General features: G+C 61.5%; 61 protein-coding genes (1 of these 61 cut by a window edge). 24 read left to right on the forward strand and 37 right to left on the reverse strand.

The window, feature by feature from the left end:
* Positions 1–2060: lytic transglycosylase domain-containing protein (locus ACIQUB_RS04120; RefSeq protein WP_402928748.1), on the reverse strand; the 2060-nt coding region annotated here is incomplete at its 3' end.
* Between the two features lie 216 nt (positions 2061–2276).
* Between ACIQUB_RS04120 and dapA the strand changes: the two genes are divergently transcribed.
* Positions 2277–3161 (forward strand): 4-hydroxy-tetrahydrodipicolinate synthase, encoded by an 885-nt coding sequence (dapA, locus tag ACIQUB_RS04125; RefSeq protein WP_113237364.1) that lies wholly within the window; start codon positions 2277–2279, stop codon positions 3159–3161.
* 112 nt (positions 3162–3273) lie between these two features.
* Positions 3274–3753, forward strand: coding sequence for an SsrA-binding protein SmpB (gene smpB, locus ACIQUB_RS04130; protein ID WP_018898818.1), 480 nt, complete (start codon positions 3274–3276; stop codon positions 3751–3753).
* Positions 3754–3822: 69 nt separating this feature from the next.
* Here the strand turns inward: smpB and ACIQUB_RS04135 are convergent, their stop codons facing one another.
* A complete protein-coding gene (locus ACIQUB_RS04135; protein ID WP_018898817.1) occupies positions 3823–4404 on the reverse strand; it encodes an NYN domain-containing protein in 582 nt (193 codons plus the stop codon).
* A gap of 281 nt (positions 4405–4685) precedes the next feature.
* On the opposite strand from ACIQUB_RS04135, the gene rpoZ reads away from it, so the two are divergent.
* The 11 genes from rpoZ to recO all read left to right on the forward strand — a co-directional run bounded on the left by rpoZ (position 4686) and on the right by recO (position 13719).
* Complete coding sequence (rpoZ, locus tag ACIQUB_RS04140) at positions 4686–5084, forward strand: DNA-directed RNA polymerase subunit omega (RefSeq protein ID WP_018898816.1); 399 nt, start codon at positions 4686–4688, stop codon at positions 5082–5084.
* Positions 5085–5184: 100 nt separating this feature from the next.
* Positions 5185–7431 (forward strand): bifunctional (p)ppGpp synthetase/guanosine-3',5'-bis(diphosphate) 3'-pyrophosphohydrolase, encoded by a 2247-nt coding sequence (locus tag ACIQUB_RS04145; protein WP_113237363.1) that lies wholly within the window; start codon positions 5185–5187, stop codon positions 7429–7431.
* 181 nt (positions 7432–7612) lie between these two features.
* Positions 7613–7762 carry a DUF3563 family protein gene (locus tag ACIQUB_RS04150; RefSeq protein WP_018898814.1) on the forward strand — a complete coding sequence of 50 codons (150 nt, stop codon included), beginning with the start codon at positions 7613–7615 and terminating at the stop codon, positions 7760–7762.
* A 136-nt stretch (positions 7763–7898) separates the two neighbouring features.
* Positions 7899–8489 carry a DUF2062 domain-containing protein gene (locus tag ACIQUB_RS04155; RefSeq protein ID WP_026283062.1) on the forward strand — a complete coding sequence of 197 codons (591 nt, stop codon included), beginning with the start codon at positions 7899–7901 and terminating at the stop codon, positions 8487–8489.
* Positions 8486–8890, forward strand: coding sequence for a holo-ACP synthase (acpS, locus tag ACIQUB_RS04160; protein ID WP_047513480.1), 405 nt, complete (start codon positions 8486–8488; stop codon positions 8888–8890). Before ACIQUB_RS04155 ends, acpS begins: the two co-directional genes overlap by 4 nt.
* Positions 8891–9018: 128 nt before the next feature.
* Positions 9019–9762, forward strand: a complete 744-nt coding sequence (gene lepB / locus ACIQUB_RS04165) for a signal peptidase I (RefSeq protein ID WP_047513477.1) — start codon at positions 9019–9021, stop codon at positions 9760–9762.
* Positions 9759–10478 (forward strand): ribonuclease III, encoded by a 720-nt coding sequence (rnc, locus tag ACIQUB_RS04170; RefSeq protein WP_112941366.1) that lies wholly within the window; start codon positions 9759–9761, stop codon positions 10476–10478. Before lepB ends, rnc begins: the two co-directional genes overlap by 4 nt.
* Positions 10479–10486: 8 nt before the next feature.
* A complete protein-coding gene (era, locus tag ACIQUB_RS04175; RefSeq protein WP_018898809.1) occupies positions 10487–11428 on the forward strand; it encodes a GTPase Era in 942 nt (313 codons plus the stop codon).
* Between the two features lie 137 nt (positions 11429–11565).
* Positions 11566–12318, forward strand: coding sequence for a Crp/Fnr family transcriptional regulator (locus ACIQUB_RS04180; RefSeq protein WP_047513471.1), 753 nt, complete (start codon positions 11566–11568; stop codon positions 12316–12318).
* A 145-nt stretch (positions 12319–12463) separates the two neighbouring features.
* Positions 12464–12913: a response regulator gene (locus ACIQUB_RS04185; RefSeq protein ID WP_052214417.1), complete on the forward strand. Its 450-nt coding sequence runs from the start codon at positions 12464–12466 to the stop codon at positions 12911–12913.
* Between the two features lie 65 nt (positions 12914–12978).
* Complete coding sequence (gene recO / locus ACIQUB_RS04190; RefSeq protein ID WP_112941364.1) at positions 12979–13719, forward strand: DNA repair protein RecO; 741 nt, start codon at positions 12979–12981, stop codon at positions 13717–13719.
* A gap of 8 nt (positions 13720–13727) precedes the next feature.
* Here the strand turns inward: recO and ACIQUB_RS04195 are convergent, their stop codons facing one another.
* From ACIQUB_RS04195 to ACIQUB_RS04205, 3 genes are all read right to left on the reverse strand, one after another.
* The gene (locus tag ACIQUB_RS04195; RefSeq protein WP_113237362.1) at positions 13728–14582 is read right to left on the reverse strand and encodes an MOSC domain-containing protein; all 855 of its coding nucleotides are present in this window, start codon (positions 14580–14582) and stop codon (positions 13728–13730) included.
* 10 nt (positions 14583–14592) lie between these two features.
* Complete coding sequence (locus ACIQUB_RS04200) at positions 14593–15237, reverse strand: HD domain-containing protein (protein WP_113237361.1); 645 nt, start codon at positions 15235–15237, stop codon at positions 14593–14595.
* A gap of 65 nt (positions 15238–15302) precedes the next feature.
* Positions 15303–17093 (reverse strand): EAL domain-containing protein, encoded by a 1791-nt coding sequence (locus tag ACIQUB_RS04205; RefSeq protein WP_113237360.1) that lies wholly within the window; start codon positions 17091–17093, stop codon positions 15303–15305.
* Between the two features lie 454 nt (positions 17094–17547).
* Here ACIQUB_RS04205 and ACIQUB_RS04210 point away from each other — a divergent pair, with 454 nt between their 5' ends.
* Both ACIQUB_RS04210 and ACIQUB_RS04215 read left to right on the forward strand, forming a co-directional pair.
* Positions 17548–17859 carry a hypothetical protein gene (locus tag ACIQUB_RS04210; protein ID WP_113237359.1) on the forward strand — a complete coding sequence of 104 codons (312 nt, stop codon included), beginning with the start codon at positions 17548–17550 and terminating at the stop codon, positions 17857–17859.
* 126 nt (positions 17860–17985) lie between these two features.
* Positions 17986–18501: a superoxide dismutase family protein gene (locus tag ACIQUB_RS04215; protein WP_113237421.1), complete on the forward strand. Its 516-nt coding sequence runs from the start codon at positions 17986–17988 to the stop codon at positions 18499–18501.
* A gap of 57 nt (positions 18502–18558) precedes the next feature.
* Here the strand turns inward: ACIQUB_RS04215 and ACIQUB_RS04220 are convergent, their stop codons facing one another.
* The 8 genes from ACIQUB_RS04220 to ACIQUB_RS04255 all read right to left on the reverse strand — a co-directional run bounded on the left by ACIQUB_RS04220 (position 18559) and on the right by ACIQUB_RS04255 (position 23498).
* A complete protein-coding gene (locus tag ACIQUB_RS04220) occupies positions 18559–19368 on the reverse strand; it encodes a mechanosensitive ion channel family protein (RefSeq protein WP_047513450.1) in 810 nt (269 codons plus the stop codon).
* 82 nt (positions 19369–19450) lie between these two features.
* Positions 19451–19972: a tyrosine phosphatase family protein gene (locus tag ACIQUB_RS04225; RefSeq protein ID WP_113237358.1), complete on the reverse strand. Its 522-nt coding sequence runs from the start codon at positions 19970–19972 to the stop codon at positions 19451–19453.
* A complete protein-coding gene (locus ACIQUB_RS04230) occupies positions 19969–20538 on the reverse strand; it encodes an HD family hydrolase (RefSeq protein WP_247750140.1) in 570 nt (189 codons plus the stop codon). The genes ACIQUB_RS04225 and ACIQUB_RS04230 overlap by 4 nt, the downstream gene beginning before the upstream one ends.
* 29 nt (positions 20539–20567) lie before the next feature.
* Positions 20568–21404 (reverse strand): folate-binding protein YgfZ, encoded by an 837-nt coding sequence (locus tag ACIQUB_RS04235; protein ID WP_113237356.1) that lies wholly within the window; start codon positions 21402–21404, stop codon positions 20568–20570.
* Between the two features lie 60 nt (positions 21405–21464).
* Entirely contained in the window at positions 21465–22202 is a 738-nt protein-coding gene (locus tag ACIQUB_RS04240) for a hypothetical protein (RefSeq protein ID WP_113237355.1), read from the reverse strand.
* 13 nt (positions 22203–22215) lie between these two features.
* The gene (locus ACIQUB_RS04245; RefSeq protein WP_018898795.1) at positions 22216–22473 is read right to left on the reverse strand and encodes a hypothetical protein; all 258 of its coding nucleotides are present in this window, start codon (positions 22471–22473) and stop codon (positions 22216–22218) included.
* 100 nt (positions 22474–22573) lie between these two features.
* The gene (locus tag ACIQUB_RS04250; RefSeq protein WP_402929116.1) at positions 22574–23029 is read right to left on the reverse strand and encodes a TIGR02301 family protein; all 456 of its coding nucleotides are present in this window, start codon (positions 23027–23029) and stop codon (positions 22574–22576) included.
* 49 nt (positions 23030–23078) lie between these two features.
* A complete protein-coding gene (locus ACIQUB_RS04255) occupies positions 23079–23498 on the reverse strand; it encodes an NUDIX domain-containing protein (protein WP_113237354.1) in 420 nt (139 codons plus the stop codon).
* 94 nt (positions 23499–23592) lie between these two features.
* On the opposite strand from ACIQUB_RS04255, the gene ACIQUB_RS04260 reads away from it, so the two are divergent.
* From ACIQUB_RS04260 to ACIQUB_RS04270, 3 genes are all read left to right on the forward strand, one after another.
* On the forward strand, positions 23593–23913 hold the full coding sequence (locus ACIQUB_RS04260; RefSeq protein WP_113237353.1) for a YnfA family protein: 321 nt from the start codon (positions 23593–23595) through the stop codon (positions 23911–23913).
* Between the two features lie 63 nt (positions 23914–23976).
* Positions 23977–24741: an SOS response-associated peptidase gene (locus ACIQUB_RS04265; RefSeq protein ID WP_113237352.1), complete on the forward strand. Its 765-nt coding sequence runs from the start codon at positions 23977–23979 to the stop codon at positions 24739–24741.
* Positions 24742–24778: 37 nt separating this feature from the next.
* Entirely contained in the window at positions 24779–25399 is a 621-nt protein-coding gene (locus tag ACIQUB_RS04270) for a LysE/ArgO family amino acid transporter (RefSeq protein ID WP_113008443.1), read from the forward strand.
* Here the strand turns inward: ACIQUB_RS04270 and ACIQUB_RS04275 are convergent, their stop codons facing one another.
* The 5 genes from ACIQUB_RS04275 to ACIQUB_RS04295 all read right to left on the reverse strand — a co-directional run bounded on the left by ACIQUB_RS04275 (position 25400) and on the right by ACIQUB_RS04295 (position 31457).
* Entirely contained in the window at positions 25400–25537 is a 138-nt protein-coding gene (locus ACIQUB_RS04275) for a hypothetical protein (protein WP_018898789.1), read from the reverse strand.
* 159 nt (positions 25538–25696) lie between these two features.
* Positions 25697–26545, reverse strand: coding sequence for a CDP-diacylglycerol--serine O-phosphatidyltransferase (gene pssA / locus ACIQUB_RS04280; protein ID WP_018898788.1), 849 nt, complete (start codon positions 26543–26545; stop codon positions 25697–25699).
* A 20-nt stretch (positions 26546–26565) separates the two neighbouring features.
* Positions 26566–27348 (reverse strand): phosphatidylserine decarboxylase, encoded by a 783-nt coding sequence (locus tag ACIQUB_RS04285; RefSeq protein ID WP_402928753.1) that lies wholly within the window; start codon positions 27346–27348, stop codon positions 26566–26568.
* A 35-nt stretch (positions 27349–27383) separates the two neighbouring features.
* Entirely contained in the window at positions 27384–29261 is a 1878-nt protein-coding gene (locus ACIQUB_RS04290) for an ABC transporter ATP-binding protein/permease (protein WP_113237350.1), read from the reverse strand.
* A 210-nt stretch (positions 29262–29471) separates the two neighbouring features.
* Complete coding sequence (locus ACIQUB_RS04295) at positions 29472–31457, reverse strand: Ig-like domain-containing protein (RefSeq protein WP_113237349.1); 1986 nt, start codon at positions 31455–31457, stop codon at positions 29472–29474.
* A gap of 155 nt (positions 31458–31612) precedes the next feature.
* On the opposite strand from ACIQUB_RS04295, the gene ACIQUB_RS04300 reads away from it, so the two are divergent.
* Complete coding sequence (locus ACIQUB_RS04300; protein ID WP_026283057.1) at positions 31613–32236, forward strand: TIGR00730 family Rossman fold protein; 624 nt, start codon at positions 31613–31615, stop codon at positions 32234–32236.
* Positions 32237–32247: 11 nt separating this feature from the next.
* On the opposite strand, the gene rarD is transcribed toward ACIQUB_RS04300, so the two are convergent.
* Positions 32248–33162 (reverse strand): EamA family transporter RarD, encoded by a 915-nt coding sequence (gene rarD / locus ACIQUB_RS04305; protein WP_113237348.1) that lies wholly within the window; start codon positions 33160–33162, stop codon positions 32248–32250.
* A gap of 114 nt (positions 33163–33276) precedes the next feature.
* Between rarD and ACIQUB_RS04310 the strand changes: the two genes are divergently transcribed.
* Positions 33277–34152 carry a protein-L-isoaspartate O-methyltransferase gene (locus ACIQUB_RS04310; RefSeq protein ID WP_402928756.1) on the forward strand — a complete coding sequence of 292 codons (876 nt, stop codon included), beginning with the start codon at positions 33277–33279 and terminating at the stop codon, positions 34150–34152.
* Positions 34153–34158: 6 nt separating this feature from the next.
* On the opposite strand, the gene cimA is transcribed toward ACIQUB_RS04310, so the two are convergent.
* From cimA to cysS, 6 genes are all read right to left on the reverse strand, one after another.
* On the reverse strand, positions 34159–35772 hold the full coding sequence (gene cimA / locus ACIQUB_RS04315; protein ID WP_113237346.1) for a citramalate synthase: 1614 nt from the start codon (positions 35770–35772) through the stop codon (positions 34159–34161).
* 247 nt (positions 35773–36019) lie between these two features.
* Positions 36020–36979, reverse strand: coding sequence for a prolyl aminopeptidase (pip, locus tag ACIQUB_RS04320; protein ID WP_113237345.1), 960 nt, complete (start codon positions 36977–36979; stop codon positions 36020–36022).
* Positions 36976–37452, reverse strand: a complete 477-nt coding sequence (locus ACIQUB_RS04325) for a GFA family protein (RefSeq protein ID WP_113237344.1) — start codon at positions 37450–37452, stop codon at positions 36976–36978. Before ACIQUB_RS04325 ends, pip begins: the two co-directional genes overlap by 4 nt.
* Positions 37449–37928, reverse strand: coding sequence for a GFA family protein (locus tag ACIQUB_RS04330; protein ID WP_113237343.1), 480 nt, complete (start codon positions 37926–37928; stop codon positions 37449–37451). Before ACIQUB_RS04330 ends, ACIQUB_RS04325 begins: the two co-directional genes overlap by 4 nt.
* Complete coding sequence (locus ACIQUB_RS04335; protein WP_113237342.1) at positions 37925–38293, reverse strand: DUF559 domain-containing protein; 369 nt, start codon at positions 38291–38293, stop codon at positions 37925–37927. The genes ACIQUB_RS04330 and ACIQUB_RS04335 overlap by 4 nt, the downstream gene beginning before the upstream one ends.
* A gap of 233 nt (positions 38294–38526) precedes the next feature.
* A complete protein-coding gene (cysS, locus tag ACIQUB_RS04340; protein WP_402928757.1) occupies positions 38527–39933 on the reverse strand; it encodes a cysteine--tRNA ligase in 1407 nt (468 codons plus the stop codon).
* A gap of 350 nt (positions 39934–40283) precedes the next feature.
* On the opposite strand from cysS, the gene ACIQUB_RS04345 reads away from it, so the two are divergent.
* The gene (locus ACIQUB_RS04345; protein ID WP_113236597.1) at positions 40284–41036 is read left to right on the forward strand and encodes a GH25 family lysozyme; all 753 of its coding nucleotides are present in this window, start codon (positions 40284–40286) and stop codon (positions 41034–41036) included.
* A gap of 10 nt (positions 41037–41046) precedes the next feature.
* Here the strand turns inward: ACIQUB_RS04345 and ACIQUB_RS04350 are convergent, their stop codons facing one another.
* The 10 genes from ACIQUB_RS04350 to ACIQUB_RS04395 all read right to left on the reverse strand — a co-directional run bounded on the left by ACIQUB_RS04350 (position 41047) and on the right by ACIQUB_RS04395 (position 49686).
* Positions 41047–41787 (reverse strand): SDR family NAD(P)-dependent oxidoreductase, encoded by a 741-nt coding sequence (locus tag ACIQUB_RS04350; RefSeq protein ID WP_113236596.1) that lies wholly within the window; start codon positions 41785–41787, stop codon positions 41047–41049.
* A gap of 70 nt (positions 41788–41857) precedes the next feature.
* Complete coding sequence (gene purF, locus ACIQUB_RS04355; protein ID WP_113236595.1) at positions 41858–43348, reverse strand: amidophosphoribosyltransferase; 1491 nt, start codon at positions 43346–43348, stop codon at positions 41858–41860.
* Between the two features lie 146 nt (positions 43349–43494).
* Positions 43495–44121, reverse strand: a complete 627-nt coding sequence (locus ACIQUB_RS04360) for a CvpA family protein (RefSeq protein ID WP_018898772.1) — start codon at positions 44119–44121, stop codon at positions 43495–43497.
* 93 nt (positions 44122–44214) lie between these two features.
* Positions 44215–45618, reverse strand: coding sequence for a DNA repair protein RadA (gene radA / locus ACIQUB_RS04365; protein WP_018898771.1), 1404 nt, complete (start codon positions 45616–45618; stop codon positions 44215–44217).
* A gap of 4 nt (positions 45619–45622) precedes the next feature.
* The gene (locus tag ACIQUB_RS04370; protein ID WP_402928759.1) at positions 45623–45937 is read right to left on the reverse strand and encodes a type II toxin-antitoxin system RelE/ParE family toxin; all 315 of its coding nucleotides are present in this window, start codon (positions 45935–45937) and stop codon (positions 45623–45625) included.
* Positions 45934–46188 carry a type II toxin-antitoxin system ParD family antitoxin gene (locus tag ACIQUB_RS04375; protein ID WP_113236594.1) on the reverse strand — a complete coding sequence of 85 codons (255 nt, stop codon included), beginning with the start codon at positions 46186–46188 and terminating at the stop codon, positions 45934–45936. The genes ACIQUB_RS04370 and ACIQUB_RS04375 overlap by 4 nt, the downstream gene beginning before the upstream one ends.
* A 53-nt stretch (positions 46189–46241) precedes the next feature.
* The gene (gene alr / locus ACIQUB_RS04380; RefSeq protein WP_113236593.1) at positions 46242–47411 is read right to left on the reverse strand and encodes an alanine racemase; all 1170 of its coding nucleotides are present in this window, start codon (positions 47409–47411) and stop codon (positions 46242–46244) included.
* Between the two features lie 81 nt (positions 47412–47492).
* Complete coding sequence (locus tag ACIQUB_RS04385; protein ID WP_113236592.1) at positions 47493–47855, reverse strand: transcriptional regulator; 363 nt, start codon at positions 47853–47855, stop codon at positions 47493–47495.
* Positions 47852–48142, reverse strand: a complete 291-nt coding sequence (locus ACIQUB_RS04390) for a DUF6516 family protein (protein ID WP_113236591.1) — start codon at positions 48140–48142, stop codon at positions 47852–47854. The genes ACIQUB_RS04385 and ACIQUB_RS04390 overlap by 4 nt, the downstream gene beginning before the upstream one ends.
* 50 nt (positions 48143–48192) lie before the next feature.
* Positions 48193–49686 (reverse strand): replicative DNA helicase, encoded by a 1494-nt coding sequence (locus ACIQUB_RS04395; protein ID WP_113236590.1) that lies wholly within the window; start codon positions 49684–49686, stop codon positions 48193–48195.
* 329 nt (positions 49687–50015) lie between these two features.
* Here ACIQUB_RS04395 and ACIQUB_RS04400 point away from each other — a divergent pair, with 329 nt between their 5' ends.
* From ACIQUB_RS04400 to ACIQUB_RS04410, 3 genes are read left to right on the forward strand one after another with little or no spacing between them, the layout of a single operon-like run.
* Positions 50016–50459: a MarR family winged helix-turn-helix transcriptional regulator gene (locus ACIQUB_RS04400; RefSeq protein WP_026283054.1), complete on the forward strand. Its 444-nt coding sequence runs from the start codon at positions 50016–50018 to the stop codon at positions 50457–50459.
* A gap of 10 nt (positions 50460–50469) precedes the next feature.
* The gene (locus ACIQUB_RS04405) at positions 50470–52143 is read left to right on the forward strand and encodes an MFS transporter (protein ID WP_113236589.1); all 1674 of its coding nucleotides are present in this window, start codon (positions 50470–50472) and stop codon (positions 52141–52143) included.
* 15 nt (positions 52144–52158) lie between these two features.
* On the forward strand, positions 52159–53223 hold the full coding sequence (locus ACIQUB_RS04410; protein ID WP_113236588.1) for an HlyD family secretion protein: 1065 nt from the start codon (positions 52159–52161) through the stop codon (positions 53221–53223).
* Between the two features lie 74 nt (positions 53224–53297).
* On the opposite strand, the gene rplI is transcribed toward ACIQUB_RS04410, so the two are convergent.
* Positions 53298–53873 carry a 50S ribosomal protein L9 gene (rplI, locus tag ACIQUB_RS04415; protein WP_018898761.1) on the reverse strand — a complete coding sequence of 192 codons (576 nt, stop codon included), beginning with the start codon at positions 53871–53873 and terminating at the stop codon, positions 53298–53300.
* A gap of 21 nt (positions 53874–53894) precedes the next feature.
* On the reverse strand, positions 53895–54673 hold the 3' portion of the coding sequence (locus ACIQUB_RS04420) for a DUF2232 domain-containing protein (protein ID WP_402928763.1). It continues 208 nt past the right edge of the window; only the last 779 of its 987 coding nucleotides appear in the window; the start codon falls outside the window, past its right edge — the gene reads right to left on this strand; it ends in the stop codon at positions 53895–53897.

The following is a 54673-nucleotide window of genomic DNA, read 5'->3' on the forward strand; positions in this document are numbered from 1 at the left end:
CCGCCAATCAGGTCCTTCTGGATGCTGACGGGCTGACCCAACCGGGCCTTGTACACCTCATAGTTCTCAATCACCCGCTGCACATAGTTGCGCGTCTCGGGGAAGGGAATGCGCTCGATCCAGTCGACCACGGCATCGATCGATTTGCCGCGCGGATCGCCATAGCGGCCGATCCATTCCGGAACGCGCTTCGGCCCGGCATTGTAGGCGATGAATGTCATGATGTAGGAGCCACCGAAGGCGTCGATCTGCTCGCCGAGATAATGCGCCCCAAGCGTCGCGTTATAGCCGGCGTCTGCGGTCAGCTTGTCCTTGGAATAGGCGATGTTGTGGCGCTTGGCGACGGCCATCGCCGTTCCGGGCAGGATCTGCAGCAGGCCGCGCGCGTCGGCGATGGAAACCGCCGTCGGATTGAAGGCGCTCTCCTGCCGGGCGATTGCATAAGCGAGCGCCTTGCCGGAGCCGGAAATGTTGGCGGTGCCGGGAATGACGCCGATCGGGAAGGCCAGCGCCGCGACGTCGACGCCGCGCGCGTAAGCGCTCTTGCCGATCTGCAGCGACAGATGGTGGTCGCCGGAGCGCTCGGCTTGCGCGGAGAGGATAGCGAGTTCGCCAGGGCTTTGCATCTGCTCGCCGAGAGCGAGATAAAGTGCGTTGGCCCGCCAGCCATGGCCGGCGGCGTCGAGGCGGGCGATGGCCTGCACGGCCTCGCGCGCCTGATAGCGCTGACGGTCGGCCGGGCTGGGCGAGGGGTAGCTGACATTGATCGTCTTGCGGCCAAGCTTCTCGCCGGCAAGCTGGCCGTAGAAGGTGGTCGGATAGCCCGCGGCCTTGGCGTAGAACTCGGCAGCCTTGCCGGCACCACCAGCTTCGGCCGAGCGTCCCATCCAGTAGTAGGCGCGCGATACTGAAATCGGACCGTTGGAGAAGTCGAGGATCTTGCGGAAATGGGTCTGGGCCGTTGTCGGGTCCTGCAGCCCGCGCAGCGCGTACCAGCCGGCGTGGAATTCAGCCTCGACGATATCGGTCGGCGTCGTCGCCGCGTATTTCGAAACGATGCCGTAGGCGAGCTTGAACTGCCCCTGATCGACCAGCCCACGGCTGACGATCCGCTGCTCATTCCACCATTCGCCGGCATTGACCAGTTCGTCGCGGTCGCGCGGCATCTGCTGCAGAAGCTTGGCGGCCTCCGGATACTTCTCCTGCTTGCGCAGATATTCGATGCGCGCGAAGAGATAGCCCGGATCGCCGTTCCATTTTCCATCGACGCCGGCAAGAAGCGCGCCCGCATTCGGCGCCTTGCTGGCGACGGCTTCCCACGCCTTGTAAAGCGATTGCGCTTGCCCGAGATCGCCGAAGCGCTTGGCCTGCGCCGTGCGGTTGCGATACATCAGATATTCCATGCGCGCCTTGTGATCGGCAACCGTCAGCAGGCCGGCGAATTCGGCCAGGATCTTGTCTTCCGTCGCCTTGTCCAGCGTCTCGCCGCGCCAGACCTTGCGGATGTATTTGGCCGCCTGCTGCTGCTTGCCGGTGGCGACAAGCGCGCGCGACAGGATCATCGCGCCTGACGTCGTCTCAGGGGCGGTTTCGCCGAAGGCCGCGAGAACGGCTGAGGGCGAGGGGTTTTCGTCATAGAGCGCACGTTCGGAGTATATCCGGAGCTTTGCCAGCCCGGGCCAGCCCTTCAATTCCTGGGCAGCGGTAGCGATCTCGACCGAGGGTACGCCCTTCTGCCCGGAGACGGCGATCGCCCAGGTCAGGATGTGACGGTCGAGCGTGCCCTGCGCCATACCGTTGCGGATCGAAATCGCCTGCATCGGGTCCTTGGCGGATAGAGCGTCGAGGCCGCTCTTCAGGTCGCTGTTGACGGGGGCGATAGCCTGGCTACGCGGGATCGCGCCTGTCGTCATCGATTCCGGCAGCGAGGTCTGTGGTAGGAAGCCGATCGGACGAACATCGGGAACGGGCGCGTCTTCGCCTGGGAGCTGCGCGGCAATTGTGCCCCATCCAGCGGCCGTCAGGCCGAGCGCGGACAGGATCAGAACAGCTCTCTTCATCAGGGATACTCGCAATGGAAACGCGTCCCTACATTTGCTGGGACGCATATTAACGAAACCTTACCGAAGCCCTTCAATTTCATTCACATTTGCGATCGGAATTTGTTGCAACAAAGCTCTGTACGCTTGTCGGACCCTTTGTGGCGCACTATGGTGCGCTCCTTCGTATTCAAGGAATGCGGCCGAAGCATGGATTGCGGTCGTAAGGAGTTCTGCATGTTCCAGGGATCCATTCCCGCACTCGTCACGCCTTTCACTGATGCCGGCCTTGTCGATGAAGCGGCCTTCGCCGCCCATGTCGACTGGCAGATCAAGGAAGGCAGCAGCGGTCTCGTTCCAGTCGGAACGACCGGCGAATCCCCGACCCTGTCGCATGCCGAACACAAACGCGTGGTCGAACTCTGTATCGAGGCCGCCGCCAAGCGCGTTCCCGTCATGGCTGGCGCCGGCTCCAACAACACCCGCGAAGCCGTCGAACTCGCTCAGCATGCCGAAAAGGCCGGTGCCGATGCGGTTCTGGTCGTCACGCCTTACTACAACAAGCCGACGCAGAAGGGCCTCTACGCCCATTTCGCCGCGGTCGCCGAAGCCATCAAGCTGCCGATCTACATCTACAACATCCCGGGCCGTTCGGTCATCGACATGACGCCGGAAACCATGGGCGCGCTTGCGAGGGCGTACGGCAACATCGTTGGCGTCAAGGATGCGACCGGCAAGATTGAACGCGTCTCCGAACAGCGCATCACCTGCGGCAAGGATTTCCGTCAGCTCTCCGGTGAAGACGCAACCGCGCTCGGCTTCAACGCCCATGGCGGCGTCGGCTGCATTTCGGTAACCGCCAATGTCGCACCACGCCTCTGTGCCGAGTTCCAGGCCGCGACGCTGGCTGGCGATTTCGCCAAGGCGCTCGAATACCAGGATCGGCTGATGCCGCTGCACAAGGCGATCTTCCTGGAGCCGGGCCTCTGTGGCGCCAAGTATGGCTTGTCGAAGATCCGCGGCATGAACCGTACGGTTCGCTCGCCGCTGGTCTCCTCGCTGGAGGCAAGCACGGAAGCGGCACTCGACGCGGCGCTGCGCCACGCTGGCCTTCTGAACTGATCGCCTGCTGAACCGATAAAACGCGCGGCCTTCACAAAGATGGGCCGCGCCTCTACATAAAGCCGAGAAGTGCGGGCGCGGATATCGCGCCCCCGAGCAATTGGAATTTGTCATGGCCCCCAAAGGCAGCCAGCGCGTCGTCAAGAAGATCGTCGCCGAAAACCGCAAGGCGCGCTACAATTACGAGATCGTCGATACCTACGAGGCTGGCTTGGTGCTGATGGGCACCGAGGTCAAGTCGCTGCGCGAGGGCAAGGCCAATATCGCCGAATCCTACGCGTCGGACGAAGGCGGCGAGATCTGGCTGATCAATTCCTATCTTCCGGAATATCTGCAGGCCAACCGCTTCAACCACGAGCCGCGCCGTCGCCGCAAGCTCCTGTTGTCGGGCCGCGAGATCAATCGCCTGCGCGCCGGCATCAACCGCGAAGGTATGACGCTCATTCCGCTGAAGATCTATTTCAACGATCGCGGCCGCGCGAAGATGGAGCTGGCGCTCGCCAAGGGCAAGAAGCTGCACGACAAGCGCGAGTCTGAAAAAGAGCGCGATTGGAACCGGCAGAAGAGCCGGCTTCTCAAGGATAATGGCTGATTAGAAAGCTCCCTGAATCAAAACCGCGGCAAATGCCGCGGTTTTCTTTTGGAGCCTTGGTTGCTCGCGTCAGCTTTCGAAGTCGCTGGATGCCGCAGGCTCGACCGGACGGGCAGGGCGCTCGGACGGGTCGCGGCCGATTTCGCTCTTCAGGGACAAGAGGTCGATGAAGTGATCGGCCTGGCGGCGGAGATCGTCGGCGATCATCGGCGGCTGCGTTGCCATCGTCGAGATGATCGAGACCTTCCGGCCCTTGCGCTGCAGCGCTTCGACCAGCGTCGTGAAATCGCCGTCGCCGGAGAAGATCACGAGGTGATCGACGGTTTCGGATTGCTCCATCGCATCGATCGCGAGCTCGATATCCATGTTGCCCTTGATCTTGCGGCGGCCCATGGAGTCGGTGAACTCCTTGGCCGGCTTGGTCACGACCTTGTAGCCGTTGTAATCCAGCCAGTCGATCAGCGGGCGGATTGAGGAATATTCCTGGTCCTCGATCAGGGCCGTGTAATAGTAGGCGCGCAGCAGATATCCGCGCTTCTGGAAGGCTTTCAGAAGTTTTCTGTAGTCGATATCAAAGCCGAGACTCTTGGACGCCGCGTAGAGATTGGCGCCATCAATGAAAAGTGCAATTTTTTCTCGCGGGTCGAACATCGCGTACCAATCCACTTTGAGTAATCTAATATGCGGCTGCAGATAGCCCACGAAAACAATGGGTTATCTGAAAAATTCAGAACAATTCTTACTTTATGAACTATTCATATAAGTCAGATTTAGGGCAGGATTCGGCATATTCCAAGCAACTTTTAGTGGAAACCTCTAAAATTAGAAAGTTCCCACAGGCTCGAACGGCTCCTTCACTAAAAACTTGAATTCGCCTGCTTTTAATTGTATCGCCGTGCTAATCCCGAGATCCCGACCGTAAAGGACAGGCAATGGCCCGTGTCACAGTAGAAGATTGCATTGACAAAGTTGAGAACCGCTTCGAGCTGGTTCTGCTTGCCAGCCACCGTGCCCGGCTGATTTCCCAGGGCGCCTCGATCACCATCGATCGCGACAACGACAAGAACCCGGTCGTCGCCCTTCGCGAGATCGCCGATGAGATGCTGTCTCCCGACGACCTGAAGGAAGACCTGATTCATTCGCTGCAGAAGCACGTCGAAGTCGACGAGCCCGAGCCCGATCCGGCAAGCCTCATCACCACCGCGGCTGCTGCCGATGGCGAAGAGCAGGAAGACGCTCCGGAGACGATCACCTTCGACCAGATGTCGGAAGAAGAGCTTCTGGCCGGTATCGAAGGCCTTGTGCCGCCGGAAAAGAGCGACGATTACTAATCGTCAATCTTGCGCCATTATTGCTTCGGCATATGATTGAGTATCACGTGCGCCAATCTGTGATTGGCGCGCTTTTCTTTTGTGATGGAGTGGTTTCGGCATGATGCGGCAGTACGAGCTCGTGGAGCGGGTTCATAAATACAAGCCCGACGCCAACGAAGCCCTGCTCAACAAAGCCTATGTCTATGCCATGCAGAAGCATGGGCAGCAGAAGCGGGCAAGCGGCGATCCCTATATCTCCCACCCGCTCGAAGTCGCCGCCATCCTCACGGACATGCATCTCGATGAGTCGACGATCGCCGTCGCCCTGCTGCACGACACGATCGAGGACACGACCGCGACCCGCGCCGAGATCGATGAACTCTTCGGCGAAGATATCGGCCGTCTGGTCGAAGGCCTGACGAAGATCAAGAAGCTCGATCTCGTCACCAAGAAGGCGAAGCAGGCCGAGAACCTGCGCAAGCTGCTGCTTGCCATCTCCGACGACGTGCGCGTCCTGCTGGTCAAGCTGGCTGACCGCCTGCACAACATGCGCACCCTCGACCACATGTCGCCGGAAAAGCGCGCCCGCATTTCCGAAGAGACGATGGATATCTATGCGCCGCTCGCCGGCCGCATGGGTATGCAGGATATGCGCGAGGAGCTGGAGGACCTGTCCTTCCGCCACATCAACCCCGAGGCCTACGATACGGTCACCAAGCGGCTCGAGGAGCTGTCGCGGCGCAATGAAGGCCTGGTCAAGAAGATCGAGACCGAGCTTCGCGATCTTCTGGTCGCCAACGGCCTGACCAATGCCTACGTCAAGGGCCGCCAGAAGAAGCCTTATTCAGTCTTCCGCAAGATGCAGTCTAAGTCGCTCTCCTTCGAGCAGCTGTCGGATGTCTATGGCTTCCGCATCATCGTCGACGACATCCCGTCCTGCTATCGCGGCCTCGGCATCGTCCATACCCGCTGGCGCGTCGTCCCCGGCCGCTTCAAGGATTATATCTCGACGCCGAAGCAGAACGATTATCGTTCGCTGCACACCACCATCGTCGGCCCATCGAGCCAGCGCATCGAACTGCAGATCCGCACCAAGCGCATGCACGAGATCGCCGAGTTCGGTATCGCCGCTCATACGCTCTACAAGGACGGCGCCACCAATGCCGATGGCGACATCCTTTCGCGCGAATCCAACGCCTATTCCTGGCTTCGCCACACGATCGAGGCGCTGGCCGAAGGCGACAGCCCGGAAGAGTTTCTGGAGCACACCAAGCTTGAGCTCTTCCAGGATCAGGTCTTCTGCTTCACGCCGAAGGGCAAGCTGATTGCGCTTCCGCGCGGCGCGACCCCGATCGATTTCGCCTATGCCGTTCACACCAACATCGGCGACACCACGGTTGGCGCCAAGATCAACGGCCGCATCATGCCGCTCGTCACCCGCCTTGCGAATGGTGACGAGGTCGAGATTATCCGCTCCGGCGTGCAGGTGCCGCCGGCGGCCTGGGAAGAGATCGTCGTTACCGGCAAGGCGCGTGCCGCCATCCGCCGCGCCACCCGCATGGCCATCCGCAAGCAATATGCCGGCCTCGGCCACCGCATTCTCGAGCGCACCTTTGATCGCGCCGGCAAGGTCTTCTCCCGCGAGGCGATGAAGCCGGCGCTGCACCGTCTCGGCCAGAAGGATGTCGAGGACGCGATTGCCTCGGTCGGCCGCGGCGAGATGTCGTCGCTCGACGTCTTGCGCGCCGTCTATCCCGATCACCAGGAAGAGCGCATCACCTCGAAGCCCTCGGGCGATGATGGCTGGTTCAATGTTCGCAGCGCCACCGGCATGATCTTCAAGATTCCGGATAAAGGCAAGGCAACCGAGCATGCGCCGAACGGCCTTGAAGCCTTGGGCGATGCCGAGGCCGTGCCGATCCGTGGCATCTCCAGCAATATCGACGTGCAGTTCGCCCCGACGGGCGCTGTCCCCGGCGATCGCATCGTCGGCATCACCAACACGACCGAAAACGCCAAGGGCATCACGATTTATCCGATCCAGTCGCCCGTGCTGCAGCGCTTCGACGAGCAACCCGATCGCTGGATCGATGTGCGCTGGGATCTGGACGAGGCTAACAAGTCGCGCTTCATGGCCCGCATCCTGGTCAATGCGCTAAACGAGCCCGGCACGCTCGCCAAGCTCGCCCGCACTGTCGCCGATGTCGACGTCAATATCCGCGTCTTCAACACGGTTCGCGTCGCCACCGACTTCACGGAGATGGCGCTCGATGTGGAAGTTTGGGATCTTCGCCAGTTGAATCAATTGCTTGCGCAGCTGAATGAGCTGGATTGCGTTGCGACCGTGCGCCGGCTTTACGAGTAAAGCGGGCGCATCTGCACGTGGTTTGCACAATATGTGATCGTTTTATGGTCAAATTGTCGCAGATGAGGGGCTAGATATGCGTTCTGCGCATGGCTGACTGAGAGTTAGAGCGTTGGTAAAAACGCTCGTCTCCGCCTATCTTCTGGTCATCAACAAGTGACCGAAAGAAAGAGGCATCCAAATGTTTACACCGATCAAGAAGTTCGCTCGTGCCCTGCGCGCTCCGAGCGCTGAAGAACGCGAAACCGCATACCTGAACGGCTCGTTCGACCGTATCGATCTCGAATACCGCCAGCGTCAGGTTGACCGTGGTCTGTTCCGTAGCCGTTAATCGGTTATCGGACTTGCAAGTGGGAAGGGGCGTTTGAGTTACGCCCCGGTAGATACTCAGTCGGCGCACATCAAATAGCGACTGAGGAGGTCTGGCGCTCTTGTCAGGCCTGTGCGGCATGCACTACATACGCGCCATGTTATTTCGTCGTCGGAAACCCGCTGGATTTCGTGAAAAGCTGCGTGAGCTGCTTTGGCCGCGAAAGGGATTCTTGAGGCCCCCGCGCTATCTCGTGATGCGCGTGCTTCGCCTGAGGGCATCGCCACATGCGGTGGCTGTTGGCGTCGCGGCCGGGATCTTCGTGTCCTGGACCCCGTTCATCGGCGTCCATTTCATCATGGCCTTTGTCATCACCTATCTGTTGTCGGGCAATATGGTCGCCGCCGCTCTCGGCTGCGCGGCCTTCGGCAATCCGTTGACCTATCCTTTCATCTGGGGGACGACCTGGGAAATCGGACATCTGCTCCTGAGCCGCAAGGATACGATGCAGGGCAATGCGGTCGATCTTCCCGCGCTCTTCCACGAACTGCACTTCAGCGAGCTTTGGCGCCCAGTCCTTGAGCCGATGCTGATCGGTTCGTTGCCGCCGGCAGCCGTCACCGCCGTGGCCATCTACTTCGCGACATTCTACACGGTGAGGGGCTTCCAGGGGCGCCGCCGTGCCCGTCTGCTTGAGCGTGCGCGCCTCCGCGTCGCCGAGCCCGTTTCGCTTGAGGAAACAGTATGATCATCGGTATCGGCAGCGATCTCATCGATATCAGGCGCGTGGAGAAGTCGCTGGAGCGATTTGGCGAGCGCTTTACCAATCGCTGCTTCACCGAGATCGAACAGCAGAAATCCGACCGCCGGGCCAACCGCGCCGCCTCCTACGCCAAGCGCTTCGCCGCCAAGGAGGCCTGCTCCAAGGCGTTGGGTACGGGTATCGCCCAGGGTGTCTTCTGGAAGGACATGGGCGTCGTCAATCTCCCGAGCGGCAAGCCGACGATGAAGCTGACAGGCGGCGCCGGCGAGATTTTGCAGAAGATGTTGCCCTCGGGGCACCGCGCCGCCATCCATTTGACAATTACAGATGATTATCCCTTGGCTCAGGCCTTCGTCATCATCGAGGCCCTGCCGCTGAGCGACTGACTGCAGAGCAACAGACTGTTACATGTCCCGCTTTTAATGTTGGTGGCATTGCCGCAATCAGCCGAAGCCGCTACACAGAACCGATTAAAGACTTGCGCCGTTTTGGCGCTCTGAAGGAATAGAACTGCGTGTCCGAAAAAGTTCAAGCCAAGCCGAACGCCCTCTGGGAGAACATCAAGGTCATCGTCCAGGCACTCGTCTTGGCGATGGTCATCCGCACGGTCCTGTTCCAGCCATTCACCATTCCCTCGGGCTCGATGATGCCGACGCTGCTCGTCGGCGACTATATCTTCGTCAACAAGTTCGCTTACGGCTATTCGAAATACTCGCTGCCGTTCTCGCCGAACCTGTTCAGCGGCCGTATCTTCGCAAGCGAGCCGAAGCGCGGCGACGTTGTCGTCTTCCGCTTCCCGCCGAACCCTGAGGTCGATTACATCAAGCGCCTCGTCGGTCTCCCCGGTGACCACATCCAGGTGACGGACGGCGTGCTTTACGTGAACGGCAAGGCTGTTCCGAAGGTGCCGGATGGTACGTTCAACTCCGACTACGCGCAGGATCCGGGCCAGGACGTTCCGGTATTCCGCGAAACCCTCGACAATGGCGTGACCTACGACACGCTCGACCAGTCGCCGGTATCGCGCGGCGACAACACCCGCGAGTTCATCGTTCCAGAAGGTCACTACTTCATGATGGGCGACAACCGCGACAACTCGCTCGACAGCCGCTTCGACGTCGGTTTCGTCCCGGCCGAAAATCTGGTTGGCCGCGCCAGCGTCATCTTCTTCTCGCTCGGCAACGACACCTCCTTCCGCGAAATCTGGAAGTGGCCTTCCAACATGCGTTGGGATCGACTGTTCAAGGGCGTTGAATGAGCAAGTCGCCGACGCTTTCGGCGGCTGACCGAACAAAGCTCGAGGCGCTGATCGGCCATGTCTTTGCCGAGAAAGAGCGCCTCGACCGTGCACTGACGCATGCAAGCGCCCGCACCCAGAAGGGTGCGAATTATGAACGGCTTGAGTTTCTTGGCGACCGGGTGCTTGGCCTGTGTGTCGCCGAGATGCTTTTCAGGACATTCGGCACCGCCACGGAAGGCGAACTCTCTGTCCGCCTGAACCAGCTGGTCAGCGCCGATACCTGCGCCGAAGTTGCCGACGAGCTTGGCCTGCATCTCTACATCCGCACCGGTGCCGACGTGAAGAAGCTCACCGGCAAGCGCATGATGAATGTCCGCGCAGACGTCGTCGAAAGCCTGATCGCCGCGATCTATCTCGACGCCGGCCTAGAGGTCGCGCGCCACTTCATCGTGAAGTATTGGGAAAAGCGGGCGGTGCGCGCCGATGGTGCCCGACGCGACGCCAAGACGGAATTGCAGGAATGGTCGCATGCCAAATTCGGCGTGACGCCAAACTACCGGGTTGAAGAACGCACCGGACCGGATCATGATCCGCGCTTCACGGTGACGGTCGAAGTCGCCGGCGTGAAGCCGGAAACGGGCGTCGAGCGCTCCAAGCGAGCCGCCGAGCAGGTGGCCGCAACGAAGATGCTCGAACGCGAAGGCATTTGGCAGAAATCGTCTGCCGGAAATTGACGGGAACAATGACCGAAGAACATGACATCGCGGATAGCGCCGCTGAACCCGCTGGCCCGACGCATTCCGGCTTCGTCGCCCTGATCGGGCCGACCAATGCCGGCAAGTCGACCTTGCTGAACCGCCTGGTTGGCGCCAAGGTCTCGATCGTCAGCCACAAGGTGCAGACGACGCGCGCCGTCATTCGCGGCATCGCCACCCATGACAACGCCCAGATCGTCTTCATGGACACGCCTGGTATCTTCAAGCCGCGCCGCCGGCTCGATCGCGCCATGGTGACCTCCGCCTGGGGCGGCGCCAAGGATGCCGATATCATCATGCTCCTGATCGACAGCGAGCGTGGCCTGCGTGGCGATGCCGAGAAGATCCTTGAGAGCCTGAAGGACGTGCCCCAGCGCAAGATCCTCGCTCTCAACAAGATCGACCGCGTGAAGCGCGAGGATCTGCTGGCGCTGGCCTCGGCGGCCAACGAGTACGTCGCTTTTGACCAGACCTTCATGATCTCGGCCGAAAACGGCTCGGGCTGTGACGATGTCATGGATTATCTCGCCAAGACGCTTCCCGAGGGACCGTGGTATTATCCGGAAGACCAGATCTCCGATCTGCCGATGCGTCAGCTGGCGGCCGAGATCACCCGCGAGAAGCTGTTCCTGCGCCTTCATCAGGAGCTTCCTTATGCCTCGCATGTCGAGACGGAAAAGTGGGAAGAGCGCAAGGATGGATCCGTTCGCATCGAACAGGTGATCTACGTCGAGCGCGATAGCCAGAAGAAGATCGCTCTCGGCAAGAATGGTGAAGCGATCAAGGCGATCTCCACCGCCTCGCGCAAGGAACTGTCGGAAATCCTCGAGCAGACCGTACACCTCTTCCTCTTCGTGAAGGTGCGCGAGAACTGGGGCGACGATCCCGAGCGTTTCCGCGAAATGGGCCTGGAATTCCCGCGCCAGTAAGCGGCGCGACTATCCCGCAAGTCCCTCGTTTCCTTGGAAAAATTCAAGGGTCGATGGAACAAAGTTGCAAGTGATGAGTTCTTAAAAAGCGGCGTCTCGATTTCGGGGCGCCGCTTTTTCTGGATTATGGGGAGCGCATGGCGACATCACGGCCGACGCATTCGTTCAAGACACCCTGCGAACAGTGTCCCTTGCGGCCGCTGCCGCATTTCCGCGAGTTCACCGGCGACGAGTTGGGCTTCATTTCCAAATTCAAGAAGGGTGAGCTGGCGGCCGATGCTGGCGCCACGATCCTGGTCGAAGGCGCCCACAGCGCCCACCTGTTCACGGTGCTGACCGGCTGGGGCTTTCGCTACAAGACGCTCGAAGACGGCCGGCGCCAGATCCTGAACTACATCATGCCCGGCGATCTGATCGGCCTCCAGGGTACCATCATGGGCGAGATGCAGCACTCGATCGAGGCGCTGTCGCCTGTTTCGCTCTGCGTCTTCGAGCGCGACAAGCTGATGACACTCTACAACAAGCATCCGTCGCTCGCCTTCGACATCACCTGGATGGCGGCGCAGGAAGAGCGGATCCTCGACGAACACCTCCTGAGCATCGGCCGTCGAACGGCGCTGGAGCGCGCCGCCTACCTGATCGCCTTCCTCTATCAGCGCGGCAAGCAGCTCAATCTCTTTAACGGCCATAGCGCCATCCCGATCACCCAGCAGCACATCGCCGATACGCTCGGCCTCTCTATCGTGCACACCAACAAGACCTTGAAAAAGCTCGCTTCGCGCAATCTGATCCGCTGGCAGGAGCGCGCCTGCGAGGTGCTGGATGGCGAAACACTCGCCAAAATTGCTGCCTGGGATGGGCTCGACGAGAGGGTGCGCCCCTTCCTCTAAGCGCTTCTATCTATGTCTTTTTTAAATGCAAATTCCAGGGCCGGACCCTAATGTCCAGCACGAGCCATTCTTGTGTCGAGATTCGCTAATATCGACCAAGACTGAAAAAGCGGCTATGCAAGCATAGGCGGCGTGAAATTCTCGGCTGAGGCCGTGGGTTGTCAGGGGTAGAAATGCGATTTTGGGATACATGGTGCGTCGATGGCGGCGCCCGGAAGAGGGCTTTCTGATCATGGTCGCGAGACGTGTTCTGGTTCTCGAGGATAGCTTGATCATCGCGATGGAGGCGGAAGACATTCTGCGTGCCGTCGGTGTCGAGACCATCGATATTTGCAATAGCGTCGAGCAGGCCAATGAGGCGATCCAAGCCGACAGCTATGATTTCGCCCTGCTTGACGTCAATCTCGGCGAGGTCATGAGCTTCGATTTCGCCCGCCGGCTGGTCGCCGCCGAAATCCCCTTCGGCTTCGTCAGTGGCTACTCCGATACGCTGGATTTTCCAGAAGACCTGCAAAACAGGCCGCTTCTCGTCAAGCCGTTCGACGAAGATGCGATGCGGGACTTCCTGCGCCGGCTTTTCCCCTCCGAGGCTTGATCGGCTTTCATGACAGGGCTTGCGCCATGCGCTAGGATAGCGCGTGGTGTGAAGGTCGATTTCTAATGCAGTGGCAAGGTCGTGCAATCATTCTTGGCGTTCGGCGCCATGGCGAGACAAGCGTCATCACCGAGGTGATGACGCCGGATCGCGGCCGTCACCTGGGCATGGTGCGATCCGGGCGTTCGCGCGCCATGCAGCCGGTGCTGCAGCCCGGCAATGAGGTGGAGGTCACCTGGCGCGCCCGTCTCGATGAGCATATGGGTGAGTTCAAGATAGAGCCCCTCACGCTTCGCGCCGCCCGGCTGATGGAAACGGCGACTGCGGTCTATGGCGTCCAGGCCATGGGCGCATTGCTCAGGCTTCTGCCGGAGCGCGATCCGCATCCGCATCTCTTCGAAGCCTTGGAAGTCATTCTCGACAATCTCGACAATCCAGCCGATGCGGGCGAGTTGTTCGTTCGCTTCGAGCTCGCCGTGCTCAACGATCTCGGTTTTGGGCTGGATCTCAACGAATGCGCCGCAACCGGCACCCGCGCTGATCTGGCGTATGTCTCGCCGAAGTCGGGTCGCGCGGTCAGTCGCGACGCTGGCGCGCCCTGGGCCGACAGAATGTTCGCTTTGCCGGCCTTCCTATCCGTGGAGAAGCGGCAGGCCGCCGATTTCGACAGCCTGTCCGAGGCATTTCGCCTGACGGCTTTCTTCCTGCACCGCCATGTCTACGAGCCGCGCGGCCTGGAACCGTCGACGGCCCGCGAGGGCTTCGTGCAGGCCGCGCTCAAGGCGCTGAAGCCCGCCGCTGCTTAGCCCATCCTTCAGGCGCTCTTGCGCACCTTGAATGCCCATCCATCCGGTCGTTCGTCGAGTACCTTCACCGTATCGCCAATCGCAATCGTACCAGTAGAGCGTGGCGTGATGTTCCAGCCAAACAGAGGGCCTGGAACGCGTCGGTCGGCTGACATGCGGATGCGGCCCATCGCTGGCATCGGATTTGCGACCTCTCGCGAACCGGTCTGCTGGTCCTGCGTGGTCATGATACAACGCGCGCACGGCTTCACCAGGTCGAAGCGAATACCGCCGATCTCGACTGCCGCCCAGCGATCCTCTGCCCAGGCTTCGTCTGTGTCGATGACGATGTTCGGCCGGAACCGTTCCATTCCGACGCTGCCTTCGCCGTGAGCCGCAATATTGGCATTGAGCGCTTTCAACGATCCTGTTGTGGTCACCAGTATCTGGTAACCGTCCACGAACGTCACCGGCGTGCCGTCGCCGGCCCACTCGGCACTTGCCGTCCGGTTGGCGACGTCATCGAAGAATACCAGCTTGAGATCTCGGCCGAGCCAGCGCGAGAGCACTTGATTGGATTGGTCGTCGGCGATCGCGGCGTTGACGAGCGACTTCCAGATCGAGACATCGATGCGCTGGCCGCCATCGGGCAGGGGAATGAAGAGTTCCTCACCGTTCATGCCGAGCTTGAAACCGGATGCCTCCTGCCGAACGTCGAGCCGCGCCAGATCCGTCATTTCGCGCTGGGTGATGAAGCTACCATCCGGATTGATCAGCATCGCGCGCCGGTCTCCGGGCAGGCCGAAGGCATCGATCTCGGTGCTTTGAAGCGCGATGCCACGGGCGCTCTTGAGCGGATAGATGAAGAGATCGCTGACGCGCATGTAAGTCCTCCTAGATTTCGTCCATGAAGGCGTCGAGAAAATCCCGCAGCCTCTTGTCGCGTTCCGCCGCAAGCGCCCGGCCAGCGGCCGTCTTGAATCCATCGGCCAGCTTGAACAGTTTCGTCTGGAAATGGTCGATGACATAACGCCGGTCGTCAAGCGGGCGGTCGTTTCCGGCAGGGTCGAGCGGGTCGTAAAGCGACGACGCCATGCGCCCGCCTATATAGAAGCAGCGGCCCGCGCCGACCATGCCGATCGCATCCAGCCGGTCTGCATCCTGCAGGATCTTCGCTTCCAGCGTCTCGGGCTCGATGTTGGCCGAGAAGCTGTGCGTCAGGATCGCGTGGGCGACGGCTGCGATATCGTCCTTCGACCATCCAAGCCCGGCCAGCACCCCAGAGGCTTTGTCCGCCGCAAGCGCGGACGCCTGGGCTCTGAGCGGCGAGCTCTTCTCGACGGCCACGCAATCATGCAGCAGGACCGCGGCGGCAAGAACGCGCCCGTTTCCGCCTTCGCTTGCCTGGATGCGCATGGCGTTCCTGAACACGCGCATGATATGCGCGAGATCATGCGAACCATCGTCGCCTTCGTGCGAATGCGGGATAAGCGCTTCAGCAAGCGTTTCGTAGGGACGGAAGGCCTGAGCCTCTTTCATTTGCGCACCAGAAGTAGACGGAGACCGCCTCTCTTAGAGCGGGCGGTGACGAGTCGCAATGCGGCTCACACTGCCTGGGCTTTGCCGTGAGGTTGTGAACCTGCGAGCAACTTCGGCACGTCTAGGGCAGGGCGTGGTGAACTGATGTGGTAGCCTTGGATCTCGTCGCAAGCCTCTTGAGCCAGCAGATCATGCTGCTGTGCCGTCTCCACGCCTTCGACGGTGACCCGCATGCCCAGTGCGTCGCCGAGCAGAATGATCGCGCGCATGATCGCGAAGGCTTCCTTGTTGTCCACGATGTCGTTGACGAAGGATTTGTCGATCTTGATCTTGTCGAACGGGAAGCTGCTCAGGTAGCTGAGCGACGAATAGCCAGTGCCGAAGTCGTCCATCGAGATATGGACGCCGCGCTGGCGTAGCGCATGCAGAATTGGCAGCGCCTCGTCGCGGTTCTCCATCAAGACGCTCTCGGTGATCTCGATTTCCAGGCGTCCCGGTGAAAGCTCGGATATCGCAAGTGCGGCGCAGACATCCTCTTCCAGGTCGCTGGAGATAAACTGGATAGCTGAGACGTTGACGGCAACCTTGATATCGGTAGGCCAGGTAATGGCGTCCATGCAGGCGCGCTTGAGCACCCATCGGCCGATGTCGACGATAAGTCCGACCTCCTCGGCCAGTGGAATGAACTCCAACGGCGCGATCCGGCCGCGGGTTGGATGGTTCCAGCGGAGCAGCGCCTCGAAACCGCAAATGCGCCGTTCAGCCATGTCATAGAGCGGCTGATAGTGAAGCTCGAATTCTTCGTTGTGAACGGCCTTGCGCAAGTCGGCTTCAAGCGCCCGCCGCGATTCGAGTTGCGCCTCCATCTCCGATGTGAAGAAGCGCTCGCCGCGTCGGCCTCCGCTTTTCGCATGCGACAGCGCAACGCCGGCATGCTTGAGAAGCAACTCGGTCTCCGCACCATCCTTGGGGCAGATGGCGATGCCCATGGATACACTGAGCTCTACCGCCTTGTCGCCACGGAAGAAGGGTTCCGAGAGCTCGCGCCTGATCTGATCTGCAAGCGCCATGACGTTCCACGGCTGCTCTCGCGCGCATTGAAGGATGGCGAACTCGTCGGATCCAAGTCGCGCCAGAATGTTGCTGCTGCCCGCCAGAGCACGCAAGCGATCCGCCACCTGCCGCAGGATTTTATCGCCGGCCGAAACGCCGAGCGTGTTGTTTACCGACTTGAAACGGTCGAGATTGAGATGGATGAGCGCGATCTGATCGTCGGGCTTTCTTGCGGCAAGTGCGGTATCGAGCTGTTCACGGAACCGGATGCGATTGGGCAGGCCGGTGAGGGGATCGTGGTGCGCGAGAAACGCAATGCGTTCGGCCGCCTTTCGATCTTCGGTGATGTCGGCGTGAATGGAGATGTTGCTACCGTCGGGGAGTACGGTGACGACGCTTTGAATGATACGACCGTCATTCATCTCCCATTCGCGGCGACGAATCCGCCCACCATCGGATCTGCTCTCTCGGGCAACTGCTCTCGCCCCAGCTTTCTCAAGGCCGTCGATCTTGGCGATCAGCGAGCCGATCGATGTTCCCGCTCGCGTGTCGTCTACCTCCAGCCCAAATAGTTGCTGGAAGCGAATGTTCGAGACCACGAGCCTTTGGTCCGAATCGAAAATACAGAGGCCAAGCGGCAGGTGATTGAGGACGATTTCGAGAAGGCGGCTCTGTTCGGCCAAGTTTCGGTTCGCCTGGCGATAGGTCTCCAGAACCAGCTTGATCAGGCGCTGCCCGTCGGCCGTGCCGTCTTCCTTGAGGCATGCCGCGCATTGGCGCCTGAAAAGCGCTTCAGCTTCCATAGCCGCTCAACTCCGTCGACCATGAGGGCGCGAGCACGCCGGGGCGAACTGACTGCCTGAATATTGGGATCCCGTGCGACACACGCGACATGCGAAGACATTCCTGAAATGTTTAGAACAAAACAAAAATACAATCTAAGATTGATTTTGCATCATAAAGCCGACGACCATAATCCTTTGGTCGCATTAATATTTGGTTGTCCGCGAAAAAGATATATGGATCACGCTATATTTATATACGCGCATCCATCCGCGCGTGCCGCACCGACTGGCGTCTTGCAGCAAAAAAAGCGCGACTGGTTAAATAGTCAGATTTTGTCAATGATGGTTAATGCGACATTAACAACTTATTGACCGGCCTCGCAAATCAGTTTATCCACCGGCTTAGTTCTGATTTTTCCATATTCGTATTGCGTACAAACAATCATCGGTAATGCGGTGAACGGAGGTTTGTATGAACCGTATTTCGTCTGCAGTTGATACGTCCTATGCGTATCTCGGTACTCTTTCGAGATTGGATTCCAATGGTGACGGCGTGTTGAGCCGTACTGAGCGTGCGGCTGATGAGAAGCCGGGAATCCTTTCCGTTGCAAGCCCGTCCGAGGGCACGCAGGAAGCTCCCAAGCTGTCGAACGGCGTTCTTGCTTTCATGATGGGAGCGCGTCAGTCCGGTGCTCTGAGCTCCGGTTTCGACGGCCAGGCAAACTCGGCCAATGTTCTCTACAAGAACACCTATGGCCAGTATGATCTCGACATCGCGTCCTGATCGCTCGCTCAGCAATAGATCAAAGAAGAAGCCGGCCGGTTGGTCGGCTTTTTCTTTGCGCTCCATGCTGGGAACACCGGCACGCCGCACGCGTTTCTGAAAGAGGGCTCAGAGGAGGGAGACAACATGAAACGGCTTTTATCTCTAGCATTCGCGACCGTTGCGGCCTTGGCGACCGTTGCCGTCGCGCAGGACAAGCAGACCGCGCAGGCGAATTTCGTCGGTGCCGATGGCAAGGACGATGGCCGCGCCACATTGACGGCGGCCGCCGCCGGTGGCGTCTTGATCGAGCTTGAAGTCTCCGGCCTGCCGGCCAACAAATGGGTCGCTTTCCACATCCACGAAACCGGCAAATGCGATGCCGCCAGCCATCATGAATCGGCCGGCAAGCACTTCAATCCCACGAAGGCCGAGCACGGTCTGCTCGCCGCCAAGGGGCCGCACGCCGGCGATATGCCGAACCAATATGTCGGGCAGGACGGCGTGCTGAGAGCACAGGTCTTCGATGGAATGGTGACGCTGGATGGCAAGGAGAACGGCATTCGCGGCCGCGCCCTGATGATCCACGAAAATTCCGATGACTACCGCAGCCAGCCGGCCGGCGATGCCGGCTCCCGGCTTGCTTGCGCCGTCATCAAGTAGCATTCGCTCTGCGATGGCAGTGATAGAGGTGGCCGCCGGATTGGCGGCCACTCTTTTTTACAGGATTGGCAGGCCCTTCTCGTCGAAGCTCGCCTTCACTCGGCCGAGAATCTCTCGGCGCGCATCGTCCCATTCGCCGGTCTTCGCCCAATAGCGCAGCGTCAGAGTGATCTTGTCCGAGGTCACCGCGTCGATATACGTCTTCGGCTGCGGCGATTTCTCCACCCGCGAATCGGCCTTGGCGATATCCGTCAGCGTCTTCATCGCCAGATCGACATCGTCGCCGGCCCGCACATTGATGGTGAGATCGTTCTTGCGCGTCTTCTCGCGGCTGTAATTGGTGATCGGCGTATTCCAGAGCGTCGAGTTCGGCGCCAGCAGATAGAGCCCGTCGGCGGTGCGGAACTCGGTGGCGAACAGCCCGATCTCACGCACGGTCCCGGCGACACTGCCCGTCGCGATATATTCGCCGACCCGGAACGGCCGCAGGATCAGCAGCATGATGCCCGCAGCGATATTCTGCAGCGTACCTTGCAATGCCAGGCCGATGGCCAAACCGGCCGCGCCAAGAGCCGCGATGATCGAGGCCGTCTGCACGCCGAACTGCCCGAGCACGGTGATGAAGACAAGAATCAGCAGCGCGTAGTGCAGGACATTGGTGAAGAAGCGCGCCAGCGTCTCGTCGATCCCACGCACCCGCGAAATGCCCTCGAACGCCCAGCGGCTGACGAAGCTCGCCATCAACCAGCCCAAGACCAGCAGGATCAGCGCGCCGAGGATGGAGAAAGAATATTGGACCGCAAGCGCGCTCGCCTGGCTCAGAGCCGTTCGGGTTGCCACGATTACGTCGGTTGCCTGTTGTTCCATGATCTCGCCAAATATCTGAAATGATTATCGGTTGACCTGCGTAGATGGGACAGAAGGCAGGCGCGTCAACCGTTTAAAACCGTCACGCTTCGTCAAGCGCAAGCACGAACGGCGCGTTTCCATCGGCGTCGGCGCCACGGCCGATCTCCTTGATCGCCTTTACCAGCCGCCCATCGCGGCCAAGCAGTTGGTCGCCGATCTCGATGATCCGCATGTTCGGCGTGGCATAGGGCGAGGCCGCGCGCAGGCGCTGCGCCAGGGCCTCTTCGCTCTGGTTCGGCCTCAGCGACAAGGCCGCGATCACGGCCGCAGCCGGCGAGCGCGATACGCCCATCCAGCAGTGAACGATGAGGGGTGTCGTCTGATCCCACTCAGCGGCAAAGTCGATAATCTCCCGCACATGCGTCTCATCCGGCGCCACGAGATTGCCCGTGCCCTTGAAGGCGATGTCGTTCATGTGGAGCAACAGATGCCGGTGTGCCTGGATGACCGCCGGGCGATGGAAGCTCTGCTCCTTCGCCATCAGGCTGATCATTTCGCGGGCGCGGTGCCGCACTGCCATTTCGGCGATGCGCGCAAGCGGGGTCACGACAATCGAGGTCATGGCTTGCCCCGCAGGCCGTCGATCACGGCGAAGCGCTCGCAGAACAGCCGCTGCGCCTCGATCGCCGGTAGCGGCGTCAACAAGAGCATCTCTTTGGTGATGCCGCGCGGCTGGCCGAAAAGCTTCTGCGCCTCGCTGGCGCTGAAGCCGGCCAGATGTGAGGCCTCGAAATAGGCCGCGATCGTATCGGCCTTCTTGATGTTGTCCTTGAGCTCACGGGACGCATGCGGCGGCAGGCCGAACCGCAGGTGGATCGCCGCTTCAAGCCTTTTCTCGACGGTCTTGTAACCGCCACCGACCACGGATTTGAAGGGCGAGATCATGTCGCCGATCACGTATTCCGGCGCATCATGAAGCAGCGCCATCAGGCACTGGTCTGGCGTCGCCTCGTTCAGCCGCCGGAAGATGTCTTCGACCACGAGGCTGTGCTGCGCGACGGAAAAGGCGTGATCGCCCGATGTCTGCCCGTTCCAGCGGGCAACGCGCGCCAGGCCGTGGGCAATGTCGCTCACCTCGACATCGAGAGGCGAGGGGTCAAGCAGATCGAGCCTGCGCCCGGAAAGCATGCGCTGCCAGGCGCGGGGAGCCTTCGTCGTCAAGCGCTGGCCTCGTCGGAGGCGGCCGGAAAGACGAGCGCGGACCATGCGGGCAGCGCAACCGTCACGGTGACGTCGCCGGCAAGCAGCGGCGTGCCAGAAGACATGGCCTCACCGGCGCGATCGATTCGGACGATAGCCAGCCCGCCATGTCCCGAGACCGAGCCAAGTGTGCCGACAGGCTTGCCGTTGGCAGTGATTTCGGTGCCGGAGGCGGGAAGCGGCTCGGTGCTGCTCACGGTCACGACGCGACGACGCGCCGTTCCCCGGTGCTGCATGCGCGAGACCACTTCCTGGCCGACATAGCAGCCCTTTTTGAACGAGAGCCCGCCGTTCAGGTCCATCAGCACGTCATGCGGAAAGGCGTCCTGAAGCGCGTAGTCGGAGCCGGATACGGCGACGCCATGCGCGGCGCGCAGCGCGTCGTAAAGCGCGACATCGTCGCTGCCGTGCTCGCCCGGACGGCGGAAAACGTCGATGCCAGCCGTGGCGAATCGGCTGTCCCTGAAGCCCTCACTCGAAGCGTCATCCCAGGAGACGGTCACGCCATTGCCCTCTGCGGCAAGTGCAACAGCAGCGCGCAGCTTGTACATCGTCAGCCGCTTCGTCAGCGCCTCGCGCTGGCTCTCGTCCGTCTCGATGATGAAGTCGTCGCCATCGCGCCAGATCATGAAGTCGAACAGGATCTTGCCCTGCGGCGTCAGCAATGCACCGGGACGCGCTTCGGCTGCATCCAGCGACACGATGTCGGTGGTGATGAGGTTCTGCAGAAAGGACTGTGCCTCGGCGCCGCTCACACGGATGAGCGCGCGGTCTTTCAGAAATACGGCTGGCATGGCGCACCTGTCGCGTTGTTATCGCTCAGAAGTATGTCGTCGGAGCGGGGATCGCAAGCATCAGTCGCCGGCGGTGAAGAACTTCCATTTGCCGTCGGCGGTGATGCCGAGGCGATAGAAATTGTAGCCGCCGAATTCCTGCATGTCCGCAAGATCGCCTGCCGTGACGATGCGCAAGAGCTCGACACGCTCGGGCGGCGTCAGCTTCTTCAGGTCCTTCTCAGCGAAGTAGGGCCAGACATACATCTCGTCAGCCGTACCCTGTCCGACATGGACGAAGCCCGTCGAGATGATGTCGAGAATGATCGCCAGGATCTCGTCGCCATCAGGGTCGCCCGAGAGATCCTTCAGGGCGCCGATCGGATCGTCGGTTGCCTCGCCGACGCTGACCTGAGTCTGCGTGGCGCCGGTGCCGAACAGCGGCCGCAGCCGCTCGAGATCGCCGGAGGCGGCCGCTTCGACGATCTGCTCGCGCATGTGGCGAACCGGTTCCGGCACCTTGCTGATGTCGTAGAGAACCTCGACCGGCTTGGAGCTGTCCTGCGCGCCAGGCGTCGTGTCGGGGCTCTGGCCCGCCGGCTTGCTGATCACAGGGCCGGGGGCCGGCACGCCTGACGATGCGTCGGGCGCGCTCGGTGGCTTGTCGGTTGATGTGCCGTCGGAAGCGGTGGGGGTCTTTTGCAGCTCCGACAGCGCAAACGCCGATGGGGCGCTCATCAGGCTGCTGGCACCGAGGCTGATTGCAAGCAAAAGCGGCGCGATCGCGGGCCGCGAAGCATTGTTCATATCGGTGCGCATGGAACTCTCTGTGTTATTGCAGGGTGCGGGTCGGAGAAAACTCACCGGCCAGCATGCGTTCTCGCAACGATTCCAGCAAGGCTTCCGCGTTCTTTTCGCCGTGCAGGCGAATGGTTTCGCGAAGCGCGTGAATGATCGCCGTGTCGGCGATGATCTCGGGTTCGATACCGTCGGCCATGCCGTCGGCCCAGGCTTCGTTATGGTACTCCAGCGCCGCCTGCATCTTTTCGTGGACGATCATGTCGTCGATGTCGTTGAGGCTCGGTTCCATTAGCTTTTCCTCGAACTGCATGCCTTACTGTCTGGTTAACAACACTATCAGCCTTTTCCCAAAACGACACGTCCCCCTGTAAAAAGAGGTTAATTTATCGTTAATTTCCAAAGCGTGACGTAATTTCCGTGGCGAGTGTTGCGCCTTCGTTACGGTAGCGTTCTTCTGCCATGATCGCCGCCGGTGTGCAATCGGTATAAACGGAGGCAAAGGCGCGGTATCCGCGATTGAAGGCCGCCGTCAGTTTCTCTTTCCGTGCGGGCTCATCTTTCGCTTCAGAATCAAGCAGTTGCTGCATTCGCACCCGCCATTCCTCGCCGTTCTGAGCCTTGCAGAGCGTTCTCAGATAATGCACCGACCCGAGCACCTCGGCCAACCGGCCAAGCTTGTCGTCATAGGGAACGGTGACATCCTTCGGCGCGACCGGTTCGTCCGGCGCAACCGCTGTCGGCCCCTGCGCCGAGACAAATGTCGGTATCGCCGTGGAGACGCCAAGAACAACACACAACAAAACGCGGTGAAGGGGAATCATGTGCGTATTGGACACCCTGAAGATGACGGGGACAAGGTGCGGGGTTGCCTTTCCCCTTGCTTATTCCCCTTCCTCATTCCGTGGCTGTCGCCAGCCGTTCGGCGCACTCAAGCACGCTTTGCGGCGTCGGCAGCCGGCGAATCTCATCAACCGTGAACCAACCGAGCGCCGCCGCATCGTCGGCCGCCACGGCAACCGAATCGGCATCTGCCTCGACGCGGAAAACCGAAAGAAAGAAGTGGCTGGTCAGCCGTCCGTCCGCGCCATGCTGTTTCAAATCATAGGTGGCGAAGATCTCGGGGTTGCGGGCACGGATACCCGTCTCCTCCTCGAACTCGCGCAACGCGGTCTGATCCGGCGTTTCCCCAAGCTCCGCCCTGCCGCCCGGAAAGGCGTACATGTCCGCCGATGGCGGATTGCGTCGAAGCACCAGCAGGAAGCGCCCGTCGCGCTCGAGAATCGCGGAAGATGCAGCTGTCAGATTGGAAGTCATCAGAAATGCCGTTTGTTGCTTGCCGGTGATCGCCGTCGCGTGCCTATCTCACTTAGGAAAACTATCTGATCCAAGCGATTCGAAGGCACCTGCCGTGACTTATATCATCTACGCCGCCGCGGCCCTCTTCGAGATTGCCGGTTGCTTCGCTTTCTGGGCATGGCTGCGCATGGGAAAGCCGATCTGGTGGCTGGCGCCCGGCATGGTGTCGCTGGCGCTGTTCGCCTGGCTCCTGACGCTGGTGCCGAGCGAAGCGGCGGGCCGCACCTTCGCGGCCTATGGCGGCATCTATATCGTCGCCTCGCTAATCTGGCTCTGGCTTGTTGAACACCGCGTTCCTGACAGATGGGACATCAGCGGCGCCCTTGTCTGCTTCGCGGGCACCGCGATCATCCTCTTCGCGCCGAGAGGTTGATGCGAGGATCGCCATACCTAACCGGTCCTTGACCCTGAGAGGGCAGGGTGCAAATAGATTGGCATGTGTGGACGCTACGCCCTGACCATATCCCCCGAGGAGCTGAAGGAAGTTCTGGGTATCCTCGACCTTGAGGATTTCCCCGCGCGCTTCAACATCGCGCCGACTCAGCCGATCCTGGTGGTTGTTTCAGGTGAGGGACAGGAGCGGGGAAGCAACCTGCCGGACCGCCGGGCGCTTCTCGTTCGCTGGGGCTTCACGCCCGGCTGGGTGAAAGACCCCAAGGCATTTCCGCTTCTCATCAACGCCCGCTCGGAAACGGCGATCGGCAAGGCATCGTTCCGCGCCGCCATGCGCCATCGCCGCGTGCTTATTCCAGCCTCCGGCTTCTACGAATGGCATCGCCCTTCGAAGCAGAGCGGCGAGAAATCGCAGGCCTATTGGATCAAGCCGCGCCACGGCGGCGTGGTCGCCTTTGCAGGGCTCATGGAAACATGGTCCTCGGCCGATGGTTCCGAAGTGGATACGGGCGCGATCCTCACGACATCAGCCAACGCCGCGATCTCCCCGATCCACGACCGCATGCCTGTCGTCATCAAGCCCGAGGATTTCACCCGTTGGCTCGATTGCAAGACCCAGGAACCGCGCGAGGTGGCCGATCTCATGCGGCCGGTCGAGGAAGATTTCTTCGAGGCGATACCGGTCTCCGACAAGGTCAACAAGGTGGCCAACATGGGCGAGGACCTGCAGACACCGGTGCCGCTGGAAAAGCCGCTGCCGCCCGCTGACAAGAAAAAGCCGGATGACGGCCAGCTCAGCTTCTTCTGATTCTATATTCCCACCGCAGTCACATCCGGAAAATCACATGTTCTCCATTTCGGCCGCGCTCTCCGGTCTCTTCCTCGGCGCTTCCCTCATCATCGCCATCGGCGCCCAGAACGCATTCATTCTGAGGCAGGGATTGCTGCGCTCGCATGTCTTCATCCTGTGCCTGATCTGCGCCCTGTCGGATGCGCTGCTGATTGCAGCAGGCGTCGCCGGTCTCGGCACGCTCGTCTCGCAATCGCCGACGCTGATTACCGTCGTCAGCCTCGGAGGCATGCTGTTTCTCGGCACTTACTCGTTCATGGCATTCCGGCGCGCGCTTCACCCCGGCGCCATCGAGGCGGGAACGCCGGAGCCGTTGGGGCTGAAGGCGGCGGTGGCCACGTGCCTGGCCTTCACTTTCCTCAATCCGCACGTCTATCTCGACACGGTCGTTCTGCTCGGCAGCCTGTCTGCCGCCTATCACGGTGCGGATCGCCTGGCTTATGGCCTCGGGGCCGCGGCTGCGTCATTCATCTGGTTTTTCGGTCTGGGCTACGGTGCGCGTCTGCTGCAACCGGTCTTTGCCAAACCCGCCGCATGGCGGGTTCTCGACGTGCTCATCGGCATCGTCATGGCGCTTCTGGCCATCAGCCTCGGCGCCCGTGTCCTGACGTCGTGATCAGGCGATCTTCTTCGCGAGTGCCGGCTTCTTCAGCATCAGCGCCGCAGCCAGAACTGCCTTCAGGCCGAGCGGGCGGTAGTGCGCGCTGAGATCGGTCTTTGCAGGCTGTTCCACATTCGTCTTCTTCGGGGTCACGTTACTCTCCTTAACTTCTGTCCCTAGACTCTTATATTTATTGCTCTTTTGCCCGAAATAGCGACAAAATGGAGGCAAGACACATCATGATTTGTGTCGCCAAACCATAATTCGCGAGGCTTGAGCGGAGCGGGACAGGTCAGGATTGCTGGGGAATCGTCAGATGTGACGGCCGATATCGTCTTCGCCGACGCCCGGCTCTTCGATCGTCAGCGTCCCGTATTTGCGCTTCCATTTGCGAGCGCCGAACGGCAGCGTGCAGAGGTAGACCACGGCGGTGAGCGACATGACTTCCCAGGTGAAACTGGAGAGCATGGCGACGTAAAGCACCACGCCAAGCATCATCGGTAGCACCAGATCACGCCGAAGCTTGGTGCCCTCGGACTTGCCGGACCACACCGGCAGGCGGCTGATGAGCAGGAAGGCGATGAGTACCGTGTAGGCGGCCGAGAGATAGCCGAAGGTCTTGTCGGTGGTCATCCCGAGGAAGCCGAGATAGACCGGCAGAAGCACCAGCATGGCGCCGGCAGGCGCGGGCACGCCGACGAAATATTCAGACTGCCAGCTCGCCTTGTTCTCGCGCTCAGACATCACATTGAAGCGCGCCAGCCGCAGGCCGGCAGCGATGGCATAGATGAGAGCTGCGATCCAGCCGAGCGAGCGCGCCTGATCCAGCGCGAAGACATAGACGACCAGCGCCGGTGCAACGCCGAAATTGACGATATCCGCCAGCGAATCCATCTGCGCGCCGAACTTCGACGTCGCCTTCATCAGTCGCGCGACGCGCCCATCGATGCCATCGAGGAAGGCGGCGACCAGAACCATGCCGACGGCTAGCTCGTAGCGGTTTTCGAAGGCGAGCCGAATGCCGGTCAGGCCGGCGCAGATGGCAAGGATGGTGATCAGGTTGGGAACGACCAGCCGCAATGGAATCTCGCGAAGCCGAGGACCACGACCCGAATCATCGGGTGGGCCATTGGGTTCGAAAGGCGGGAAGGGCGTTTCCATGATCGCGCTCCTAGTGGTTCTCAGGCGCGGCGGCTGACGACAGGGCCCTTGGCGGAGCCGAATTCGGCCAGCACCGTTTCGCCCGCGATGGCCGTCTGGCCGAGCGTGACGCGCGGCTGCGCGCCCTCGGGAAGGAAGATGTCGAGGCGCGAGCCGAAGCGGATCAGGCCGAAGCGCTCGCCGGCATCCAGCGGTTCATTGGCGTTGGCCCAGCAGAGAATGCGGCGCGCCACGAGGCCGGCGATCTGCACCACGCCGATCTGGCCATGGGCGGTTTCGATGACGAGGCCGTTGCGCTCATTGTCTTCGCTGGCCTTGTCGAGCTCGGCGTTGACGAAGCTTCCCGAGCGATAGTTGACGCTGACGATGCGACCGCGCATCGGCGCGCGGTTCACATGGCAGTTGAAGACGTTCATGAAGACGGAGATGCGCAGCATCGGGGCCGAGCCGAGATTGAGCTCCGCCGGCGGCACGACCAACTGCACGGACGATACCTTGCCGTCTGCGGGCGAGATCACCAGATCGTCGTCCTGCGGCGTCATGCGCTCCGGATCACGGAAGAAATAGGCGCACCACAGCGTCAGGATCAGGCCGATCCAGAACAGCGGCTTGAAGATCCAGCCGAGAATGAGGGAGGCCACGAAGAAGGCCGCGATGAAGGGATAACCTTCCTTGTGCACCGGAACGATCGTGTTGCGTACCGTATTGAACAAGCTCATGTATGCCGCTCTCCTAGCGTTTTCGTCTCCGCTGGTTACAGGGAAACACTCTTGGGGGCAATGCCGATGCCCTCTCATGCACATCTAAGCTTGCTGATGAACGGCAAGCGTCTGCGGGCTTAGGTTGCCGGTGCCAGCCGATTGACCACGCCGAGATCGTCGTTCTCGCGCACCTGCTTCAGATGTTCCTCGGCCTGTGTCGCCTCGCGCTGGCGGCTCCACATCGAGGCGTAGAGGCCGTTCTTCAGCAATAGCTCCGCATGGGTGCCACGCTCGGCGATCTCGCCGGCCTTCAAGACGATGATCTCGTCGGCGCCGATCACGGTCGAAAGACGGTGGGCGATGACCAGCGTCGTGCGGTTCTTGGAGACGACGTCGAGCGCGGTCTGGATCTCGCGTTCCGTCGTGGTGTCGAGCGCCGATGTCGCCTCGTCGAGGATGAGGATTGGCGGGGCCTTCAGGATCGTGCGGGCAATGGCCACGCGCTGCTTCTCGCCGCCCGAAAGCTTCAACCCGCGCTCGCCGACCATGGTGTTGAAGCCTTCCGGCAGAAGGTCGATGAAGTGGGCGATCTGCGCGATCTCGGCCGCGGTCTTGACCTCGGCTTCGGTGGCCGACGGCCGGCCGTAGCGGATGTTGTAGGCAACGGTGTCGTTGAAGAGCACGGTATCCTGCGGCACCATGCCGATCGCGGTGCGCAGGCTCTTCTGCGTGACCCCACGCACGTCCTGGCCGTCGACGGTGATCGACCCGCTCTGGATGTCATAGAAGCGATAGAGCAGCCGCGACATGGTCGACTTGCCGGCCCCCGACGGCCCGACGATCGCCACCGTTTTCCCAGCAGGCACGTCGAACGAGATGCCCTTCAGGATCGGGCGGGCCGGGTCGTAGGCGAAATGCACGTCCTTGAACGAGATGGCGCCTTGCTCGATGTTCAGCGGCTTGGCATCGGGTGCATCCTTCACCTCGGCCTGCACTTCGAGCAGATCGAACATCTGCTCGATATCAGTCAGGCCCTGGCGGATTTCGCGGTACACGAAGCCGATGAAATTGAGCGGCACCGAGAGCTGCAGCAGCATGGCGTTGACGAAGACGAAGTCGCCGACGGTCTGCTCGCCGCGCTGTACGGCCAGCGCCGAGAGAATGAGCATCACGGTCGTGCCGAGGCCGAAGATCACGCCCTGGCCGAAGTTGAGCCAGCCGAGCGACGTCCAGACGCTGGTCGCCGCCTTCTCGTAACGCGCCATCGACGTATCGAAGCGCTTGGCTTCCATGTCCTCGTTGCCGAAATATTTGACCGTCTCGAAGTTCAGAAGCGAATCGATCGCCTTGGTGTTGGCGTCGGTATCGCTGTCGTTCATCGTCTTGCGGATGGAGATGCGCCAGTCGCTGGCGCGGATGGTGAACCAGATATAGGCCCAGACGGTGAAGGCCGTGACTGCGAGGTAGGAGAAGCCGTAGCCCCACCAGAAGATGATGGCGGTGAGCAGGAATTCGATCAGTGTCGGCACGGAGTTCAGGATCGTGAAGCGCACGATCGTCTCGATGCCCTTCGTGCCGCGCTCGATGATCCGCGACAGCCCGCCCGTCTTGCGTTCCAGGTGAAAGCGCAGCGACAACTCGTGCATATGCACGAAGGTCTTGTAGGCAAGCTGGCGCACCGCATACTGGCCGACGCTCGCAAACAGCGCGTCGCGCAGCTGGTTCAGGGCCAGCTGGATCAGCCGGGTGAGGTTATAGGCGATGACGAGCGCGATGGCACCGACGAGAAGATCAGGCACCTTGCCCGGAAGGTCAGACTTGCCGTTCAGCGCATCCGTCGACCACTTGAAGAAATATGGCACGAGCAGCAGCACGAACTTCGACACCAGCAGGTAAACCGATGCCCAGACGACCCGCATCTTCAGATCGCCGCGCCCCGTCGGCCACATGTAGGGCCAGAGATTGAAGAGGGTCCGCAACAGATTGGAGTCTGAAACTGTCTTGCCGTTTGCCATGCATGTCTCCGGCCCGCGTCAGGCCCTGGAAGTGTCGGGTTGCCGGCAAAGAGGGGAAGGGCGCAACGCAAAGTCGCCGCCTGACATGATCGCCGTCAACGCCAAATAGGGTTGCGGGCGGAGCAATACAACAGAAGAAGATCAAAGGAAAAGAGAGGCCGGCAATCATATCGATGCCGGCCCCGGTAATCTTCAATATTCTTGTCTGTCCTAGAGATGCTCGCCCGAAAGACGCTTGCGGTGCATCTCTTCTGCGTTTGGCAAGGCGTCCTTCGGAAGGCCGAAGACCTGGCCCGGCAGAATGCGGTCGGGATTGACGATCTTGTCCTCGTTGGCGACGTAGATCGTCGTGTAGCGCACGCCCGCGCCATAGATGCGGCGCGAGATCTGCCACAGCGTATCGCCACGGCGAATGATCACGGTTTCCTTGCTTTCCTGCAGCGGCGCCTGCTCGATGGTTGCGGGACCGGCATCGCCGCTAGCAACCTCGTTTGCAGGGGCAGCCGGTGCCGCGGGTGCAGCCGGCGGTGCCGTCATATCGGCCACCATCTGACCGAGCTTGGCGAGTGCGGCGCCGACCGAGCTGGCGTCGCGCGGCAGCGATTGCAGCAGCTTCAGCGCATCGCTTGCCTTCATCGAAGCGGTGGTGACCCGCTCCTTGAAGTCGGTTGTCGCATCGGCAGCTGCACGGAAATCGACGATCGACTTCAGCGCGAACTCGTTGGCCGAGCGGGCGGCGGCGAGCTGCTCGTTGCCGGGCACCTTGCCGTCGCTGAACAGGCCGCTCAGAAGCGCGAATGCCTTGGCCGCATCGTTCTTCAGCTTGCCGAGCGCGCCTTCGTCGAGCGAGACCATCGGCGTCGCCGCGTTGCCCGTGGGCGTGCCGGACTGCGCCGCCACCGTGACCTGGTTGCCTTCAGGGCGGTTGAAGTTGACCGAAGCGCGAACCAGCACCTTGCCGGCCGCATCGACGACGTCGACGCGAATCTTGTGGTCGCCGACGGCAAGCGGCATCACGCCGTCGATGACGAAGTGTCCATCCGCGCCGGCCTTGGCCTTGCCGATCAGCTTGTCGTCGGCATAGCCGAACACGTTGGCCTGAGGCTTCGCGGTGCCGGCGACGAAGATCTTGTCGCCTTCGATTTCGACGGCATTGACACGGACATCAGCCGGTGCGGCTGCCATAGCCGGGGCGGTTGCCGTCTCTGATGTCGCTGGAGCCTGTGCCTGCGGCGCTGCCGAGGCCTGGTCGGTCGCGGCAGTGTCGTTGGCGGCTGCCGGAGGCGTTACACCGGGAGCGGTGATGATGCGGCTGGCGGCACCCGGCTTGGAGACCATGGCGAGCAGCTGCGATGCATTGCCGTCCTTGGGGATCGAAATCGTGGCGATCTCTTCCGAGGTCGTGACCTTGCCGTCCTTGGCAGTCGCGCGAAGCTGCAGCTGGTGGTCGCCGGCGGCAAGCGGATTGTCGAGAACCGCGACGAAATCGCCATTGTCGCCGACATCCGTACCCATCAGCACCTTGTCGCCATCGAGGATTTCAAGCTTGCTGTTCGGCTCGGCGGAACCGGCGATGACGGTGGAGCCGTCTGGCTCGACGCGCAATACATCGAAGGTCGGCAGCTTCGGACCTTCGGCAACCGGCGCGGCCGCGTTGTCCTGCGTCTGAGGTGCCGCGGGCTCCGGCGCGCCCGTTAGGGCCGCTTCGGCACGTGCAATCGCGGCTGCTGCGTCGGCGATGTTTTCGGGCAGCGACTGGATGATGGAGAGCGCCTTGGCGGCGCCGGCCTTGGCCTTGTCGATCGCAGCCGTGGTGATCGGGTTGGTACCCTCGGGGGTCGCGAAATCGGCGAGTGCCTGAAGCGCGCCGATCGTCTTCGTCTTGGCGCTTGCGAAAACGTCGTCCGTCGGGCCCTTGCCGTCGGCAAACAGCGCCTTAAGTTCGCCAAGTGCCTGTCCGGCTGCCGTCGTCAGGCCGCCGAGCTTCTGAGCGGTCGCGGCATCGTCGGGCGCCGACGGACGCGAGGTCTTGGCGGATTCGGTTACGGTTTTCTTGACCTCGGAGCTTGCCTGATTGATTGCGTCACCGACCTTGCCGGCATCGCCACCGATACGGGGCATGACGACAAAGACCATCAACAGAATTGCGATTACAAGCACTGCAAGGGCCAGCAAGCCGGCACGGTTTTTCATCATCAGGTCTCCCCAAGCGGCAATCTTGCCAGACTTCCTGAAATTGCTAGCGATTCCCGTTGCTTTGCACAAGCAGTCAAAGTAGCCGGGCAAATGTAAGATGTATGTTTTCCGTCATTTTTCTTGACTGGACCCAGAGAGAATAGTTGTTTGCTCCCATGACAGATCAATCTCATTCCATTCGCTCCATCTGTGTCTATTGCGGTTCGCGCCCCGGCAGCGACCCAAGCCACATGGCCGCCGGCCGCGCGCTAGGCAAGGAGATCGCCGATTACGGCCTGCGCCTGATCTATGGCGGCGGCACCAAGGGGATCATGGGGGCGGTTGCGAGCGGTACGCTCTCGAACGGCGGTCAGGTGACCGGCATCATTCCCGAATTCCTGATCGACATGGAGGCGACCCGCCACTCCCTCGGCCAGCTCAACGAGTTGATTGTAACGCCTGACATGCATGCGCGCAAACACACGATGTTCGAGCGCTCGGATGCCTTCGTGGCGCTTCCGGGCGGCATCGGCACGCTGGAGGAAATCATCGAGATCATGACCTGGGCGCAGCTCGGCCGTCACGAGAAGCCGATGATCTTCGCCAACATCAACGGCTTCTGGGACCCGATGATGGAGCTCCTGCGCCACATGACGGACGAGGGCTTCATCCACACCGCCCACCGGGTGCAGCCGCTGGTCATCGACTCTATCGAAGAGATCATCCCGGCGATCATGGCGCAGGCCGCCGAAGTCGCGAGCGACCGCGACGGCGAGGAAGCCGTTATCTCGAAATTGTAATAAGCGGGGGCTTATCGCCCCCGACTGCCTCTCAGCATCGACCACGTATAGAGGAAAAGTCCCGCCCAGATCAGCGGGAAGGCAATCATGCGCGCGGTGCCGAGCGGCTCCTTGAAGATGAAGACGGCGATCAGGAAGATCATCGTTGGCGCAATATATTGCATGATGCCTATCGTCGAGAGCTTCAGGAGCTTGGCGCCGTTGGCATAGATCATCAGCGGGACAGCAGTGATCAAACCACAGCCGAGCAGAAGCGCGGTATCCGCCCAGCCCGTGCGGTAGAAATGGCCGGCTCCGCTGCCGAATTCCAGGTAGAGGACGTAGAAGAGGGCCGGGACGCTGAGGATCAGCACCTCAAGGAAGAACCCCTGGTTCGGTCCGAGCGGCAAGGTCTTGCGAAACAGCGCGTAGAGACCCCAGGAGATGGTCAGCGTCAGCGAAATCCACGGAATGCCGCCGCTATCGACCGCGAGCACGACGACGGCGAGACCCGCCAGCACGATCGCGCCGATCTGCGCCGGCCGCAACTTCTCTTTGAGCACCACCGCGCCGAGGAAGATACTGAACAGCGGATTGATGAAATAGCCGAGTGCGGCATCCAGCGAATGCCCGGCGCCGATCGCCCAGACATAGGTCCCCCAGTTGACCGTGATCAGCGATGCCGTGAGTGCGGCCATCGCCAGCATGCGCGGAGAGCGCAGCGCGATGCGAATATCCTGCGTGCGGCCGAGCACGATGAGCACGATGCCGGCAAGCGGCAGCGACCAGAGGATGCGATGCGCGATCACCTCTGCCGGAGAGATATGTGCGACTGCCTTCATGTAGATCGGCAGGAAGCCCCAGAGCAGATAGGCCGTAAGCGCGAAGGCGAAGCCACGCGGACTGTCCTCGTTTTTCACGAGGGGAATGCTTGCATCGGCAGACATTGGGTGTTTCCATTGGTTCTTATGATTGGCACCCGATTAGCGCAAAGGCCGTGAATAGGCCAATTCATTTCATTGAAGCGATATTCGCTATTGCTGAATTATCAGGATGCAACCGTGGATCAAGCCGAGCTGAAAATCTGCCGCCGTGCTTATGCCGTGCAAATGCTGGCCAAAGCGGGTGTCGATCGGGATGAAGACCTGCTGAACGCGTTCTCCACCGTGTCGCGCGAGGATTTCCTGGGGCCGCCGCCGTGGAAGATGCGGGACGGGAAGCGTTACGTCGAGGTACCCTCAAGCGATCCTGTCGTTCTCTACCAGGACCTGCTCTTCGCGCTGCAGGCCGATCGCCAGGTCAACAATGGCAGCCCGAGCCTGCACGCAGGCGCCTTGCACCGACTGGCGCTGCGCAAGGGCGAAACGGTCTGCCACATCGGCGCTGGCAGCGGCTATTATACCGCCATCATCGCCGAAATCGTCGGCGAGACCGGCCGTGTGGTGGCCGTCGAGTTCGATGCGGAGCTGGCGCGCGACGCCAGGCGCAATCTTGAGCGATATGCAAATGTCGAGGTCGTTCAAGGAGACGGTCTCGAATGGCCTCGCGAGCCTGCGGATGCCGTCTACGTGAACTTCGCGCTGCACCACCCCGCCGAACCCTGGATCGACAAGCTCGCGACAGGTGGGCGCCTGCTGTTTCCGCTTGGCACGCCCGCCATGGGTGCCGAAGGCCGCTTGCTCGGCGTCACGTCGCAGGCCGCCTTCTTCCTCATCGGCAGGGAGGGGGATGAATTGAGCGCCCGCTTCCTGCAGCCGGTCAATTTCGTCTGGGGCGAGGGGATCTCGGGCGAACTCTCGACCTACGCCGCGCTCGATCGCGCCTTCCACGCCGGCGGGCTCAACCGCATTCACGCGCTGCGCTGGAATGCGGTCAAGACCGAGCAGGAGTGGTACTCGCAAGAGCGCTGGGGCCTCGTCATGGCCGCGCTTCATTGAGCGTTCCTATTCGGCCGCGATCTTGCCCGCCAGCTGTCGGTTCTTCATCAGCTTGTAGATGACCGAATCCATCAGCGCCTGGAACGAGGCGTCGATGATGTTCTCCGACACGCCGACCGTCCACCAGCGCACGCCGTCGCTGTCGGTGGATTCGATGAGCACGCGGGTAATCGCTTCCGTGCCGCCATTGAGAATACGCACCTTGAAGTCGGCAAGAACCAGATCGTCGATTTCGTGCTGGTACTTGCCGAAATCCTTGCGCAGCGCGAGGTCGAGCGCGTTGACCGGGCCATCGCCTTCCGCAACCGACATGATGGTCTGGCCATCGACGCCGAGCTTCACGACTGCCTCTGAAACGATCTTCACCTTGCCATGCGAATCGAAGCGCCGCTCGACCATCACCCGGAAACCCTCGACCGAGAAGAACTCGGGGATCGTGCCGAGCGTGCGGCGGGCGAGCAACTCGAAGCTGGCATCCGCACCTTCATAGGCGTAGCCGGAGGCCTCGCGCTCCTTGACGAGCGAGATCAGCCGGTCGAGCTTCGGGTCGTCCTTGCCCACCTCGATGCCGCGACGCTTCAGCGCGTTGATGAAATTCGCCTTGCCACCCTGGTCCGACACCATGACCTTGCGGAAGTTGCCGACGCTCTCGGGCGTCACATGCTCGTAGGTGCGCGGGTCCTTCAGGAGCGCGGAAGCATGGATGCCGGCCTTGGTCGCGAAGGCGGATGCGCCGACATAGGGCATCTGGTGATCGGGCGAACGGTTCAGCAGTTCGTCGAAAGCATGCGACAGCCGCGTCAGGTTGAGAAGACGTTCGGGGTCGATGGCGGTCGTGAAGCGTGAGGAGTAAGTCTCCTTCAGCGCCAGCGTCGGGATCAGCGTCACCAGATTGGCATTGCCGCAGCGCTCGCCGATGCCGTTGAGGGTGCCCTGGATCTGCCGTACGCCGGCCTCGACTGCGGCCAGCGAATTGGCGACCGCCTGGCCGGTATCATTGTGGGCATGGATGCCAAGACAGTGCCCGGGAACGCCGGATGCGATCACCGCCTCGACGATCGCGCGGATCTCGGGCGGCTGCGTGCCGCCGTTGGTGTCGCAAAGCACGACCCACCGCGCGCCGGCATCATGGGCCGCCTTGGCGCAGGCGAGCGCATACTGAGGGTTGGCCTTGTAGCCGTCGAAGAAATGCTCGCAATCGACCATCGCCTCCTTGCCCGCCGCGACCACGGCGTTGACGCTTTCCGAGATGCTCTCGAGGTTCTCCTCGTTGGAACAGCCGAGCGCGACCTTGACGTGATAGTCCCAGCTCTTGGCGACGAGACAGACCGCGTCGCTCTTTGCCTGCAGGAGACCGGTGAGCCCCGGATCGTTAGAAGCCGAAACGCCCGCGCGCTTGGTCATGCCGAAGGCGACGAAGGAGGCGTTGCGGGTGCGCTTTTCGTTAAAGAAAGCCGTATCCGTCGGGTTGGCACCCGGATATCCGCCCTCGATATAGTCCAGCCCGAACTCGTCGAGCATGGTGGCGATGGCGATCTTGTCCTCGACGGAAAAATCGATGCCCGGCGTCTGCTGTCCGTCGCGCAGCGTGGTGTCGAAGAGATAGATACGGTCTTTCATGTCTGTTCCTCCCGGTGGCCGGGTGTGTTGTAAAGTTCAGCGTTGTGCGGAAGCCCCCTCATCCGGCTGCCGCCACCTTCTCCCCGTGGGGGAGAAGAGACTCGTTGATATCCCTCGCTCATCGAGCGACGGTACCGTTGGAGCGACGTCGGTGCATCACGTCTCTTCTCCCCAACGGGGAGAAGGTGCCGGCAGGCGGATGAGGGGCCGCGGGCACAGTTGCCTCAGCTCCTCACCCGCAGTTCCCTCAGTTCTTCCCCGCAAACATATCCGTCGCCCGGATCAGCCTGTCGAGAATCCCCGGCTCCGAGTAAGCATGTCCCGCACCCTCGATCAGGTGAAAATCCGCCTTCGGCCAGGCCTTGTGCAGCGCCCAGGCATATTTGGCCGGGCAGGGCATGTCGTAGCGGCCGTGGACGATGAGGCCGGGAATATCCTTCAGCTTGTGGGCGTCGCGGAGAAGCTGGCCCTCTTCCATCCAGCCGGCATTGACGAAGAAGTGGTTCTCGATGCGCGCAAAGGCATAGGCGAACTCGGCGTCTTCGAACTTGCCGCTGGTCGAAGGCTCCGGCATCAGCGTAATCGTCTCGCCTTCCCAGATGCTCCAGGCCTTCGCCGCTTCCAGCCGCACCGCCTTGTCCTCATGGGTCAACCGGCGGTGATAGGCGTGCATCATCTCATGCCGCTCGTTCTCAGGGATCGGCGCGATGAAGCGCTCCCACTTGTCGGGAAACATTTCGGAGACGCCGAACTGATAGTACCAGTCGAGCTCGGCCCTAGTCAGCGTATAGATCCCGCGCACGATCAGTTCCGATACGCGCTCCGGATACTTCTCGGCATAGGCGAGCGCCAGCGTCGATCCCCAGGAGCCGCCGAATACCTGCCATTTTTCGGCGCCGGCCATCTCGCGCAGCCGCTCGATGTCTGAAACGAGGTGCCAGGTGGTGTTGGCATTGAGATCGGCATGCGGCGTCGAGCGGCCGCAGCCGCGCTGGTCGAACAGCGTCACGTCATAGAGCGCGGGATCGAACAGCCGGCGATGGCTCGGCGCGATGCCGCCGCCGGGGCCGCCATGCAGGAACACGGCTGGCTTCGCGCCAGGCGTGCCCGAGCGTTCCCAATAGATCACATGCCCGTCGCCGACATCGAGATGGCCCGATGCATAGGGTTCGATTTCGGGATAGAGCGTTCGGAGAACTTCGGTCATATTTTCACGCCTTGGGCTGGCCAGATATTGGTATCGTGATCGGGGTGCTGAAAGGAGATGATCGCCTCCTGCCGCGCGTAGAAATCGGGGTCCTTGTGCACAGGCTGGTCGAAGATCGTCTCGACCCAGGGGGTGCGCGCCTCGTAGTTCACCTGGACCTGCGGTGCGAGATCGCTGCGGTCGTCGAAAGTGCCGATCGCAAGCTCAAGCCCGCCAGGATGCCTGTAGATCATCGGCGTGCCGCAATCCTTGCAGAAGCCGCGCTCGATATTGACGGAAGACTGGAAATAGCTCGGCGCCCCGCGCGTCCACTCCATGCCTTCTTCAGGTGTCGTCACCAGCGCCGAGAAGAACCCGCCGAACTGCTTCTGGCACATGCGGCAATGGCAGATCGACGGTCGCCCGAGCTTGCCCGAGATACGAAAACGCACTGCGCCGCATTGGCATCCGCCGGTTCGGATGGGTTCGCTCATGATGATGCTCCAGATGGCCATTCGGCCGTGTCGTGGTCGGGGTGTTGGTAGGAAACGAGATCGAGCACGAAAGGTGCTGCCTCGGCATCGTCTTCGGTCACCCGCGCCGGCAGTTCGTGCAGGTGGTCGACGAAATCGATCTTGCGCTCGGTGCCGAACTGGATAATGGGCGGCAGCGCCGAGGGATCGTCGAAGGCACCGGCGGCAATCGCAATCCCATCCGGCGCCTCATAGGTGAGCGGCGTGCCGCAATCAGCGCAGAAGCCGCGCTCGACGACGTTGGACGATTGAAACCGCTTCCGCTCGCCCCGCGTCCATTCAAGCTCGGCGCCACGCACCGATACCAGCGGCGCATAGTAGGCACCGAAGGCCTTCTGGCACATGCGGCAATGACAGATCGAGGAGTCCTTGAGCGTCCCCCGGACCCGGAAACGGATCGCGCCGCACTGGCAGCCGCCGGTGTAGGTTGAGGTCATGAGCTGTGCCTTCCTATGATTGTCAGGATATGCAGGCAGACATTGTCGATGTCGTGCAGGACGTCGTCGTTCCAGAAGCGCAGAACTGTCCAGTCGTCCGCTTCGAGGCGATGTGTCCTCGCTTCGTCATGCTCAGCGTTCGGTTCGCGCGCATGTTGCGAGCCATCGATCTCGATGATCAGCCGATGTTGGGGGCAGGCGAAATCGACGATGAAGCCTGCGACCGGGACCTGTCTGCGAAAGCCGAGGCCCATCAGCCTGTGGGCGCGCAGTTCGTTCCAGAGCTTCAGTTCAGCTTCGGTCAGCGCCTTGCGCATGCGCTTGGCATTGGCCCGGCGCTGCGGGGGAACGGGGGCATGGGTCATCGCATGCTCCTTCGTTAGCGCAGGGGGCGTGTTACCCCCCTCTGTCCTGCCGGACATCTCCCCCACAAGGGGGGAGATCGGATAGTAGCGATCGCTCGTCCCTACGCAACGTTGAGTGAACTCGAAGCGTTGATGGCTGGGCGATGCGGCCACGCCCAGCCGATCTCCCCCCTTGTGGGGGAGATGCCCGGCAGGGCAGAGGGGGGTATCGCGGGCCGCAGCGCTGACCATGACTACCGCTTCACCTCCCAAGTCGTCACCCGCTCGCCGGTCACCGCATCCTTGCCGTCCTTCAGTTGCACGCCCCCGGCCAGCAGCGTGTCGCGGATCTTGTCGGCCTCGGCGAAGTTCTTGGCCTTCAGCAGTTCCAACCGCGCCTTCACGCGCCGGTCGATCTCGATCGCCACCGCCTCATCGATCTCCGCCATCTCGGGCAAAAGACCGAGCAGGGCGGCACTGGCGGCGTAGGTCGGCAGCAGCGATTTGTCGGCGTTGGCTTCCTGTGCCAGCGCATGCAGCGCCTGCACGGCAGCCACCGTGTTGAGATCGTCGCGGAGCGCGCCGAGGACCGCCTCAGACGGTGCGGCGTCGCCGGCGTCCGCCGCCGGCCACTTTGCCAGCAGGCGTTCGGCCTCTTCCAGGCGCTTGACCGAAAAATCGATCGGCTCGCGGTAATGCGTCATCAGCATGGCAAGACGCAGCACCGCGCCCGGCCATTTGCGGCCGCCGAATTTCTCAGTTGCCAGCAATTCATTGATGGTGATGAAGTTGCCTTCCGACTTCGACATCTTGCGGCCTTCGACCTGCACGAAGCCGTTGTGCATCCACACATTCGCCATCACCTCGGTGCCATGCGCGCAGCGCGACTGGGCGATCTCGTTTTCATGGTGCGGGAAGATCAGGTCGAGCCCGCCGCCATGGATATCGAAGATGTCGCCGAGATAGCGCTGGCTCATCGCCGAGCACTCGATGTGCCAGCCGGGACGGCCGCGACCCCAGGGGCTTTCCCAGCCGGGCTCACTGTCGCTGGAGGCCTTCCAGAGAACGAAGTCGCCGGGGTTCTTCTTGTGCGCGTCGACCGCGATGCGGGCGCCCGCCTGCTGCTCGTCGAGCGGGCGCTTGGAAAGCTGTCCGTAGTCGGCCATCGACTTGGTGTCGAACAACACCTCGCCCTCGGCCTCATAGGCGTGCCCACGCGCAATCAACCGCCCGATGATCTCAATCATCTGCGCGATATTGTCGGTGGCGCGCGGCTCCACCGATGGCTCGAGGCAACCGAGTGCCGCCACGTCTTCGTGGAACTGCCGCGCCGTCTTCTCGGTCACCGCATGGATCGCGTCGTTGAGCGAAAGGCTCGGATGATCGCGCAACGCGCGGGCGTTGATCTTGTCGTCGACGTCGGTGATGTTGCGCGCATAGGTGACGTGGTCGTCGCCATAGACATGCTTCAGCAGCCGAAACAGAACGTCGAAGACGATGACGGGGCGGGCATTGCCGATATGGGCGAAGTCATAGACGGTCGGGCCGCAGACATACATGCGCACATTGTCGGCGTCGATCGGTGCGAAGCCCGTCCGTTCGCGCGTCAGCGTGTTGTACAGCTTGAGTTCCGGCGTCTTCGATCCCGACTGGCCGTTCATGTCTATTCTCCCAAAATGCCATAATCCGAAAAACAACGTATCGCGACCGGCGGGCCGGGGCGTTTGTCATCTTGGCGTATTGGGAGACGAAAACGGCCAGGCCAGCGAGCGCGCTAGCGAATAATCTTCCGGCAGATGATGCAGGTAACCGTCTTCATGGCGGGTTTTATGGCCCGGCTTCGGGCGTTGGTCAAGGGGGTGAGACGCGGTCGGGCGTAGCCCGAGCAATCGATCCAGCGAATCGATTGCAGCGTCGAACGCCCGGAGCGCAAGCGAAGGGCCGGGCGGTCACGACATCGCTCAGGCCCGCCCTATATCAGACAACAACGCCGGGCAAAGTGGAGCCACCATTGAAGCGAATAAACCAGGCAGTGCTTGCCGCCGTCCTTCTGGCTGTCGCTTCAGCCGCCTATCTGGCATACCATCGCGCCATGGCCCCTTTCTCACCACCCTCGCTTGCCGATTATCCGATCCAGGGCATCGATATCAGCCACCATCAGGGCGCGATCGATTGGAATGCGCTGGCCGCGCAGCCGAATGTCCGCTTTGCCATCATGAAGGCGACGGAAGGCGGGGATCATCGCGACACCCGCTTTGCCGAGAACTGGCAGGCGGCGAAGAATGCGGGCATCGTCAGGGGCGCCTATCACTTCTTCACCTTCTGCCGCCCCGGCCGCGATCAGGCGCAAAACGTGCTGGCGACGGTGCCTTCCGAACAGGGAACGCTTCCGCTTGCCATCGATCTCGAATTTACCGGCAATTGCGGCAAGGTGCCGACACGCGAGGAATTGATTGGTGAGCTCACGGCTTTCTTCGCGGAGCTAAACGGCGCCTATCCCGGCAAGCCGATCCTCTACGTCGATCAGCCCTTCTTCGATCAATATCTGAGAGGGCACGAGGAGATGTTTCCCGCGCACCATCTCTGGCTGCGAAGCATCGCTGGGGAGCCGTCGGTGGGCGATTGCTTGACATGGTCGATCTGGCAGTTCGCCGATACCGGCGGCATCGCCGGCATCCAGGGGCCTGTCGATCTCAACGCGCTTTGCCCGACCGAGCCCGACCTATCTGGCCTCTTCCGGACAGCAGCGCAAGCGCCGCGCTAGCCGAAACGGCTTAGCCGGGCATCTGGTAGCCGACGAGCTTGTTCTCGCGAACGATGAACAGCTTGCCTGTTTCGGTGTAGTCGGGAGCCAGAAGCGGCATCATCGCCTTGGCAACCTCGGAAGGGTGCGGCAGCGTTTCCGGATCTTCGCCCGGCACCGCCTGCGCGCGCATCGCCGTGCGCGTGGCGCCCGGATCGACGCTGGTGACGCGAAGCGGCGTGCTCTGCGTTTCGCCAGCCCAAGTGCGCGCCAAGGCCTCGACCGCAGCCTTGGACGCCGAATAGGCGCCCCAGAACGGACGGCAGCGATGGGCGGCAGCGGAAGACAGGATAACGGCGCGTCCGGCTTCGGAGCGCGTCAGCAGCGGATCGACCGAGCGGATCAGCCGCCACGTAGCCGTCACGTTGATGGTCATCACCTTCTCGAACACCTTCGCCTCGATATGGCCGATCGGCGAGATCACTCCGAGCACGCCGGCGTTGGCGACGAGAACGTCGAGCTTGCCCCAGCGTTCGAAGATCGAGGCGCCGAGCGCGTCGATGGCGTTCATGTCGGCAAGGTCAAAGGGCACCAGCGTCGCCGAGCCGCCGACGGCCTTGATCGCATCATCGAGATCCTCGAGGCCGCCGACCGTGCGGGCGCAGGCGACGACATGGGCGCCGGCCTTGGCAAGTTCGAGTGCGGTGAAATAGCCGATCCCGCGCGATGCGCCGGTGACGAGTGCGACCTTGCCGGTGAGATTGACGCTCATTGTAGCCTTATCCGTATGCGCGGGGAGGCGAGGGGCGCGATCGGCCCCTCGATCGAAAGGTCAGTCGAGATCAGCCGTTGCTGGCCATGACGGCGAGCTTGCGGACATTGCTGGTGCTGTCGTTGTCGAGCAGGCGGGTCGGGTAGTCACCGGTGAAGTAGTGGTCGGTGAATTGCGGATTGGCGGCGTCGCGGTTCTCGCCACCAACGGCGCGGTAAAGTCCGTCGATCGACAGGAACTCGAGCGAGTCGGCGCCGATATAGTCGCACATCGCCTGCAGGCTCGAATACTGGTTGGCGAGCAGCTTGTCGGCATCGGGCGTATCGATGCCGTAGAAGTCGGGGAAGTAGATCATCGGGCTGGCGACGCGGATATGCACTTCCTTGGCGCCGGCATCGCGGATCATCTGCACGATCTTCAGCGAGGTCGTGCCGCGCACGATCGAATCGTCGACGAGCACGACGCGCTTGCCCTCGATCGTCGCGCGGTTGGCCGAATGCTTCAGCTTCACGCCGAAGGCGCGGATTTGCTGCGTCGGCTCGATGAAGGTGCGGCCGACATAATGGTTGCGGATGATGCCGTATTCAAACGGGATGCCGCTCGCCTGGGCAAAGCCGAGTGCTGCCGGCGTGCCGCCATCGGGTACGGGCACGACGACGTCGGCCTCGACGGGGGCTTCCTTGGCAAGGTTGATGCCCATGTTCTTGCGCGCGGTATAGACGCTACGGCCGCCGACGACGGAATCGGGCCGGGCGAAATAGACATATTCGAACAGGCAGAGGCGTTCCGGCTTCGGCTGATCGGCCTTGCGGCTGTCGATGGTGATCGAGCCGTCGGGCTGGATTTCGCAGATGATGACTTCGCCGTTCTCGACGTCGCGAATGTACTTCGCGCCGATGATGTCGAGCGCACAGGTCTCGGAACAGAAGATCGGCTTGCCGTCGAGTTCGCCCATGACGAGCGGGCGGATGCCGATCGGGTCGCGCGCGGCGATCAGCTTCGTGCGGGTCATCGCCAGCATCGAGTAGCCACCTTCCATCTGGCGGATGGCGTCGATGAAGCGGTCGGAGGAGGATGTCTGCTTGGAGCGGGCAATCAGGTGCAGCACCACTTCGGTGTCCGACGTCGCCTGGAAGATGGCGCCATCGGCGATCAGCATGCGCCGCATCGTCAGGCCGTTGGTGAAGTTGCCGTTATGGGCAACGGCTATGCCGCCGACTTCGAGTTCGGCGAACAGCGGCTGCACGTTGCGCAGCGCCACTTCGCCCGTCGTGGAGTAGCGCGTGTGGCCGATCGAAATGAAGCCAGGGAGCTTCGCCAGCGTTGCCGGATCGGTGTAGTGGTCGCCGACGAGGCCCATGCGCTTTTCGGTATGGAACTGCTTGCCGTCGAAAGTGACGATGCCAGCCGCTTCCTGTCCACGATGCTGCAGAGCATGCAGCCCGAGTGCTGTCAGCGTTGCGCCATCGGGATGGCCGAGAACGCCGAAGACACCGCATTCCTCATGCAGCGTATCGCCATCGAGTTCGTCGTTGAGCGTGGAGGAATGGGACTGGTTCATTGCTGCGGGCCTTTGCTCTCACAAGAATGGAATGGCACTTCCGAAAACGGCGTAAGCCCGGCGGAGCGTGTGCCCGGCCGGACCTTTATTCGCGTCCCCCTCAAATGGCAACTGCCATAGGCTGGGTCAAGCTGTTGAACACTGCGTCAATTAGACGGCTGCTGTGCACCATTGGCAGGAGCGGGCGCGGCATCCTCGGCCGGCGCCTGATCGGAAGCCGGCGCATTGTCGCCTTCCGCATTGCCGCCCTGCGGCTGTAGTTTTTCCATCACGCTCGCGCGGATCACCTGGGCGAATTCAGCAGGCAGAACCGACTGCAGCTTCGTCACCATCGAATCCAGGAACGGCTTGGACTTGGCGTTGTTCACCCAGTTCGGACGGTGATCGACATCGACGAGCCAGTTCCAGAAAGCGGTGGCGACGACGAGCAGAAGTATGCCTCTTGCGGCGCCAAACAGGAAGCCCAAAGTACGGTCGAGCGCGCCGATGCGGCTGTCGATGATGAAATCGGCGATCTTCATGGTGATGAAGGAAATGACGATCAGCGCGATCAGGAACACGACCGCGGCCGAGCCGACCAGCGCGATGCGGTCATCGTCGGTGTACTTCTTGGCGTAGGGCACGAGATAGGGGTAGAAATAGTAGGCTGCGGCAGCCGAACCGCCCCAGCTTGCGATCGAAAGCACTTCGCGGGAGAAGCCGCGCACCATGGCGAGCACGGCGGAAAAAAGCACGACGCCGATGACAATACCGTCGAAAATCGTAATGGGCATATAAATCCAACTCCAGGACGGCCGCCAATTCGCAGCTCAGTCGCGCCTCATTGCGTGCATCCTATATCATCACCTGTTGCGGCGATGAAAGGATCAAACCTCTTCTTCCACACGTCTCAAAGCGCCCTTCGAGCCGGCGATCCGGGCGACCAGATCCGGCAGGCTTTCGATCTCGCTCCAGCGTCCGCCCGTGCCTTTCGGCAGTTCGGCGGACCCCGATGGAAGCAGCGCTGCAGAAAATCCGAGCTTCTCGGCTTCTTTGAGGCGCTGGTTCGTGTGCGCAACCGGCCGGACGGCGCCCGACAGGCTGACTTCGCCGAAATAGACACAATCGGCGGGAAGGGCAATACCGGCAAGCGACGAAACCAGCGCCGATGCGACCGCCACATCCGCTGCAGGCTCTGAAATCCGGTAGCCGCCGGCAATGTTGAGATAGACGTCGTGCTGCCCGAGCTTGACACCGCAATGCGCTTCGAGCACGGCGAGGATCATCGACAGCCGCGCCGAATCCCAGCCTACGATCGCGCGTCGCGGCGTACCGAGCGATGTCGGCGCCACCAGTGCCTGCACTTCGACGAGGATCGGCCGCGTGCCCTCGATGCCGGCGAAGACGGCAGCTCCAGGCGATTTCTCGTTGCGCTCGCCGAGGAAGAGCTCGGAAGGGTTCGCCACCTCGCGCAAGCCCTTGTCCGACATCTCGAACACGCCGATCTCGTCGGTCGGCCCGAAGCGGTTCTTGACGGTGCGCAGAATGCGGTAGTGGTGACCGCGGTCGCCCTCGAAATAGAGAACCGCATCGACCATGTGCTCGACCACGCGCGGACCGGCGATCTGCCCGTCCTTGGTCACATGGCCGACGAGCACCATGGCGGCACCCGTCTGCTTGGCAAACTTGATCATCGCCTGCACGCCGGTGCGCACCTGTGTCACGGTGCCCGGCGCGGATTCGGCCAGATCGCTCCACAGCGTCTGAATGGAATCGATGATGACGAGGTCGGGCCGCTTGCCTTCGGCCAGCGTCGCCAGAATATCCTCGACATTGGTCTCGGCTGCGAGCAGCACATCCGTATCCGCTGCCCCAAGGCGTTGCGCCCTGAGCCGCACCTGCGCCACGGCTTCTTCGCCCGAGACATAGATGATCCGATGCCCGCGCCGAGAAAGCGCCGCCGCCCCCTGCATGAGAAGCGTCGACTTGCCGATACCGGGATCACCACCGATCAGCACCGCCGAACCCCGCACGAAGCCGCCGCCCAGCGCTCGGTCGAGCTCGGATATGCCGGTATGGATGCGCGGCGCTTCCTCGATCTCGCCAGACAGCGCGGTCAGCGCTACTGGTCGGCCCTTCTTCGGCGTCTTCGCCGGCCCACCGCCGATCCCGCCCATAGGGTCTTCCTCGACGATGGTGTTCCACGCGCCGCAACCCTCGCACTTGCCGGCCCAGCGGCTATGGATGGTGCCGCAGCCCTGGCAGATGAATTGTGTTCTTGCTTTTGCCATGAGGTCAGTCGTTGCTTTCGCTGAAGTCGTCGGGGGTTATCAACTGGCGCCCGTGAACGACGCGCAGGACGTAAAGGGTGGAATCGGTGACGCGGAAATAGATGCAGCGACCTCTAAAGGGCATCGCGCGGAGTCCAGGGCGAACCCAGTTGCGGGACACGCCGGAACTTCCGGATCGCGCCATCTCTTTGATCTTTGTTTCTATGTCGGTCAGAAATTTAAGAGCCGCCGAAGGGTTTTGTTCGGCGACGTAGTTGTAAATTGCGGTTAGGTCAGTGATCGCGTCGGGAGAAAGTTCGAACCGTCTCCGATGTATCACGTCCGCTCCCGCGCTTTCCTTATGATGTAATCCGTGAGGCTGTCGTCTTCAGAGAAGCTCACGCCTTCGCCACGCGCAATCTGGCGTTCGGCGTCGTCGATCGCCCGTCTCAACTCCGTCAGCCTGCCTTCTTCGCTCCCCAAAAGCCGAAGGCCGGCGGCAACGACAGCGTCCGCGTCCTTGTAAAGGCCGGCTTTCACCTGGTCGTCGATGAAGTCACGCTGCTCCTGGTCGAGATGGATCTCAATCATTTCGATCTCCTTTTGTTCTCGTATAGCACAGGAGAATATCGCTTTCCAAGCCCCTAGCCGTCGTCCTCGCTGAGATACCGCTGCTCGTGGCGCAACCCCATGCTCGTCAGCACCTCGTAGCCGATCGTACCCGCCGCGCGCGCAACGTCGTCAACCGCGATGTTCTTCCCGAAAAGCTCGACATAATCGCCGGCGTTCACCGCTTTCGCGGGCAGGTCGGTGATATCGAAAATCGTCAGATCCATGGTCACCCGACCGGCAATCGGCACCCTGCGTCCGGCGATGAAGCCGTGGCCACCCTGCGGCGTCACCTGGCGCAGGGGCACGCCGCCGCTGGATTGGCTGCGCAGATAGCCGTCGGCGTAGCCCACCGAGGCGATGGCAAGGCGACTGTCGCGGGTGAGTTCCAGCGCGCGACCATAGCCAACGCCTTGACCGGCTTTGACATCGCGCACCTGAATGACACGCGCTTCCGCCGTCACAACAGGGCGCATCGGATTGGCCATCCCGCTCACCGCTTCCCCGCCGTAGAGAGCGATCCCGGGACGGGTCAGATCGAAGTGATAATCGCTGCCGAGGAAGATGCCGGCGGAGGCAGACAGGCTTGAATCGATACCTTCATAGGCGGCGCTAACCTTGCGGAATGATTCAAGCTGTTGCCTGTTCATCGCCGAGCTTGGGTCGTCGCCGCAGGCAAGGTGGCTCATGACCAGCACAGGCGCGAAACTCGCCGGACGCGACACATCGTCGGCGAGCGCGATCGCATCGTCCATATCGAGGCCAAGCCGGTTGAAACCGGTGTCGACATGCAGCGCGCAAGGATAATCGCCATACTCGGCGAGCACCGCCATCCAGAAGGCAAGCTGCTCTTCCGACGATACGACCGGCACGAGATCGTTCTCGAAAAAGCGCCGCTCGGTCCCCGGCCAGATGCCTGCGAGCACGAAGATGCGGGCATCAGGCGCATAGAGCCTGAGCGTCACACCTTCATCGACGGTCGCAACGAAGAAGTCCCGCGCGCCGGCCAGATAAAGCGCCTCTCCGGCGTCTTCCATCCCGGTACCGTAAGCATCGGCCTTGACCACGGCCGCCGCGCGCGCCTTGCCGGAACGGCGCGCCATGTCACGCCAATTGTCGGTCAGCGCGGCCAGATCCACCGTCAGGCGCAAACCCGCGGAGGCAAAGCGGTCTTCTTCTTCGTAGTTGTCGGTAAAATCGGTCATGATTCACATCTGCAGTGGAGGCGGAGGGATCCGCGCTCATTGTAAGGGTCGGATGATTACAGGGAAGAGACGGCGCTTTGCTCACGCAACGCTGCGAAGGTCGAAGTCAGCATGGATCACCTCATAGGGTACATGGATACGGCCTTCTTCATTGACCTCGACTAATCCCCATTCGATCAGCGCGGCTGCATCCTCATGGACCCGCTTGACGTCACGCGATAGCGCGGTGGCCAAGCCGCGATAGGTCGAAGGACCGATCGCCTGCAGGCGCTCGATCAAGGTCCAGCGTTTGGGCGTGAGCACCGAGAAGAGCTGTTCGGGCGATGAGAAGGTCAACAGGTGAGGTTGCGCTTCACCGCTGTTCCAGGCTTTGGCGAACCCATCGATCGCATTGCTGATCGCGGCGTCATCGTCTCTTTGAATTCGGATCGTTGCGGTGGTCATCTGCGCCGGCTCCTTCTGATGTCCACGTCTCGTCGAAAATCTTCGAGAAGTTTTTCGACGGTCGAGAACGCGTATGCCTCTTCACTGCCATCGAGGTGCTTGTGGTCGCCCTTGCCTCGCTCGTTGTCATACCCGACGACGCGTTGTCCGGGATAGCCATAGAAGAGGCTGTATTTGTAGTCGTGGGCACTACCCGGCACGGGCCGCGCGACTTTCCAGACGACCAACTCCTGGATGGCCCCATTCGACAACACGGACTTCGAGCGATAAAGCAGTTGCGCCCTCATGTTGGCGATAATGCCAACGCGAGGGCGCGGTGTCAAATTTGGTTAGGCTCTTACTGCTCTTCGTAATGCGTGAAGCTCGGCTCTGCCAGATCGGCGAAGCGGGTGAACTCCGACTGGAAGGCGAGCTTGACGGTGCCGGTCGGTCCGTGGCGCTGCTTGGCGATGATGACGTCGGCCGTGCCCTTCACCTTGTCGAACAGCGCTTCCCACTCCGGATATTTCGGATCGTGGATGTCGCGGGGCTCGAGGTTCTTGACGTAGTATTCCTCGCGAAACACGAAGAGCACGACGTCGGCGTCCTGCTCGATCGAGCCCGATTCACGAAGGTCGGAGAGCTGCGGGCGCTTGTCCTCGCGGCTTTCGACCTGACGCGACAGCTGCGACAGCGCGATGATCGGTACGTTCAGTTCCTTGCCGAGCGCCTTGAGGCCGGTCGTGATCTGGGTGATTTCCTGCACGCGGTTGTCGCCCTTGCCGGCGCCCGTCATCAGCTGGATGTAGTCCACCACAAGGCAATCGAGGCCGCGCTGGCGCTTCAGGCGGCGCGCGCGGGCGGATAGCTGGGCGATCGAGATGCCACCGGTCTGGTCGATATAGAGCGGCACCTTCTGCATCATCATCGAGCAGGCGACGAGCTTTTCGAAATCGGCGTCGTTGATGTCACCGCGGCGGATCTTCGACGAGGACACTTCCGTCTGCTCGGAGATGATACGGGTGGCCAGCTGTTCGGACGACATTTCGAGCGAGTAGAAGCCGACGACGCCGCCTTGTTTCGCCTTCATGCTGCCGTCGGATTGCACTTCGCCTTCGTAGGCGGCGGCGATGTTATAGGCGATGTTTGTCGCAAGCGAGGTCTTGCCCATACCCGGGCGTCCGGCAAGCACGATCAAGTCGGACCGCTGCAGGCCGCCCATCTTGCCGTCGAGCGACATGATGCCGGTCGAGATACCGGAAAGACCACCATCGCGCTCCTTGGCGACGGCAGCCATGTCGATCGCCAGCGCCACCGCGTCGTTAAACGCCTGGAAGCCGCCGTCGTAGCGGCCGTTTTCGGCAAGCTCGAACAGGCGGCGCTCGGTGTCTTCGATCTGAGCCTGCGGCGGCATGTCGAGCGGTGCGTCGTATGCGATGTTGACGACGTCCTCGCCGATGGTGATCAGCGCCCGGCGCAGCGCCAGATCGTAGATCGCGCGGCCGTAGTCCTCGGCGTTGATGATGGTCACGGCTTCGCGCGCGAGGCGGGCGAGGTACTCGGAGACCGTCATGTCGCCGACCTTCTCGTCGGCCTTCAGGAAGGTCTTGATCGTCACCGGATTGGCGATCTTGCCCATTCGGATGATATCGCCCGCAACTTCGAAGATCCTGCGGTGCAGCGGTTCGTAAAGATGCGGCGGCTTGAGGAAGTCCGACACCCGGTAATAGGCGTCGTTGTTCATCAGGATCGCGCCGAGAAGCGCCTGCTCGGCCTCGATGTTGTTGGGTGCTTCGCGGTAGTGCTGCTCCGGCTGGGCAACAGCGGCGATCTTTCGGGCGGCGTCGTTCATCTTGATCCGTTCTGTCTTATTCAGCTTCGGGTTTGCAGCCCACCAACGGCAAAATCAAGTGCTGAACATGGCACGCGGCCAAAACGCTTTGGCTTTGGCACGTTGTTCGACTTCTCCACAGCGCATCTTGCCATCACGCGAAAATACCGGCGGTGTAGCCTTCCGGACACGGTACAAAGCGACTCACGCGAATCAACGCGTTCGTGGTATTTTAGGCGTTGATAGGGGAGTGTGCACCGAGACTCTCGTCATCACCGCTTGAAAAACGTGGGAAATGACTGTAGGCATAAAAGATATAATAAGCACACTAATTAAATGGACTGATAAATATGACAAATGCGCCTCTCGGACGAGAGTTGATTGAAGATTTGGCGGCTTTCAACCGGAAGCTTAGAGCGGTTTTCGACAAGATCGTCCGGGAACGGAACATGACGCTGCCGCGGGCGCGGGTGTTTTTCACGCTGAACAAGAAGGACGGCATCAACCAGCGGGAGCTTGCCGATCGGCTGGAACTGGAAACGCCGACATTGGTCCGTATTCTGGACGCGATGGAAGGGCAGGGCTTCGTCGAGCGCCGCGTTGCAGGCTCCGATCGCCGCGCAAAGGAGATCTATATCACCGAGACAGGCAAGGTCGTCGCCGGCGAGATCGACGACATCGCCGTCAGCGTGCGCGCCCAGGTCATTGCCGGTATTCCCGAACGCGATCTGAGAACTACCTTGGATACGATACGGGCCATGCAGGCGAATTTGCAGGGCATTCGCGGAGTGTGAGGAAATAGCAATGAGCCTCGTCCAGGCGTCCAGCGACAATGTTGCGCCAAAGCCCGCGGACGAGGCGGCAATACCAGTGCCGCAGCCCGCGCCGCCGGTGGTGCTGATGGCCGGCTGGAAGAAGCCTTTCTATATGGCCGCGTCGGTCCTGCTCTTCGTTACGCAGGGTCTCGGCATGAACCTCGTGAATGCCAACATCTATCAACTCCAGGGATCGTTTTCGGCGACGGCCGCCGAGGTCTCCTGGCTGTCGGCCGCCTATATGGCGCCATATGCCAGCCTGTCGATCGCGCTCTTCAAGATCCGCACGCAATATGGCCTGAGGCGTTTCGCCGAGTTCAGCATCATCTGCTTCGTCTTTGCCGCGGTGCTGAACCTTCTCGTGACCGATCTGCATTCCGCGATCGTCGTCAGGGCGCTGAGTGGGATTGCTGCGGCGCCGATCTCCACGCTCGGCTTTCTCTACATGCTCGAGCTCTTCCCGCCGGAGCGCAAGCTTTCGACAGGCATCAGCCTGGCGCTGATGTGCACGCTGTTTGCCGCGCCGATCGCACGCATCATCTCGCCGCCGCTGCTTGATCTTGGTGGCTACCACGCGCTTTACACGCTGGAGATGGGCTTGGCGCTTATGGTCTTCGCCATCATCTACACCATGCCTTTGACCTCGCCACCGCGCGCGGTCGTCATCCAGCGCTTGGATTTCTTGAGTTATCTGCTGCTTGCCACCGGTTTCGGCTGCCTTGCGGTCGTCCTCACGCTCGGGCGTCTCTACTGGTGGTTCGAAGCGCCCTGGATCGGCGTTCTCCTTGCGGTCGCCGCCGGCTGTCTGGCGCTCGTGGTGGCGATTGAGTTGCCACGCGAAAATCCGATGCTGGATATCCGCTGGGTGCTATCTGGCCCCAATCTCCGGATGGCGGGCGTGCTTCTGATGTTCCGCTTCGTCTCGTCAGAACAATCCTCGACGGCTGCCAATTTCTACCAGCAGCTTGGCCTGCTGAACGATCAGACGACCAAGCTCTACGCCATCGTTCTGGTCGCCTCCGTGCTCGGCGGCTTGTTCTGCACGCTCTTGATGACGACGCGCTACGTCAGCACCGCGCACCTGATATCGCTGGTGCTTATCGCGGCGGGCGCCTATCTCGACAGCCAATCCACCAGCCTGACGCGGCCGGAGCAGATGTATCTCAGCCAAGCCTTGGTCTCGGCGGGCGCGGCGATGTTCCTTCCGCCGGTGATGGCGAGCGGCTTCAAGGCGGCCATGGCCCGTGGTTTCCCCTTCATCGTCAATTTCCTGGCGATCTTCCTCTTCACGCAGAGTATCGGCTCGCTCTTCGGCTCCGCCATGCTCGGCACCTTCGTCACGATCCGCGAGAAGTTCCACTCGAACGTGCTGGTAGAGCATATCCTGCTGCAGGATCCGCTGGTTGCGCAGCGTGTGTCGCAGCTGTCCGCCGGCTACGGCAAGGTCATCACAGACCAGACATTGCTGAATGCCGAAGGGCTGGCATTGCTGTCCCAGCAGGTCACCCGCGAAGCCTATACGCTTGCCTATAACGACACCTTCCTCGCAATTTGCGTGGCGTCTCTTCTCGGTCTCCTGGTCATGCTTCTTCATCAGGCATGGCTGCGCCTCTCCGAGCGCGGAGCCGCCGAGCTGAATGCCTCCGCAGCCGTTCAATCCTGATCACGAGTCCACCGCATGTCGAAGTTCTTCCGGTCGCCTGCCAGCCTCATCGCCATTATCGCCGGTATCGCGGGCATCCTGCTCGTGCTTTACGCCTGGCGCCTGCCGCCCTTCGTCACATCCGTCGAAACGACCGATAACGCCTATATCAGGGGTTACGTGACGATCATGAGCCCGCAGGTGAACGGTTATATCGTCGATGTCCCGGTGAAGGACTACCAGCAGGTCAAGCAGGGCGACGTGCTGGCCAAGATCGACGACCGCATCTACACGCAGAAGCTCGCCCAGGCCCGCTCGGCACTTGAGGGGCAGAAGGCGTCGCTTGAGAACTCCCGCCAGTCGGAGCTTTCGGCGAAAGCCACCATCGCGTCAAGCCAGGCGCAGATCGATAGCGCCAACGCCTCGCTGAAGCGCGCGCAGCTTGCCTGGGATCGCATCAGCAACCTCAACGACAGGGGCATCGCCTCGGCAAGCGAATCCGAGCAGGCGCAGGCAACGCTTGAGGAAGCGAAGGCCGCGTTGAACCAGGCACAGTCGGCGCTGGAAGTGTCGAAGCAGAATCTGGCGACCATTATCGTCAATCGCTCCCTGCTGGAGGCCAACGTGGCAAGCGCGGAAGCGACCGTGCATCTGGCCGAGATCGATCTGCAGAACACGTCGATCCTGGCGCCGCGTGACGGCCATCTCGGGGAGATCGGCGTTCGCCTCGGTCAGTACGTGGCGGTAGGCACGCAATTGATGGCGGTGGTGCCAGAGGAGGTCTGGGTCGTCGCCAATTTCAAGGAGACGCAGCTTGAGGGCATGCAGGTCGGTCAGCCCGTGTCGATCGTGGTCGACGCCTTGGGTCGTCAGCGGCTCACCGGCCGCATAGAGCGTTTCTCGCCCGCTGCCGGCTCCGAATTCGCTGTGATCAAAGCGGATAACGCCACCGGCAACTTCGTCAAGATCGCCCAGCGCGTCGGCGTTCGCATCAGTATCGATCCGGATCAGCCGGCCGCCAAGAACCTCGGGCCGGGCCTGTCTGTGGTTGTCAGCGTCGACAAGAGCGCTGAGCCCGAGCAGAAGACGGCGGTAAATTAGTCTCAAAATAGCGGACAGCAAAAAGCCGGGCGCGAGGCCCGGCTTTCTCATTCGGGAGATTGCTCTCCTGAACCTTATTCGTCTTCGGCGTTGCCGTCGGCTTCCGGATCGAAGAAGTCTTCCGGACGCAGAGCGTCTTCGTCGACGCCGTAGATGGCGTCAACCGACGTCAGGGTTTCGCCCTTGGCCTGGCGCTCAGCTTCGTCAGCCGAACGAGCAACGTTGAGCTCGATCTTGATTTCGACTTCAGCATGCAGCTGCAGTTCGACCTGGTGCAGACCGATCGTCTTGATCGGGGTGTTCAGGTGAACCTGGTTGCGGCCGATGTTGAAGCCTTCGGCAGCCAGGATTTCAACGACGTCGCGAGCAGCGACCGAGCCGTACATCTGGCCGGTTTCGCCAGCCGAACGAACGACGATGAAGGACTTGCCTTCGAGAGCGTCGGCAACGGTCTGTGCTTCCGACTTGCGCTCGAGGTTGCGGGCTTCGAGCGTTGCACGCTCGGATTCGAAGCGCTTCTTGTTGGCGTCGTTGGCGCGCAGAGCCTTGCCGAGCGGCAGCAGGTAGTTACGGGCAAAGCCGTCCTTGACCTTTACCACTTCGCCCATCTGGCCGAGCTTGGAGATGCGTTCGAGAAGAATGACGTCCATGTCAGTTTTCCTTTCGTGTTCCTAGAGTTTCGAATCTGTCTGTTTGGGGGCATCAGCATCCTTGTTCGGGGTTATCTCGATCGCCTTGCGGGTATCGCTGAGCCCCAGAACGAGGATGAAAAAGGCTGGCAGCATCAACATGAGAGATGCCAGGTAGCAGAGGATAAGCGCCGGCAGGCGCCATTCCTTGCCGCGCGTGCGAAAATGCAGCGCGGCGAAACCGGAGAGAAGGAAGCCGGCACCGAACGTGCCGACGACGGTTGCTCCGACCATCGCCGGGATGCCGCCCAGAAAGGTTGCGGCAAGCCCGAGAAGGAAGATGAAGATCGTGTTGCGGTTCATCCGGAGCGAGGAGGGGATATCCTCGCGCGGACGAAGGCCGCCGCCGGATGCCGCAACGATGCGCGTCGCGATGTAATAGGCGGCAAACAGCATCACCACCCACATGCCGCCCTGAATGGCCGGCAGGAGCAGGAGAACGAGCGACTTGGTCTGCGCGATCACGGCCGCGTCTGGCGTGAAATCGGATTGCTGCTGCGCCACCGAGGTGAAGAGCACGTCGACCAGACGGTCGATCAGTTCGGGGCCATAGCCGATCATCACGCCGACGACGATGACGGCGAACGTCACGAGGCCGCAAAGATGCAGCAGGATATCCGACAGCGGATACCACGCCATCAGATGATCGGGGCCGCCGAGTTCGGAGGCGGGGCGCGCGAGATTGGCGAGGTGGCTGATCCAGCCTGCCGGCAGAAGCGTGACCAGCGTCATCATCAGCGCGAAGGACGGCGAGATGGCGA

Source organism: Rhizobium sp. NPDC090275 (assembly GCF_044772225.1).
In the GTDB taxonomy this organism is placed as follows: domain Bacteria; phylum Pseudomonadota; class Alphaproteobacteria; order Rhizobiales; family Rhizobiaceae; genus Rhizobium.

Excerpts from the sequence above, each read along its gene's own strand:
- ACIQUB_RS04330 (WP_113237343.1), bottom strand. The coding sequence starts at position 37,928 with ATGACCTCAACCTACACCGGCGGCTGCCAGTGCGGCGCGATCCGTTTC.
- ACIQUB_RS04215 (WP_113237421.1), top strand. The coding sequence starts at position 17,986 with ATGAAACGGCTTTTATCTCTAGCATTCGCGACCGTTGCGGCCTTGGCG.
- ACIQUB_RS04325 (WP_113237344.1), bottom strand. The coding sequence starts at position 37,452 with ATGAGCGAACCCATCCGAACCGGCGGATGCCAATGCGGCGCAGTGCGT.
- ACIQUB_RS04410 (WP_113236588.1), top strand. The coding sequence starts at position 52,159 with ATGTCGAAGTTCTTCCGGTCGCCTGCCAGCCTCATCGCCATTATCGCC.
- ACIQUB_RS04240 (WP_113237355.1), bottom strand. The coding sequence starts at position 22,202 with ATGCGCACCGATATGAACAATGCTTCGCGGCCCGCGATCGCGCCGCTT.
- ACIQUB_RS04255 (WP_113237354.1), bottom strand. The coding sequence starts at position 23,498 with ATGACTTCCAATCTGACAGCTGCATCTTCCGCGATTCTCGAGCGCGAC.
- ACIQUB_RS04335 (WP_113237342.1), bottom strand. The coding sequence starts at position 38,293 with ATGACCCATGCCCCCGTTCCCCCGCAGCGCCGGGCCAATGCCAAGCGC.
- ACIQUB_RS04225 (WP_113237358.1), bottom strand. The coding sequence starts at position 19,972 with ATGACCTCGATTGTCGTGACCCCGCTTGCGCGCATCGCCGAAATGGCA.
- purF (WP_113236595.1), bottom strand. The coding sequence starts at position 43,348 with ATGAACCAGTCCCATTCCTCCACGCTCAACGACGAACTCGATGGCGAT.
- ACIQUB_RS04195 (WP_113237362.1), bottom strand. The coding sequence starts at position 14,582 with ATGCGCGTCAGCGATCTCTTCATCTATCCGCTCAAGAGCGCCCGTGGC.
- smpB (WP_018898818.1), top strand. The coding sequence starts at position 3,274 with ATGGCCCCCAAAGGCAGCCAGCGCGTCGTCAAGAAGATCGTCGCCGAA.
- ACIQUB_RS04395 (WP_113236590.1), bottom strand. The coding sequence starts at position 49,686 with ATGAACGACGCCGCCCGAAAGATCGCCGCTGTTGCCCAGCCGGAGCAG.
- ACIQUB_RS04375 (WP_113236594.1), bottom strand. The coding sequence starts at position 46,188 with ATGATTGAGATCCATCTCGACCAGGAGCAGCGTGACTTCATCGACGAC.
- ACIQUB_RS04230 (WP_247750140.1), bottom strand. The coding sequence starts at position 20,538 with ATGCTTTCCGGGCGCAGGCTCGATCTGCTTGACCCCTCGCCTCTCGAT.
- rarD (WP_113237348.1), bottom strand. The coding sequence starts at position 33,162 with ATGTCTGCCGATGCAAGCATTCCCCTCGTGAAAAACGAGGACAGTCCG.
- ACIQUB_RS04285 (WP_402928753.1), bottom strand. The coding sequence starts at position 27,348 with ATGTGCATGAGAGGGCATCGGCATTGCCCCCAAGAGTGTTTCCCTGTA.
- ACIQUB_RS04295 (WP_113237349.1), bottom strand. The coding sequence starts at position 31,457 with ATGATGAAAAACCGTGCCGGCTTGCTGGCCCTTGCAGTGCTTGTAATC.
- era (WP_018898809.1), top strand. The coding sequence starts at position 10,487 with ATGACCGAAGAACATGACATCGCGGATAGCGCCGCTGAACCCGCTGGC.
- cysS (WP_402928757.1), bottom strand. The coding sequence starts at position 39,933 with ATGAACGGCCAGTCGGGATCGAAGACGCCGGAACTCAAGCTGTACAAC.
- ACIQUB_RS04135 (WP_018898817.1), bottom strand. The coding sequence starts at position 4,404 with ATGTTCGACCCGCGAGAAAAAATTGCACTTTTCATTGATGGCGCCAAT.
- ACIQUB_RS04385 (WP_113236592.1), bottom strand. The coding sequence starts at position 47,855 with ATGACCACCGCAACGATCCGAATTCAAAGAGACGATGACGCCGCGATC.
- ACIQUB_RS04360 (WP_018898772.1), bottom strand. The coding sequence starts at position 44,121 with ATGCCCATTACGATTTTCGACGGTATTGTCATCGGCGTCGTGCTTTTT.
- ACIQUB_RS04270 (WP_113008443.1), top strand. The coding sequence starts at position 24,779 with ATGTTCTCCATTTCGGCCGCGCTCTCCGGTCTCTTCCTCGGCGCTTCC.
- alr (WP_113236593.1), bottom strand. The coding sequence starts at position 47,411 with ATGACCGATTTTACCGACAACTACGAAGAAGAAGACCGCTTTGCCTCC.
- pip (WP_113237345.1), bottom strand. The coding sequence starts at position 36,979 with ATGACCGAAGTTCTCCGAACGCTCTATCCCGAAATCGAACCCTATGCA.
- ACIQUB_RS04200 (WP_113237361.1), bottom strand. The coding sequence starts at position 15,237 with ATGAAAGAGGCTCAGGCCTTCCGTCCCTACGAAACGCTTGCTGAAGCG.
- ACIQUB_RS04290 (WP_113237350.1), bottom strand. The coding sequence starts at position 29,261 with ATGGCAAACGGCAAGACAGTTTCAGACTCCAATCTGTTGCGGACCCTC.
- acpS (WP_047513480.1), top strand. The coding sequence starts at position 8,486 with ATGATCATCGGTATCGGCAGCGATCTCATCGATATCAGGCGCGTGGAG.
- ACIQUB_RS04210 (WP_113237359.1), top strand. The coding sequence starts at position 17,548 with ATGAACCGTATTTCGTCTGCAGTTGATACGTCCTATGCGTATCTCGGT.
- ACIQUB_RS04155 (WP_026283062.1), top strand. The coding sequence starts at position 7,899 with ATGTTATTTCGTCGTCGGAAACCCGCTGGATTTCGTGAAAAGCTGCGT.
- recO (WP_112941364.1), top strand. The coding sequence starts at position 12,979 with ATGCAGTGGCAAGGTCGTGCAATCATTCTTGGCGTTCGGCGCCATGGC.
- rpoZ (WP_018898816.1), top strand. The coding sequence starts at position 4,686 with ATGGCCCGTGTCACAGTAGAAGATTGCATTGACAAAGTTGAGAACCGC.
- ACIQUB_RS04180 (WP_047513471.1), top strand. The coding sequence starts at position 11,566 with ATGGCGACATCACGGCCGACGCATTCGTTCAAGACACCCTGCGAACAG.
- radA (WP_018898771.1), bottom strand. The coding sequence starts at position 45,618 with ATGGCAAAAGCAAGAACACAATTCATCTGCCAGGGCTGCGGCACCATC.
- ACIQUB_RS04235 (WP_113237356.1), bottom strand. The coding sequence starts at position 21,404 with ATGCCAGCCGTATTTCTGAAAGACCGCGCGCTCATCCGTGTGAGCGGC.
- ACIQUB_RS04300 (WP_026283057.1), top strand. The coding sequence starts at position 31,613 with ATGACAGATCAATCTCATTCCATTCGCTCCATCTGTGTCTATTGCGGT.
- ACIQUB_RS04150 (WP_018898814.1), top strand. The coding sequence starts at position 7,613 with ATGTTTACACCGATCAAGAAGTTCGCTCGTGCCCTGCGCGCTCCGAGC.
- ACIQUB_RS04400 (WP_026283054.1), top strand. The coding sequence starts at position 50,016 with ATGACAAATGCGCCTCTCGGACGAGAGTTGATTGAAGATTTGGCGGCT.
- ACIQUB_RS04245 (WP_018898795.1), bottom strand. The coding sequence starts at position 22,473 with ATGGAACCGAGCCTCAACGACATCGACGACATGATCGTCCACGAAAAG.
- rplI (WP_018898761.1), bottom strand. The coding sequence starts at position 53,873 with ATGGACGTCATTCTTCTCGAACGCATCTCCAAGCTCGGCCAGATGGGC.
- ACIQUB_RS04145 (WP_113237363.1), top strand. The coding sequence starts at position 5,185 with ATGATGCGGCAGTACGAGCTCGTGGAGCGGGTTCATAAATACAAGCCC.
- cimA (WP_113237346.1), bottom strand. The coding sequence starts at position 35,772 with ATGAAAGACCGTATCTATCTCTTCGACACCACGCTGCGCGACGGACAG.
- ACIQUB_RS04350 (WP_113236596.1), bottom strand. The coding sequence starts at position 41,787 with ATGAGCGTCAATCTCACCGGCAAGGTCGCACTCGTCACCGGCGCATCG.
- ACIQUB_RS04405 (WP_113236589.1), top strand. The coding sequence starts at position 50,470 with ATGAGCCTCGTCCAGGCGTCCAGCGACAATGTTGCGCCAAAGCCCGCG.
- ACIQUB_RS04265 (WP_113237352.1), top strand. The coding sequence starts at position 23,977 with ATGTGTGGACGCTACGCCCTGACCATATCCCCCGAGGAGCTGAAGGAA.
- ACIQUB_RS04390 (WP_113236591.1), bottom strand. The coding sequence starts at position 48,142 with ATGAGGGCGCAACTGCTTTATCGCTCGAAGTCCGTGTTGTCGAATGGG.
- dapA (WP_113237364.1), top strand. The coding sequence starts at position 2,277 with ATGTTCCAGGGATCCATTCCCGCACTCGTCACGCCTTTCACTGATGCC.
- ACIQUB_RS04220 (WP_047513450.1), bottom strand. The coding sequence starts at position 19,368 with ATGGAACAACAGGCAACCGACGTAATCGTGGCAACCCGAACGGCTCTG.
- rnc (WP_112941366.1), top strand. The coding sequence starts at position 9,759 with ATGAGCAAGTCGCCGACGCTTTCGGCGGCTGACCGAACAAAGCTCGAG.
- ACIQUB_RS04205 (WP_113237360.1), bottom strand. The coding sequence starts at position 17,093 with ATGGAAGCTGAAGCGCTTTTCAGGCGCCAATGCGCGGCATGCCTCAAG.
- pssA (WP_018898788.1), bottom strand. The coding sequence starts at position 26,545 with ATGGAAACGCCCTTCCCGCCTTTCGAACCCAATGGCCCACCCGATGAT.